The sequence below is a fragment of the Motilimonas sp. E26 genome, assembly GCF_021278025.1.
GTDB lineage: Bacteria > Pseudomonadota > Gammaproteobacteria > Enterobacterales > CBDFNC01 > Motilimonas.
In genome coordinates, this window is the sequence record NZ_JAIBHJ010000001.1 from 57,672 (window position 1) to 115,342 (window position 57,671).

44 protein-coding genes and 1 tRNA gene (2 of these 45 cut by a window edge) are annotated in these 57,671 nt (G+C 42.8%); 25 read left to right on the forward strand and 20 right to left on the reverse strand.

From position 1 onward, the window contains the following. The 4 genes from K1M91_RS00300 to K1M91_RS00315 all read right to left on the reverse strand — a co-directional run. Positions 1–395: the beginning of a DEAD/DEAH box helicase gene (locus K1M91_RS00300; RefSeq protein ID WP_232799557.1), read on the reverse strand. It extends 841 nt beyond the left edge of the window; the window shows 395 of its 1,236 coding nt (coding positions 1–395); it begins with the start codon at positions 393–395; its stop codon lies off the left edge, out of view. Between the two features lie 261 nt (positions 396–656). Further along, entirely contained in the window at positions 657–1,334 is a 678-nt protein-coding gene (locus K1M91_RS00305; protein ID WP_232799558.1) for a hypothetical protein, read from the reverse strand. A 215-nt stretch (positions 1,335–1,549) separates the two neighbouring features. After that, a tRNA-Ser gene (locus K1M91_RS00310) sits at positions 1,550–1,639 on the reverse strand. 124 nt (positions 1,640–1,763) lie between these two features. Continuing rightward, a complete protein-coding gene (locus tag K1M91_RS00315) occupies positions 1,764–2,726 on the reverse strand; it encodes a glucokinase (RefSeq protein ID WP_232799559.1) in 963 nt (320 codons plus the stop codon). Between the two features lie 288 nt (positions 2,727–3,014). Between K1M91_RS00315 and K1M91_RS00320 the strand changes: the two genes are divergently transcribed. The 3 genes from K1M91_RS00320 to K1M91_RS00335 all read left to right on the forward strand — a co-directional run bounded on the left by K1M91_RS00320 (position 3,015) and on the right by K1M91_RS00335 (position 6,907). Continuing rightward, positions 3,015–3,953, forward strand: coding sequence for a DUF368 domain-containing protein (locus K1M91_RS00320; protein ID WP_232799560.1), 939 nt, complete (start codon positions 3,015–3,017; stop codon positions 3,951–3,953). A 218-nt stretch (positions 3,954–4,171) separates the two neighbouring features. After that, the gene (locus K1M91_RS00325; protein ID WP_232799561.1) at positions 4,172–4,894 is read left to right on the forward strand and encodes a riboflavin synthase subunit alpha; all 723 of its coding nucleotides are present in this window, start codon (positions 4,172–4,174) and stop codon (positions 4,892–4,894) included. 639 nt (positions 4,895–5,533) lie between these two features. Then, complete coding sequence (locus K1M91_RS00335; RefSeq protein WP_232799563.1) at positions 5,534–6,907, forward strand: MATE family efflux transporter; 1,374 nt, start codon at positions 5,534–5,536, stop codon at positions 6,905–6,907. Between the two features lie 62 nt (positions 6,908–6,969). On the opposite strand, the gene mltA is transcribed toward K1M91_RS00335, so the two are convergent. Further along, positions 6,970–8,064 (reverse strand): murein transglycosylase A, encoded by a 1,095-nt coding sequence (gene mltA / locus K1M91_RS00340; protein ID WP_232799564.1) that lies wholly within the window; start codon positions 8,062–8,064, stop codon positions 6,970–6,972. 226 nt (positions 8,065–8,290) lie between these two features. Here mltA and K1M91_RS00345 point away from each other — a divergent pair, with 226 nt between their 5' ends. Beyond that, positions 8,291–9,247, forward strand: coding sequence for a substrate-binding domain-containing protein (locus K1M91_RS00345; protein WP_282561050.1), 957 nt, complete (start codon positions 8,291–8,293; stop codon positions 9,245–9,247). A gap of 28 nt (positions 9,248–9,275) precedes the next feature. On the opposite strand, the gene K1M91_RS00350 is transcribed toward K1M91_RS00345, so the two are convergent. Further along, positions 9,276–9,734 carry an RNA-binding S4 domain-containing protein gene (locus K1M91_RS00350; protein ID WP_232799566.1) on the reverse strand — a complete coding sequence of 153 codons (459 nt, stop codon included), beginning with the start codon at positions 9,732–9,734 and terminating at the stop codon, positions 9,276–9,278. Positions 9,735–9,938: 204 nt separating this feature from the next. Beyond that, entirely contained in the window at positions 9,939–13,217 is a 3,279-nt protein-coding gene (locus tag K1M91_RS00355; protein WP_232799567.1) for an ATP-binding protein, read from the reverse strand. A 796-nt stretch (positions 13,218–14,013) separates the two neighbouring features. On the opposite strand from K1M91_RS00355, the gene K1M91_RS00360 reads away from it, so the two are divergent. From K1M91_RS00360 to K1M91_RS00380, 5 genes are all read left to right on the forward strand, one after another. Next, on the forward strand, positions 14,014–15,687 hold the full coding sequence (locus K1M91_RS00360) for an ABC transporter substrate-binding protein (RefSeq protein ID WP_232799568.1): 1,674 nt from the start codon (positions 14,014–14,016) through the stop codon (positions 15,685–15,687). 113 nt (positions 15,688–15,800) lie between these two features. Next, positions 15,801–16,778, forward strand: a complete 978-nt coding sequence (locus K1M91_RS00365; protein WP_232799569.1) for an ABC transporter permease — start codon at positions 15,801–15,803, stop codon at positions 16,776–16,778. A gap of 32 nt (positions 16,779–16,810) precedes the next feature. Then, complete coding sequence (locus K1M91_RS00370; RefSeq protein ID WP_232799570.1) at positions 16,811–17,755, forward strand: ABC transporter permease; 945 nt, start codon at positions 16,811–16,813, stop codon at positions 17,753–17,755. After that, positions 17,745–18,611 carry an ABC transporter ATP-binding protein gene (locus tag K1M91_RS00375; protein ID WP_232799571.1) on the forward strand — a complete coding sequence of 289 codons (867 nt, stop codon included), beginning with the start codon at positions 17,745–17,747 and terminating at the stop codon, positions 18,609–18,611. Before K1M91_RS00370 ends, K1M91_RS00375 begins: the two co-directional genes overlap by 11 nt. After that, positions 18,608–19,552 (forward strand): ATP-binding cassette domain-containing protein, encoded by a 945-nt coding sequence (locus K1M91_RS00380; RefSeq protein WP_232799572.1) that lies wholly within the window; start codon positions 18,608–18,610, stop codon positions 19,550–19,552. The genes K1M91_RS00375 and K1M91_RS00380 overlap by 4 nt, the downstream gene beginning before the upstream one ends. Before the next feature lie 102 nt (positions 19,553–19,654). On the opposite strand, the gene K1M91_RS00385 is transcribed toward K1M91_RS00380, so the two are convergent. Continuing rightward, entirely contained in the window at positions 19,655–21,340 is a 1,686-nt protein-coding gene (locus K1M91_RS00385; RefSeq protein ID WP_232799573.1) for an ABC transporter substrate-binding protein, read from the reverse strand. A 560-nt stretch (positions 21,341–21,900) separates the two neighbouring features. Between K1M91_RS00385 and K1M91_RS00390 the strand changes: the two genes are divergently transcribed. The 5 genes from K1M91_RS00390 to K1M91_RS00410 all read left to right on the forward strand — a co-directional run bounded on the left by K1M91_RS00390 (position 21,901) and on the right by K1M91_RS00410 (position 26,679). After that, positions 21,901–22,917, forward strand: coding sequence for an amino acid ABC transporter substrate-binding protein (locus K1M91_RS00390; protein WP_232799574.1), 1,017 nt, complete (start codon positions 21,901–21,903; stop codon positions 22,915–22,917). A 54-nt stretch (positions 22,918–22,971) separates the two neighbouring features. Continuing rightward, positions 22,972–24,159 carry an amino acid ABC transporter permease gene (locus K1M91_RS00395; protein WP_232799575.1) on the forward strand — a complete coding sequence of 396 codons (1,188 nt, stop codon included), beginning with the start codon at positions 22,972–22,974 and terminating at the stop codon, positions 24,157–24,159. A gap of 1 nt (position 24,160) precedes the next feature. Then, a complete protein-coding gene (locus K1M91_RS00400; RefSeq protein ID WP_232799576.1) occupies positions 24,161–25,243 on the forward strand; it encodes an amino acid ABC transporter permease in 1,083 nt (360 codons plus the stop codon). A gap of 8 nt (positions 25,244–25,251) precedes the next feature. After that, positions 25,252–25,998, forward strand: a complete 747-nt coding sequence (locus tag K1M91_RS00405; RefSeq protein ID WP_345790246.1) for an amino acid ABC transporter ATP-binding protein — start codon at positions 25,252–25,254, stop codon at positions 25,996–25,998. Positions 25,999–26,112: 114 nt separating this feature from the next. Then, positions 26,113–26,679, forward strand: a complete 567-nt coding sequence (locus K1M91_RS00410; protein ID WP_232799577.1) for a glutathione S-transferase family protein — start codon at positions 26,113–26,115, stop codon at positions 26,677–26,679. A gap of 94 nt (positions 26,680–26,773) precedes the next feature. On the opposite strand, the gene K1M91_RS00415 is transcribed toward K1M91_RS00410, so the two are convergent. Then, positions 26,774–27,670 carry a DUF808 domain-containing protein gene (locus K1M91_RS00415; RefSeq protein ID WP_232799578.1) on the reverse strand — a complete coding sequence of 299 codons (897 nt, stop codon included), beginning with the start codon at positions 27,668–27,670 and terminating at the stop codon, positions 26,774–26,776. A 95-nt stretch (positions 27,671–27,765) separates the two neighbouring features. Here K1M91_RS00415 and K1M91_RS00420 point away from each other — a divergent pair, with 95 nt between their 5' ends. Beyond that, entirely contained in the window at positions 27,766–28,236 is a 471-nt protein-coding gene (locus K1M91_RS00420) for a YcxB family protein (protein WP_232799579.1), read from the forward strand. An 18-nt stretch (positions 28,237–28,254) separates the two neighbouring features. Here K1M91_RS00420 and K1M91_RS00425 read toward each other — a convergent pair whose 3' ends face one another. Both K1M91_RS00425 and fusA read right to left on the reverse strand, forming a co-directional pair. Beyond that, positions 28,255–28,785, reverse strand: a complete 531-nt coding sequence (locus K1M91_RS00425) for a YgjP-like metallopeptidase domain-containing protein (protein WP_232799580.1) — start codon at positions 28,783–28,785, stop codon at positions 28,255–28,257. Positions 28,786–28,854: 69 nt separating this feature from the next. Then, complete coding sequence (gene fusA / locus K1M91_RS00430; protein WP_232799581.1) at positions 28,855–30,942, reverse strand: elongation factor G; 2,088 nt, start codon at positions 30,940–30,942, stop codon at positions 28,855–28,857. 290 nt (positions 30,943–31,232) lie between these two features. Here fusA and K1M91_RS00435 point away from each other — a divergent pair, with 290 nt between their 5' ends. Further along, positions 31,233–31,487 carry a TIGR03643 family protein gene (locus tag K1M91_RS00435; protein ID WP_232799582.1) on the forward strand — a complete coding sequence of 85 codons (255 nt, stop codon included), beginning with the start codon at positions 31,233–31,235 and terminating at the stop codon, positions 31,485–31,487. Positions 31,488–31,550: 63 nt separating this feature from the next. Here the strand turns inward: K1M91_RS00435 and K1M91_RS00440 are convergent, their stop codons facing one another. Then, positions 31,551–31,946: a cytochrome b562 gene (locus K1M91_RS00440; protein WP_232799583.1), complete on the reverse strand. Its 396-nt coding sequence runs from the start codon at positions 31,944–31,946 to the stop codon at positions 31,551–31,553. Positions 31,947–32,134: 188 nt separating this feature from the next. Between K1M91_RS00440 and K1M91_RS00445 the strand changes: the two genes are divergently transcribed. Then, complete coding sequence (locus K1M91_RS00445; RefSeq protein ID WP_232799584.1) at positions 32,135–32,611, forward strand: acyl-CoA thioesterase; 477 nt, start codon at positions 32,135–32,137, stop codon at positions 32,609–32,611. Positions 32,612–32,696: 85 nt separating this feature from the next. On the opposite strand, the gene K1M91_RS00450 is transcribed toward K1M91_RS00445, so the two are convergent. The 7 genes from K1M91_RS00450 to K1M91_RS00480 all read right to left on the reverse strand — a co-directional run bounded on the left by K1M91_RS00450 (position 32,697) and on the right by K1M91_RS00480 (position 47,688). Next, on the reverse strand, positions 32,697–35,327 hold the full coding sequence (locus K1M91_RS00450) for an ExeM/NucH family extracellular endonuclease (RefSeq protein WP_232799585.1): 2,631 nt from the start codon (positions 35,325–35,327) through the stop codon (positions 32,697–32,699). A gap of 127 nt (positions 35,328–35,454) precedes the next feature. Then, a complete protein-coding gene (locus K1M91_RS00455) occupies positions 35,455–35,934 on the reverse strand; it encodes a DUF2947 domain-containing protein (protein ID WP_232799586.1) in 480 nt (159 codons plus the stop codon). Positions 35,935–35,984: 50 nt separating this feature from the next. Beyond that, a complete protein-coding gene (locus tag K1M91_RS00460; protein ID WP_232799587.1) occupies positions 35,985–36,671 on the reverse strand; it encodes a tRNA (adenine(22)-N(1))-methyltransferase TrmK in 687 nt (228 codons plus the stop codon). A gap of 93 nt (positions 36,672–36,764) precedes the next feature. Next, the gene (locus K1M91_RS00465; protein ID WP_232799588.1) at positions 36,765–38,234 is read right to left on the reverse strand and encodes a glutamate synthase subunit beta; all 1,470 of its coding nucleotides are present in this window, start codon (positions 38,232–38,234) and stop codon (positions 36,765–36,767) included. Beyond that, complete coding sequence (gene gltB / locus K1M91_RS00470; protein WP_232799589.1) at positions 38,234–42,772, reverse strand: glutamate synthase large subunit; 4,539 nt, start codon at positions 42,770–42,772, stop codon at positions 38,234–38,236. The genes K1M91_RS00465 and gltB overlap by 1 nt, the downstream gene beginning before the upstream one ends. 483 nt (positions 42,773–43,255) lie before the next feature. Further along, positions 43,256–47,137: an ATP-dependent RNA helicase HrpA gene (gene hrpA, locus K1M91_RS00475; protein ID WP_282561051.1), complete on the reverse strand. Its 3,882-nt coding sequence runs from the start codon at positions 47,135–47,137 to the stop codon at positions 43,256–43,258. A gap of 134 nt (positions 47,138–47,271) precedes the next feature. After that, positions 47,272–47,688 (reverse strand): CBS domain-containing protein, encoded by a 417-nt coding sequence (locus tag K1M91_RS00480; RefSeq protein ID WP_232799590.1) that lies wholly within the window; start codon positions 47,686–47,688, stop codon positions 47,272–47,274. 155 nt (positions 47,689–47,843) lie between these two features. Here K1M91_RS00480 and sbcB point away from each other — a divergent pair, with 155 nt between their 5' ends. Next, positions 47,844–49,271 carry an exodeoxyribonuclease I gene (sbcB, locus tag K1M91_RS00485; RefSeq protein WP_232799591.1) on the forward strand — a complete coding sequence of 476 codons (1,428 nt, stop codon included), beginning with the start codon at positions 47,844–47,846 and terminating at the stop codon, positions 49,269–49,271. Between the two features lie 83 nt (positions 49,272–49,354). On the opposite strand, the gene K1M91_RS00490 is transcribed toward sbcB, so the two are convergent. Beyond that, positions 49,355–49,777 carry a hypothetical protein gene (locus tag K1M91_RS00490; RefSeq protein ID WP_232799592.1) on the reverse strand — a complete coding sequence of 141 codons (423 nt, stop codon included), beginning with the start codon at positions 49,775–49,777 and terminating at the stop codon, positions 49,355–49,357. A gap of 201 nt (positions 49,778–49,978) precedes the next feature. Here K1M91_RS00490 and K1M91_RS00495 point away from each other — a divergent pair, with 201 nt between their 5' ends. From K1M91_RS00495 to K1M91_RS00525, 7 genes are all read left to right on the forward strand, one after another. Beyond that, positions 49,979–50,518 (forward strand): hypothetical protein, encoded by a 540-nt coding sequence (locus tag K1M91_RS00495; protein WP_232799593.1) that lies wholly within the window; start codon positions 49,979–49,981, stop codon positions 50,516–50,518. Positions 50,519–50,680: 162 nt separating this feature from the next. Further along, positions 50,681–51,028, forward strand: a complete 348-nt coding sequence (locus tag K1M91_RS00500) for a CidA/LrgA family protein (protein WP_232799594.1) — start codon at positions 50,681–50,683, stop codon at positions 51,026–51,028. A 3-nt stretch (positions 51,029–51,031) separates the two neighbouring features. Further along, positions 51,032–51,718 (forward strand): LrgB family protein, encoded by a 687-nt coding sequence (locus tag K1M91_RS00505; RefSeq protein WP_232799595.1) that lies wholly within the window; start codon positions 51,032–51,034, stop codon positions 51,716–51,718. A gap of 17 nt (positions 51,719–51,735) precedes the next feature. Beyond that, on the forward strand, positions 51,736–52,611 hold the full coding sequence (gene cdd, locus K1M91_RS00510) for a cytidine deaminase (RefSeq protein ID WP_232799596.1): 876 nt from the start codon (positions 51,736–51,738) through the stop codon (positions 52,609–52,611). A gap of 61 nt (positions 52,612–52,672) precedes the next feature. Next, complete coding sequence (purT, locus tag K1M91_RS00515; RefSeq protein ID WP_232799597.1) at positions 52,673–53,851, forward strand: formate-dependent phosphoribosylglycinamide formyltransferase; 1,179 nt, start codon at positions 52,673–52,675, stop codon at positions 53,849–53,851. A gap of 354 nt (positions 53,852–54,205) precedes the next feature. Further along, complete coding sequence (locus K1M91_RS00520) at positions 54,206–56,419, forward strand: hypothetical protein (RefSeq protein ID WP_232799598.1); 2,214 nt, start codon at positions 54,206–54,208, stop codon at positions 56,417–56,419. 3 nt (positions 56,420–56,422) lie between these two features. Next, positions 56,423–57,671, forward strand: partial view of a toxin-antitoxin system YwqK family antitoxin gene (locus K1M91_RS00525; RefSeq protein WP_232799599.1) — the 5' portion only. Its footprint extends 806 nt past the window's final position; only the first 1,249 of its 2,055 coding nucleotides appear in the window; it begins with the start codon at positions 56,423–56,425; its stop codon lies off the right edge, out of view.

A 57,671-nucleotide genomic window follows, 5' to 3' on the forward strand; every position in this document is an offset into this window, starting at 1 on the left:
TCTAAGCGGCCAACTGTTGCAATGATTATCTGGGGAGACAAGGCGAGCGCATCAGTTTGTTCTTGACGGGATTGAGATTGTCCGCCAAAAAGAGTTTGAATTCGCAACGATAACGCATTAGCGATAGGGTTGAGCTGCTCAGCAATCTGCAGGGCTAACTCACGTGTAGGAACAATAATAAGCCCCTGTACTGCATTTAGTTGGCCATCAATGCCATTTAATAAAGGCAAACCGAAGGCGAAGGTTTTGCCACTTCCTGTCGGGGCAATGGCCAGTACGTCTTCCCCATTAAGTGCAACAGGAATAGTAAGGCGTTGAATGGGAGATGCTTGCACCAAGTGAGTCGGCAAAGCGGCGACCAACTGAGGGGCTAACTTGAAGCTTGAAAACGTCATGGCTATTTACTCAATACGATTGAGGGCGCAGTCTAACGAGCAAACCCTTAATAGTAAATTTTTTCAGCGGGTCAACATTGGTAGGTGGTACAGGCTAATTTTGTCGGCACGCTAAACAAGCATCTGAACTAATACACATTATCTTCGTGAAGCTGCATTGTAGGCTCAGTGACTTGACCGCCATTAACCTTGATTTGCTCAGCATAAAAAACTTGAATGGCTTTATCTCTACTTAATTAATGCTGTGCTTGTACAAAAATCTTAACTGAGTGACCCCACATCATCCTTATCAATTGATTGATGACAAGTCTCATGCTGAGGTGACATTCTTTGTCGCTCAATTGCGGCCAGTATCGTTGCATGGTGCTGGCCACTCAGTTCGACTATTTTCGCAGTGTTTTCCATTGCACTCGCCAACTGGTTAAGCTCACCAATAGTACCGATTAATAAATCTTTCGTTGGCCGTAACAGCAGATAATAACAAGCATATAAAGCAAGACAAATCACCACAAAAAGTGCAATTAATATTAATATGACGGTGACTTTAAGATCCCCCAGAAAGGTTTGGCTACTTTCTACAATGGGTAAGCTAGCTTGCTCAACTAAACTCGGCAGCTTAATAAGTGAATTATCTAAAGTCACCGTGAGGGTCTCAATTTGTGACATCATGTTTAGTACTTGTTGCTTTTCTTCTGAGGTTAATTCTGGGCGCGCACTCATATCAGACATCGTTTCTGCTATATCCGCTAGCGCTTGCGCAACCTGTGCTGCTGGCTGCTCAAACCCCGTAAGATCAACGCCCACATTAATATTAACTAAGCCATCTTTTTCAATAACTGGATGACTGGGATCAGATTGATTAACCCTTGCTTCGTCAGCCGCAATAACGAAACCGCAGCATAAAACGAACAGCATGATACTGAGTAATGACTTAAACAAGGTAAAACTCCTACTTAGATAATTCAGAAATAGCGTGTTATTAGCCCAGCCACAGCTCTAAAGCAACGCTTGAGATACTCTCTTACAAAATAATTTGTCAACGAGAGAAAGGAAATGAAAATGAATGCTTTTTATGAGATTTGTGAAGCAATACTGGCACAAGATAATCGACAAACAAAAAAGGGTTTCAGAAATATTCTGAAACCCTTTTAATATGGCGGTGAGCGAGAGATTCGAACTCTCGTTAGGGGTTAACCTAAACACACTTTCCAGGCGTGCGCCTTCAGCCACTCAGCCAGCTCACCAAATTTTTTTAGTCTGACAGGTTAGCCCTGAGACAACGGCGGCAAGAATAAGGAAAACGGCTTAATCCGTCAACTGTTAAAGGTTATTTTTAAACTGTTTGCCTAAAAAGCCGCCAAGTTGACCTTAAATAACTTTCAACTCTTGCCTTAAGTATACGCCTGCACCGAATAGGCCTGGATCGGGATGTAACACCACATACGTCGCAATGCCAGCATTGTAAGCACTAAAACGCCCTTTACTTTCAAACGCGCCGCGAAAGCTTGAACTTTTCACATAATCGATAAATCGAGGCACAATGCCGCCTGCAATATATACCCCACCCTCACAAGCTAAGTTAAGCGCCAAATTACCAGCGAAACCGCCTAACCCTTCACAAAATACTTCAAGGGTCAGCTGTGCCTGTTGACACTCTTGCGCTAAACCGGCCCGGGTGATGTCGGCTGCTGCGTTAAACTTAACAGGCTGCTGCGCGATATGACAAAGGGCCTGATATATATTTTCAATTCCTTGACCTGAGAGTAAACGCTCTGCACTCACGTGGCCCATTTTTTCAGCTAATACATTGAGCACCTGACGTGAACGCTCTCCCGTTGGTGCAAATGAAGTATGGCCACCTTCACCATCTAAACTTATCCATTTGTCATTAATGTTGATAAGATGACCAACGCCTAACCCAGTACCTGGTCCACAAATACCAATAGGCTTTTTATCTTTTACTTCACCACCACCAATCTGCACTTTTTCGTCATCGGCTAGAAATGGTACAGCAAGGGAAATAGCCGTGTAATCATTGATGACATAAAGCTTATCGAGTCCAAGGGCTTTCTTCAGTGCCTGTTGTGAAAAGGTCCAAGTATGATTGGTCATTTCAACTAGATCATCATCCACTGGACAGGCGATTGCGATACATAGCTGCTTTACTAAACCATCTAATTCAGAAAAATATTCTTTAACCACGTCAGCAATGGTCGGGAATTCAGCACACAAGTACTTTTTTATTTGGCTTAGCTCACCAGTTTTCTCATCAATTGAGGCTAATCGAATATTAGTTCCGCCAACATCGGCGACGACATAATGAGTGTTCATTGCAGCTCCAAAAAGTGTGTTATGGCCATAATTGTTTGTTATTTTAAAGTCGATGACAACTAGTGTTATGATCTCGCTGCGGGTTTCACTGTATTTTTACTGCTGCTATCACAATTGTGTTGTTAGGAATCTTGCTATTGTCATTTTAATTCCTATATATGCCCTCATAATTCCTTTATTTATCATCATATTTCATAGGTATCAGCGTGATAAACAGGTAAAATCCTGCCTTTATCAAGTTACTTCGTCAGATCGCGATGTTATTTTTACAAGGAGCGCGTTACCCTCATGTCTAATAAGTATTCCACAAAAGATTGGTTATTGTTGTTTTTTAAGGGAGCGGGAATGGGCGCTGCCGATGTGGTGCCAGGAGTTTCAGGTGGTACCATCGCATTTGTCACCGGTATTTATGAGCGTTTATTAAATGCGATCAAATCCGTTGATCTTAAAGCCGTTAATATTCTATTAAAAGATGGAGTTAAAGCTTTTTGGCAGCATATTGATGGCTCCTTCTTGTTAGTGTTGTTTTCCGGATTACTCCTCAGTATTGCTTCCCTTGCTAAGCTTATTACGTACTTGTTAGCGTATCATCCTCTATTAGTCTGGTCGTTCTTTTTTGGTTTGATTATTGCCTCTGTAATCCATATCGCAAAGCAAATAACCCACTGGGGCGCGGTTAATATCATTAGTTTAGTAGTAGGCAGCGTGATCGCATTTGTGATCACCAGCATATCGCCAAGTAGCGTTGACCCTGCCCCTTGGTTTTTCTTTGTTTCTGGCGCCATAGCAATCTGTGCGATGATTTTACCGGGTATTTCTGGCAGCTTTATCTTATTGTTAATGGGCATGTACGGCCATGTGTTAGCTGCGGTCAATGATCGTGACTTTATCTTGTTAGGGCTATTTTTACTGGGTTGTATCGTTGGCCTAATGTGTTTTTCACGGTTTTTATCATGGTTGTTAAGCCGTTTTCATGAAGCCACATTTGCCTTATTAGCCGGATTTTTAGTCGGCTCATTAAATGTGCTTTGGCCATGGAAACAAGTGACCAGTACTTATTTAAGCTCTAAAGGCATTGAAAAGCCACTGACTACGGCCAATTTATGGCCAAATGATTTTACTTTAGTGACAGGTCAAGACGCACAAACATTAGTGTGCATTGCTCTGATGGTTGCCGGGTTAGGGTTGATACTCGCCATTGAAAAGCTGTCAGCAGCAAAGCCATAGACAATTATCTGCAAAGACATAACCAATAACGGGCCAAAAGGCCCGTTTTATTTTTGCAATATTGCATCTATAGCCAATCAACGTGGAGATACTTGATTTCAGCAACGCTCTACACGCGTTTAGGCAAGGCATTGATTGCCGATAAACATGCCACAATCATCCCCATTTACAGTTTATTCTGTGATACTCTCATTCTCGTTGTTTTCAGGAGACCCATTATGTTTACAGGTATAATTCAGTCCGTTGCTTTAATTGCTTCCGTCACTGACCAAAACGGTATCAGAACCTTTGAAATCGAATTTGAACCTGGCTTTTGCCAAGATTTAGAAATTGGCGCCAGTGTCGCGGTTGATGGCGTTTGCTTGACGGTTACCCAACTCCTGTCACCAACCCGAGTTGCATTTGACATTATGTTGAAAAGCTTAGAAATCACAACACTAAGCGAATATACACCAGGCCAAAAAATTAACGTTGAACGCGCAGCAAAAGACGGTGCCGAGATTGGTGGTCACCCGTTATCAGGTCACATAGATTTCAAAACCCAGGTACTCGATGTACAACACATCGATGATAATTATCGGGTACGTATCGCGATCAGTGATGACTGGGCCAAGTATATCTTTCCAAAAGGCTATATTGCTTTAAACGGAGCAAGCCTGACGGTCTCTGACGTAAATAAACAACAAGGCTGGTTTGATGTATGGTTAATTCCAGAGACGCGGCGAATGACGACGTTTGAAAGCAAAAATAACGGCGCAACAATTAATGTCGAAATAGAACGAGGTACCCAAGTCATTGTTGATACCGTGCGCGATGCTATCAATGAAAAAATGGGTCACCTGATGCCTCTGTTTGAAAAATTTTTAGCCGATAATAATGCCGATATAGATGCGATTGGCCAAACCACGCAAGCTGCGCTATCGGATGCCAATAAACAATAATATTCGTCTGCATGACACTATTGGCTAGTTTAAAAACCATTAGGGTCTGTTGATCTTTCGTGATTGTTTTTGCAGCGAATTGTTGGGTATTTATACAAAGCGTTCGTTGTGGCCAGCACCTTTGTGGCATAGTGAACTATGCGAAAAGGCGCTAACGCAGTAGAAATGGCCAACAAATGCTGTCCTGCGGATTCGGCTAAAAGCGTTTTGTCCATCGTTGAGCAGTATTTACTTAGAATACTAAGCTACACACTGCTCGCCTTGCTCAAAACGCTTTTAGACAAGGTGTCCCCTCTCGAACAAAAATCAACCAGCAAAGATCAACAGACCTTAGCCAATAGAGTCTATACGATAACCACGCCCACCTGCCGCAACAAACGGACAAGCTCCTAACCAGTAAAAATATCAGCGAGCCTAGATAGTACGAATGTTTCTTCCATTAAATCATAATAAGCACTATTATCCTGCTGTTTCTCGCCGTTAATGAGGTCCCATTGATGGTCAGATCACATGCAGTACTACCTTAACAATTTACTGCATGAATAATAGTCCAGGTAAGAATTAGTTCGGCTTATAATCGTCCCTACCAGCATCTTACAATTCCAGAAAAACTTCTTCACCTATGTATTTGGAGATACCTTGATCAACTACAAACAGGAATTAAAGACCTTAATCAAACTCAGCTGGCCTATCCTCATCGCGCAGATAGCCATGACCACAATGGGCTTTATCGATACAGTAATGGCAGGAAATGTAAGTGCAACCGATATGGCCGCGGTCGCAGTGGCATCAAGTTTTTGGATCCCTGCCATTTTATTACTGCAAGGCTTAACCATGGCGGTTACGCCCATCGTGTCGCACCTTAACGGTGGGAAAAAACGCAGCCAAATCCCCTTTTCAGTTATTCAGGCTCTTTGGCTTGCCATGGCACTATCAGGCATCATGATGATTCTGCTCTATTACAGTCCCTGGGTATTAGTATGGATGGATGTTGAGCCTGAGCTGGCCCGATTAACCAAAGGTTACCTCCATGCCGTCATTTGGGGCATGCCACCCTTTGCACTTTATCTTGTGCTGCGCAGTTTATGTGATGGACTGTCGCGTACGGTGCCTTCAATGATGATTGGATTTGTTGGCTTAGCGGTGAATATTCCCGCTAACTATATCTTCATTTTCGGTAAACTTGGCATGCCTGCTTTAGGTGGTATAGGCTGTGGTGTTGCCACGGCTTTAGTCTACCTCGCGATGGGCATTGCCATGCTGCTTTATGTATTATTAGATGGTGAATTAAAGCGCCTTAACCCATTTAAACGTTTTATTGCTCCTAATTTAAAACAAATCAAGCGTATTTTTTCTTTAGGTTTTCCGATTGCCGCAGCCACTTTTTTTGAAGTGACCTTATTTACTATCGTGGCCTTGTTACTTGCTCCAATGGGCGCAGAAGTCGTGTCCAGTCATCAAGTAGCAATTAACTATTCATCGATGATTTTTATGATCCCGTTAAGTATTGGTATCGCGGCCAGTATTCGTGTGGGCCATAATCTAGGAGAAAGGCAACCGGAAAAAGCGATGATAGCAGCCAACACAGCCATTTTTTTAGGCTTGGCGATTGCCGTCGTCACAGCGACATTTAGTCTTGTGTTTCGCCAGCAAATAGCCGCTTTTTATACCGATGATAGCGAAGTGATCACATTGGCAGCTAGCTTATTAGTACTCGCTGCGATCTATCAATTTTCTGACACCATACAAGTAATTGTTGCGGGTATCTTACGAGGTTATAAAGACACTCAAGTTATTTTCTATATTACTCTCGTGTCTTTTTGGCTAGTCGGGCTACCAGTCGGATATGTATTAGCTGCCACTAACTGGATCATCGAGCCCATCGGCCCACACGGCTACTGGGTGGGCTTTATCTCTGGCTTAACAACAGCGGCAGTGCTACTCAGTTTCCGCTTGGTTTATAACTATAAACAAAGTGCAAAATTAAAATTGGTAGCAGCCAATATAAACTAAATAGAGACCCCATAGGGTGTTGATTGGTTTCCTTCAAGTGGGTGTCTCTAAACAATTAGAGGCTACTCGCCTGTTGTGAGTAGCCAAACACGACCAAAATGTTTGTAGTAGCCAGCGTTTCGCCCCGCTTGAACACCTAACCCATGGTACAAGTCGAGATGATTTTTCTTAACCGCGCCACCTGTGTCTAACACCATTAATAATTTCAGCACATGGTGCCCCATCCAAACGCCTTTTGCATCAAGCTGCGGCACTTCGGCGAGTATCACGCTGCCCATGGGTAAATACGCTCTATCGGCTGCGACTGCGGCCCCACCTTGCAAAGGAATACCGGCCGAGCCAATAACATCCAACTCTTTATTCGCTTTGAAGAAAACAAATGACAGATTTTGCTCAAGTAACTCTCGCAACGTGGCCTCATCTTGCTTTTCCGCCCAGCTTTTAATTGCCTCTAGGGACATATCTTCTCTGGCGACTTCACCTCGCTCAATAAGTACCTTGCCGATACTTGTATAACCATGGCCATTTTTCCCTGCATAAGCAAAGTATTGTTTGTCACCACCATCTTCAAAATAGACAAAACCACTGCCCTGCACTTCTAACATAAAGTTATCCAACAGAGACTTACTATAGCCAATTTCTAATCCTTGGTTAGCCAAGGCACCAGCATAAATTTGAGCGCGACTAGGGCAACGACCTTGACACTTTGGCATGCCATAAAGGGGGTATTTATAAACAGCATCCGCTTGATGGCGAATTTTCATCACCGGGGAATAGTAGCCGGTAAATAACACGTTTCCTTGTCCATCAGCCCCGCCCATTTGCGCAGCTTTAATGCCAAACAGGTTAAGACTGGCGGGATCTCCATTTTGTTCGGCCCAGTTTTCAACCTGTTGATATAATCCATTCTGACGCTTAACAAGGTTAGGCGATTTTTCTTTCACCTTATTCATTTGCAATGTAAACAGACTGTAATCACGAGGTTTATCTGAGATCACTAGAGGCACAGGATTTAGCACTTCGGTAAATTGTTGGTTTGAGGCTTGTTTACCAAAATTTGTTTTGGGATCAACAATATCCAGAGACTTTGGCGCCGTCGCACAAGCGCTTAGCAGTAAAATAGGGGCCGAGATAGAAACGAGTAGTTTACGCAACACAATGACTCAATTGAAAATTTTGCCTAGATTGTCAAAGTTCCGATTCAGACACAAGTGCTATCGACTTAAATTGTTCTATATTTACCCCATTTAGTTAAGATAGGTTTTATTCACGTTTATTAGTGATAAATTTAAAATTAAACATGCGATAAATATGATAATTTTACATTTTCGCCAGTCATTTATACTAGAATTAAACAAAATTACAGTCTGATAATCGATGGGCATGCTGAATATAGTTCTTTTTTTTACCGCATTTTTAATCTCATTTTACTCTTTCGCGGCAAGCATCAATGACGCCAAAATTTTAGTTGTGCCAAAAGGCGTAAACATGACGTTTTGGCAGTCAGTGCAAGCGGGTGCCATTGCAGCAAGTAAAGAAAAAAGTCAAAAAGTCATTTGGCGCGGCCCATATAATGAAACTGACATAGAAGCACAAATATCAATTGTCAGAAACTATCTTGACTCGAACATTGAAGTGCTGATTATAGCGCCGATAGATGCCCACTTATTGGTTCCTTTCGTATTACAATACCAACGCAAGGGTAAGAAAGTGATAGTATTTGATTCAGCCTTAATTGGGCCTGAGACTGCCAGTTTTGTCGCTACCGATAATTTTGCCGCTGGCACGCAGCTTGTAGAGACATTACACCCCCATTTTCCTGACAAAGCAGAAGTATTAATAGTGCAAAATGCCGCTGGACATGCATCAACGGAAGATCGAGTGGCAGGATTTGTTGCATACCTGAAAAAAAATGGTGTGAATAAACTTCACTTTATCGAAGGCGGAGTAACCAAAGGCAGTGCCTTGCATGCTACCCGTCTAGCTTTAGCCGAGAACGAGAATATCAATGTCATTTTGACCCCCAATGAAACAACCACTGAAGGTGCGGCACTGGCCATTAAAAAACTAAAACGTAACAACGTTTTGATGGGCGGGTTTGACATCAATTCGGTGATCTACAGTCACCTGCAACATGGTGTGATCCATAGTCTGGTGTTACAAGACCCATACAAAATGGGCTACACAGCCGTTGAACAAGGGGTCAAATTGCTAGCAAACGAAACGCCTAGTAAAGAAATATTCATGCCCATCGTTATCATCAATCGACAATCGCTAACCGAAATAGGCAACTATGAATTTATTCGACAGTTTCTTGTTGAGCCAAGCCCGGCTCATTAACTAAGCCGAAACGTTGGTATCAGAGAAATTAAAATTTAATCTCTCTACGGCCTGTTTGTTGGTCTACCTGTGCTGGTTTATGTTCCGCCTTTGACTTACGTTTTGCCGATTTACCTTTAGTATTGTTCCGCCCTGTATTCACGGTTGATTTACTCGGTTTTGCCGACAAAGGCTCAGATTGCGTATCTGAGGGACGATCTGGGCTTTCGACATTAGGTGATTTTTTCGCGCCTACTTCCGAGACAGGCTCATCACACAGAACCAGATAAAACTCGCCATTAAATTGGATCACATCGCCGTCATAAACCTTGCAACGTTTACGTGTTTCAACATCCCCATTAACTGCCACATAGCCTTCTGTAATGGCCATTTTAGCTTCACCACCACCACTTACCGCATTGGCTATTTTTAGCACTTTATACAGTTCAATGGGCTGACAGGATACTTCAACACCTAGGGCTTCTATTTCGTACTCTTCTTCAGACACGTTGGTTTACTTATCTTAGTTAGCAAAAACCTAGTGTAACTGAAAATGGGCTGTCTTCGCTAGATTTACAGTTATGCCCAAGTTAGCCAAGATGCATGTTCAGCGAGAACCTTGTATCCACTCGTATTAGCCTTAAGCAACACTCTGGTTAGTAATTTAACACCGACTCGGCAACATCTAGAGTGTGAAGCCAACGTTCAGTAATCATTTGTCAGCGAGATATTGCTTAACTTTTTGACAAAGTAACGAAATTTCAGCGACCTCTGGACCATTAGTTTTATTCTCGCAATGGTGTATAACAAATGTTGCGGTGCGTAATACATCACGCCAACGTGGCTGTTTCGGCAAAGTTTGTAACAATAAATATTTATCTAAAGTGCGCGTTTGCGCTGACGACCGATCAAGATAAACACTCCAGATACGACTTTCCTCGGCTAAATTCACTTTACTTTTAGCAGTGCAATCTTGCCATAATGCCAAAGAATGATTCATTATTTGTACTAAGGTGGAACGGTATTCTAATTCCGCAAGTTGTTCATCACCTTGTTGAATAGTCGGCTGTAATTGGGCATTTTGTGTTTGATGTAAAACAATACTGATATCACCAAGATCAGCTTCTTTATTACTCATTACTCTAGATATAAAAGCCTGCGAGCGAATTTTTTTATTGTTGGCACTTGCTATATCAAGCTGCACTTCAAAACGCATGTGCTTTTTTACCCCCTTCGCAATGGCTTCAAGATCAGTTTGACTGATTAACGCCCCAATATCGCTACCTATCATTTGATTAGCAGAATAGCCCAGTAACCGCTGTGCAGCCTGATTAAAAAAGACAATCTGGTTGAATGGATTAACACTTAAGATTGCGTCTTCAACGGTTTCCAGCATTTGGGTCATCCGCGCTTGGCTGGTTTGCAGTGCTTGTTCAGTTTCAATCCTTCTGGCCACTTCTCGTTTGAGCATTTTGTTTTCTTGCGAAAACTGGCTTGCCTGCTTAACCTCTAATAAATTATGAACACGGGCCAATAGTTCGTCTTGCATAAACGGCTTCATCAGATAATCATTCGCGCCAGAATGGAAACCCGTCATAATATCTTTTACCCGTGTTTTAGCGGTTAGCATTAAAATGGGTAAGCTGGCCATATCTCTACTTTTACGTATTTCACTGGCCACAGTAAAACCGCTAATATGCGGAAGCATCACATCCAGAATAACTAAGTCCACTTCTTGCTGCTGAATAAAATCAATAGCTTGTTGACCGTCACTTAACAATTTACATTCATAGCCAGCAAAACTGAGGTGATTCTTTAATACCTGCAAGTTCATCCATTCGTCGTCAACCACTAAAATACGCTTACCGGGTTGGGTAAATTCATCATCTTGCTCTAAGGTCGTTTGCTCGCTATTGACCATTAAGTTGGCGTTATAAACAACGCTTGTTGCTGCCATCGGCATCACAGGATCACAATAGCTAAGACTGAAACTGAAACAGCTCCCTTTATCTATCTCGCTGTTGAGCCAAAGCTTACCTTGCATCAACTCAATCAGCTGTTTCGAAATCGCCAACCCTAAACCACTGCCGCCTTGGGTGCGGGTGAGGCTGCCATCAACTTGTTTAAAAGGCTCAAATATTTGACTTTGATCTTGCTTGGCAATTCCCATCCCAGTATCTTCAACGGATATGATCACTTGCTGCTGTTGTCGCCTAACGCTAACGGTAATAGCGCCTTCATCAGTATATTTGATTGCGTTAGTCACTAGGTTAAATAAAACTTGCTCAAGGCGAATAGGATCCGCTTCAACAAATAATATATCCTCAGGTAAACGCCCCAATAGTTTTAACGGCTTACCTGAAACCAAATGTTGCGACAACGCAAGAACACCATTTACGGTTGCGTTTACTTGCACTGCTGTCATGTTTACCCGTAAGCGGTTGTGCTTTACTTTATGAAAATCAAGTAAGTCGTCAACTAGATGTGCAAGCCGTCTAGCGCCATTTAAAGCCAAGGTAAGTTGCTGATGTTGCTGCTCGGAACAAGGCCCAGCAACCCCATTGAGCACCGATTCCGTGATCCCAATCACCCCCGTCAAAGGAGTTCGTAGTTCGTGAGAGGTATTAGTTAGGAATTCATCTTTAATTTTATCGGCTTGAATCAACGCAATATTTTGCTCATTGATTACCGCTACCTTTTCTTCTAACTGTAAATTGGTGTCATTAATAACATTAATCTGATTAGCAATAGCTTGCTGCATCTCGTCAAATCGACTAGCTAAACGGCCTATTTCATCAGTACGACCGCGACCAAGAATATGCCGGTCCCATTCCCCTTGCGTTACCGCTTCGGTCGCTCGCATCAATGAGTTCAAAGGTCGCGTCAATGAACGGGATAAGACATAAACAATTGCGATAATAATGGCAATTGATATACAGCCAATAAATACAATCAAATTACGAAAGCGGACACTGGTTGCTTGGATCTCACTATTGGCTTGTTCAGCAATGATCACCCAGTCATAGCCCATTAAATTCAAATTTGTAAAAGCAGCTAAAGTCGGCTTTCCTTCATAGTTATGAGTGGCTAAAGTACCTGTTGCTGAGCGTTTAGCTTGGTGTAACACTTCCAACCACATGGGTGTTTCACTCTGGTAAATAGCCATTAAATTTAATGCTGGGTCTTGCGATAATAAATCCGAAATGGGGTAACCCGCTTCATTAACCGTATAAGTTTCACCGGTTTCCCCTAGTCCTTGCCGACTCGCCATTATTTTATTCAAAGGCGAAGTGGGTAATACATATGCGATATAACCGGTAATACGTCCGTGATTATTTATAGGAATCAGTAAATAACTCACAATTTCTTGGTTGACTGGATCAAGAGAATAATCCTGAAACACCACTGGCTTAGTGGTTGTCACATCCGACTCTTTAGCCAGCCTTTCATCTAGCTTGCTAAAGGCCTTACCTAGAGGCGAATTACGGTGTCCTTGATCCCCTAGATTAGCGGTAAAATAGCCTGCTTTACGGGTGCTGTATACCACTTGCCCTTTTAGGTCGATTAGGATGATGTCAATAAAATCCGATACCGCTAAATATTCTTCAAAGCCTTCATGGAAACGATCATGAACATGCGCATAGCTGCCTACAGTCATGCCTAATTTAGAGGGAAGATCTTTAAAATCACCTTGCTTATTAAAAGTATCTTTCAGTAAGACAGCAGAGCGTTGTGCATCATCTGAAATAAGGTTAAAAGCATAAGAAAAACCATAAAACCGACTCATGGCATAACGCACAAAATCGGTATTACTGTAATGTAAAGCTTGCTGACGTAATCCCAACATATGCTGGTTTAAGGTGTTCTCCTTATTGAGGGCAATGGAATATAAAGTATCAGCTACTTGCTTTTCGTTGTTGTTCACAAATGAAACATGGAATATCACCGCGATCAGAGCCATTGGCGTGATTGAAAGCAGTAGAAATGCCATTCCTAATTTTGCCCGAAAGCTCATGTTTTTTATTTGTTTTAACAACGCCAGTGCTCTCCTGTGATTAGATGCTTAATCATTTCATTGATAGTGTCATTAGTTAAAGGGGGCGATAAAGCAATAATGTATTTGTCACTATCGAAGCATGATCCAGATCTCAGCTCATCAGTTTTTGAGCCATCATCTAAGCGACTGTATTAAATTGATATTCACTTATTATTTAGAATTTCTTACGTAATTTATCCTTTTTCAGGATTCAAGGTCATTCATTGTGTGATCTTGTTCGTGCTTTTATCACCCTAGCAATATGAATTAAAAACCTTTTTAAACAATAGGTTAATATCCGTATTTTACGTTATTGATGCTGTGTTGACGACTTTTTACATTGTTGTAACAAAATGTGAATGCTTGAATAGCGCTATCCAAATGCAACTGAGTCTATACCCAATCAACCTGGAGAGGCTCGATTTCAGCAAGATTTTACACGCATTTAGGCAAGGCATTGATTGCAGGTAATGGCTTTCCCCTTATCAAAATCAATCACGCAGCATAAACGCCTGTAAAACTTGCCCTTTGGGAGCGCCACCGCGTTTCCACTACGTTGTTACGCTAATTTAAAAGGTGCCTATATTCCTGCATTAGCGTGCCTAGTATTGAAAGCACGGTGGCGCTCTGAAACATGCATCTTCAAGTTGATTGGGTATAAGTGGTATCAGGGTGTATTGGTCAAGAAGATAAAGTGAAACTTACATCTTCAACCAGTAATTAATGAGACTATTTCAAGGAAGCTTACAAAATGAATAAATTGATGTTAAGTGCAACCATCAGTGCAATTTTAGCTGGCTCTCTCAGTATTTCTGCTACAGCTGCCGAACAAGACGATAAGGCGGTGCTCAATATCGCCCCCGTTCAAGTTACCTCTTGGGTACGAAACTTTAACCCTTACAATCAAACCACTATCTTACCCACCACTAACGAATATATTTATGAGCCTTTAGCTATTTATAATCCCATGCAAGGTGGAAAAATTCATTACCGGTTAGCCGAGAAGATTGAATTTGCCGATGATGCAAAATCGGTAGTGTTTACCTTACGTAAAGGCGTTAAATGGTCAGACGGGCAAGACTTTGATGCTAATGATGTCAAATTCAGCTTTGACATGGTTAAAGCAAATCCTGCGCTTGATACTCGAGCCATTTGGCAACGCATTAGCGCCGTTGAAGTGATTGATGAGCAACATGTCAAGTTCAGTTTCCCTGAGCCGGACAGTGGTGCGGCAATTGAAATCGTTCGTGTACCTGTGGTGGCTGAACATATTTGGCGTGAAGTTAAAGATCCAATTACCTTCACCAATGAAAACCCCGTTGGCACGGGGCCATTAACCGAAATTGAACGTTTCACGACTCGAGTTTATGTTCAATGCCGTAATCCGCACTATTGGGACAATTCAACCCTGCAAGTTGACTGCGTGCGATTGCCACAACTAGCGAATAATGATCAAGTACTAGCTGCCGCGCAAAAGGGTGAGTTAGACTGGTTTGGCTCATTTTTACCTGATATAGACAAAACCTATGTTTCTAAAGATGCTAGTAACCATAAATATTGGTTCCCAGCTGATTCGATGGTTGCCTTTAACTTAAACTTAGAAAGTAAAAACCCAGGTAACAAAAAAGCATTCAATGATGTCAACTTCCGCCGTGCGGTATCCATGTCGATGGATCGAAACAGCATGGTGAATATCGCTGGTTACGGATACCCAACCCTTAATGAATACCCATCTGGCCTTGGCGCTGGCTATCACTCTTGGAATAATGATGAAGTTGATAAGAAGTTTGGCCAGTATTCTCGCTATGATATGAAAGCCGCTAAGAAACTGTTAAAACAAGCAGGATACGAAGATAAAGACGGCGACGGCTATGTTGATAACCCAGATGGCTCTGCCATTGCCTTCTCTATCATAGTGCCTAATGGCTGGACAGATTGGGTTAATACCGTGCAGATTGCCGTTGACGGACTGCAAGAAATGGGCATTAATGCCAAAGTCGCAACGCCAGAGGCAGCGTCTTGGACTTCTGCGCTAATTGATGGCTCATATGACGCAGCCATTAACGCCTATTTTTCTGGTGTTACGCCCCACTTAATGTATAACACCGCTTTCCATAGCTCTCAGTTAGATAAAACCCGAATGAGCTCTACACGGTTTACCAACCCTGAGTTAGATGTCTTACTGGATAAATTCTACACCACGACAGACAAAGCCGCACAACAGCAGACAATGGACCAAATACAGATGATAGTGGCAGAAAATATGCCATTCATCCCTGTATTTAACAACCCAAGCTGGTACCAATATAACACCGAGCGCTTTGAGGGGTTCTTTAACGCTGATAACCCAGTGGCAAAACCTCAGCCACACCCTGGCACTCCTGAGCGTCTGTTGCACTTGCTGAGCCTTAAACCTAAATCTTAAGCTCGGTGATATCTAATCACTTTAATAGCCTTTAGCAAGCCGTTGTCAAATTAAGTAGTATTGGCAACGCCCCCCTTGCGCCAACTTCGTTAGACCATATTAAGGAGTCTGATATGGACTTTGTATTACGTCGTCTGGGGTTTTACCTCATTGCATTTTTCTTTGCGGCGACTTTTAACTTCTTTTTGCCTCGGCTAATGCCAGGTGATCCCATAACAGTGATGTTTTCATCACAAGGAAATCCACTCCCCGTAGAAAGCATTGCGGCACTAAAAGAAACCTTCGGTTTTGTCGATGGTCCCCTTTATGAGCAATATTTTATTTACTTAAAAAGTGTCGTGACATGGGACTTGGGTAGTTCAGTTAAATACTTTCCACAAACCGTTAATGAAGTGCTGGGACGCTCCATGGTGTGGACCCTATTTTTAGTTGGCACATCTACCCTGATTAGTTTTTTCATCGGATCCATATCAGGCATCATTGCAGCATGGAATCGAGGCGGTTGGCTCGACAGTATCCTTTCACCACTGTCCTTAGTGCTACAGTCTATTCCAGCAGTGGTCTTAGCGTTACTGTTCATGTTTGTGTTTGGTGTCGCCCTCAACTGGCTACCCTATTCCTATGCCTATGATATTGAGCTCGACCCCGCTTTTAGTTGGGAATACATTTCCAGTGTTATTAGCCATGCAACCATGCCGATCATTTCATTGGTTATTGTGCAAATCGGTGGCTACTTACTCACTATTCGCAATAACTTAATTAACTTATTGGGTGAAGATTACATCGTAATGGGCCGAGCCAAAGGTTTGAGCGAAACCCGCGTGATGTTTAACTACGGCGCTCGTAATGCACTTTTACCTTCTATTACCGCCTTTGCGATGACAGTGGGCGTCGTACTGGGGGGCTCACTCATTACTGAAGTGGTGTTTAACTATCCTGGCTTAGGCAATACCTTGTTTGAAGCTATCGTCTCCCGTGATTATCCCGTGATCCAAGGCCAGTTATTAATCATGACACTGGCGATGCTATCAGCGAATTTTGTCGCCGACATGGCTTATGTTTATCTTGACCCAAGATTGCGCCGTGATTAATCAGCGAAACGTCTAAATAGAAAGGAACGATTATGTCTGGATTTTTAAAGATGCTTGGACGCAATAAAAAAGTCAGCTTCGGCTTATTCATTGTGATCACATATTTGCTGATTGCTTTATCAGCCCCTTTACTCACTTCCCATGAACCCAACAAGCGCGTCGCTCGACCGCATCAAGCGCCTAATGCTGAGAATGTCATGGGCACGACTCGAATGGGTCGTGATGTCTACCATTTATTCATTCATGGAACTGCAACATCCCTCGCCGTTGGTTTTGGTGCCGGCTTGATTATTGTGATTATTGGTACTGCTCTAGGCGTCTCTGCCGGCTACTTTGGCGGCAAGTATGATGAAGTAGTGAGTTTATTGACCAATGTCGCCTTAGTGGTGCCGCAGCTGCCCCTGTTACTGGTGTTGGCAGCCTTTATTGGCGAAGCCAGTCCCATGACCATCGCGATTATTATTGGTTTTACCAGTTGGGCCTGGGGAGCAAGGGTCACCCGTTCGCAAACCTTAACCTTGCGCAATAAAGAGTTTATTCAAGCCAGTGAGTTAGCTTGTGAACCTTCATGGCGTATTATTTTTGTCGAGATTTTACCAAATTTAAGCTCAATCATTGGCTTAAATTTCTTAGGTTCAATTATTTACACCATCATCACAGAAGCCACTTTAGAGTTCTTAGGCTTAGGCGATCCCCTCGCGGTAAGTTGGGGCACCATGTTGTTTAATGCGCAAAACGCGTCAGCGATGACTGTCGGTGCGTGGTGGGAAGTATTAGTACCATGTGTCGCAATTGCCATACTTGGTATGGGCTTAGCGCTACTCAACTTTGGTATAGATGAAATTGCTAACCCAAGGTTACGAACCTTTAGTGGCATAAAGCGTTTTAATAAACGCGTCAAGCAACTAAAAGCAGCCAGCTTAAATACACCTAACAATGCTAAGCAATCTACTAATGGGGTGATTTATGACAACTAGTCAAAGCCTATCTCAAGCAACTGAACAGCCGACACTAGTAATTAAAAACTTATGTGTTGACTACTTATTGGATGAGAGTGAATTCCGGGCGGTGGACAATGTTAGCTTTAACATTAATAAGGGTGAAATCTTTGGTTTAGCCGGTGAAAGTGGTTGTGGCAAAAGTACCATCGCCTTCGCCATTAGTCAGTTACTGCGCCCACCCGCATATATCTCAGGTGGAGAGATATTACTCAATGGCGATAACACCTTAACCATGGATAAAAAAACCATTGCCAAAACACGCTGGTCAAAAGTCAGCATGGTATTTCAAAGTGCCATGAACAGCTTGAATCCAGTATTAACCATCGAAGAACAATTTCGTGACATGTTCTATCGCCATAAAGGCTATGACGAGACTGAGTCGGCAAAGCGGGCGGGACAATTGTTGGAGCTGGTTGGGATCAACCCGAACCGTTTGAAGGACTATCCCCATCAATTTTCTGGCGGCATGCGACAGCGAATAGTGATCGCAATTGGGCTCGCCCTTAATCCTGATTTATTGATCATGGATGAGCCCACCACTGCCCTTGATGTTGTTGTCCAACGCGAGATCCTGTTACAAATTCATGCGTTGAGAAAAGAGTTTGGCTTTTCAGTATTGTTTATTACTCACGATCTTAGCTTAATGACGCAACTGTGCGATCGCATCGGCGTCATGTTAAAGGGAGAACTGGTTGAAGTTGGCAAGGCCAAGGATATTTTGCACCGACCACAGCATCCTTACACACAAAAACTTTGGCAATCTATTCCTGCCGCTTTTGAGCAAAACATCGCCGAGCAACGCGCAACAAACACTAGGGAGGTATTCGCATGACCTTATTAAACCCACCATCAAGTGATATTTTAGTCACAGTTAAGAACATGACTAAAACCTTTAACACGGGAAAAGGCTTGCATAAAAGGCAGGTTCACGCGCTACGTAATGTTAGCTTTGAACTGAAAAAAGGCCGAGCACTAGCATTGGTAGGTGAAAGTGGATCTGGTAAAAGTACTGTGGCACGGCTACTGACTCGCATGCACCTTCATAACAGCGGCGAGGTGTTGTACCGAGGCCAAGATATTAATGAATTTAATACTCATCGAGAGCTAGCCCAGTACCGAAAGAACATCCAAATGATCTTTCAAGACCCTTATGGCTCACTTAACCCTGCCCATACTATTTATCACCACCTAGCGCGCCCTTTATTTACCCATGGCCACGTGAAGACTAAAATTCAAGCAATTGAAAAAGTTAATGATTTACTGCGTTTGGTTGAACTAGATCCCGAAGCAACCGCCAGTAAATATCCTCATCAACTATCAGGCGGGCAACGCCAGCGTGTTTCTATTGCCCGTACCGTTGCAATTGGCGCTGAAATTATTTTAGCCGATGAACCAACCAGTATGCTCGATGTGTCCATCCGTTTGGATATCTTAAAGCTCTTGAATAAGATGAAAAATGAGCAAGACATGACGTTTCTATACATCACGCACGACATAGCAACAGCAAGGTACTTTGCCGAAGACATCGCAATTATGTATCAAGGACAGATTGTCGAATGGGGCAATACGAGCAGTGTTATTGACAATCCACAACACCCCTACACACAGTTGTTGCTTTCTGCGGTGCCCAACCCACACATTAGTTTTACTGAAGCGGCTATCGAAGGCAGTGAATTACTTGAACAAGCCAATACTATTAGGGAAAAGAGTATGGCGCCAATTGTAGAGACAGTTGAATACAACAGTCAGCATTTTTACGCGCAACACGATTAACTAATTAACCCGAGTTTTGGATAAGCGAAACTGAGGTTAATTAAACTCAAAAAAAAACCGATACAGCCAAGCTGTATCGGTTTTTTTGTCAGTCTTGAACTGTTAATTCATCACAGTATCGCTAATCACAGGCTCAAGTGATAAGACATGTAATAAACGCTCAGGTATATCAGGGTGGATAACCGGAATACCACCTGGGTTCTCTTCGTTAAACCAGCCTTTGAAATTCACATCGTCATATTGATAGTTAAAATTTGAACTAATCACTGGGACAGTAATTTGCTGTGAGCCAATACGCTCTTCAATTCGATGCATAATGTTTAAGCGAACTTCTTCATCATTGGTACGGTTAAAACCATCAATCAGTTTATCTAGCATTGCGTCGGCATAGTGGTGACCAGCAAAGCGGTTTTTATCAAATTGTGAAGAATGGAAGCCTGAATGATAATACAAATGAGGTGTCGCACCGGCAAAATAGTTAGTAAATTGCGCGTCATAATTACCTGATTTGACTTGGTCAACTAACTGACCAAACTCTGGTGTGGCGATCATGGCGTTAATACCTAACGCCTTTAAACCTTCTATGGCAATTTCAACGGTTTTAATATGATCTGACCAGCCATTAGGTACCAAAATCTCAAAACTAAATTGGCTACCATCTGGGTTATCTAACCAACCATCGTTATCGATGTCTTTAAAGCCGACATCCCGTAATAATTTAGCGGCATAAGCTTTGTTGTAGGTATTGAACTTGCCATACTTCTGCCTGACTAAGGGATCTGACCAGCTTTTAAATTGATCGCCAAGACCACTTGGATAATTATTCTCAACCCAATAACCCGAGCCAGCTTCTTCCACCATACGTTTTCTATCCATCGCCATTGAAAACGCACGGCGGAAACTCAAATTATTGAACGCTTTTCGGTTATTCTCATTAGGTGATTTGAAATTCATCACAAATGATGCAGAGCCAGCCGCGGGGAACCAATAACGAGTACTTGAATTTTTACTAAGTAATACTTCTTCAATATTAGGGATAAAGGAAGATGTCCAGTCTAAGCGCCCTTTAATAGCTGCGGCTAACAGCTCTTCGTTGCTAGTGATGATTGGACTTTGTAAGCAATCAATTTTCAACTTTTCATTCTGATAGTAATGTGGGTTACGGCATTGAATATAAACTTGCCATGAAAACATCGGTACCTGAGTAAATGGACCTGTGCCTACGGGATTAGGGTTAGTGAAGTTAGGAATATCCTTAACCATAGAAAAAATGTGCTTAGGTACGATTGGTGCCCTTACAATACGTGTTGCGATCCCCGTATCGACTTTATTGAGCTGAATACTCACAGTGTAAGCGTTTTCTTTAACTATGCTATCGATATCATCGGCCAAGCCTCTTACGTCAAGAGCCCCTCCTCTAGCGGCTAAGCGCAAAGAGTAGACAACATCGTCCGCAGTAAAGGCAGTGCCGTCCGACCATTTCACGTCTTTTCTTAAGTCAAATGTCAGGGTTTTCAGATCGCTAGAAAAACGATGGTCGATGGCAAGGCGATAAACAGGTTTCCCACCTTGAAGTTCATTAAAAACAATCAAAGGTTCGTAAATAAACTGCATCGTCGTGGGCAAGCGATGAGCTGAGTTGAAGGGGTTAAAATTACGCTCCCAGCTTTGTCTAAATTCAGAAACGATAGTCAGAGAAACATTTTTAGCGGCTGCAATGGTTGGGGTCATTGCCATCGCAAGCCCAAACCCTAGCGCACACCCTATACGAGATGCAATTTTAAGCATTAATTGTCCTTGTAAACACGAGTAATAAACTAATCAGCCATCTTAAGTTAGTGACAGCAATCACATTTGCTGTTTAAATGACATTTTTATCTTATTCATTTTATCTACAGAAAAGTAAATGTAAATCAATAACTTTCAGGTAGAGCTCACAAAAAAGCGTTCTGCCGATGCTCGGCAACATTTGTTAACAAAGTGTTATCAGTAAAAAAACCTAATTCCCCAACATTAGCCATTGATTTATTGAACGTTTCTATCTATTCATTTCACCTATCAGCAATAACTGCCACCGTCCCTCGATGCTACTTTTACCTTCTTAGTAGTATAAAACACACAGTTTTTTAGCCGCTTAAATTGGCCTATTTCTTATACAAGAACTAAGCTAAACACTGAAATAACAGTCAAAAGTCGTTCATTTATCACACAATAATGGATTTCTACGACTAATGTTCATGTTTTAAAATTGTTGCTAATTTGTTAAATATAATAATGTGCGTAACAGCCTGTATTTTAAGTTCCATGGCGTTATTGATAACAATACCCCGACTTGAAAGGAATAGATAATGAATAGAACCAAAATTGCCCTATCACTCACTGCCGCATTGGCATTTATCCCAATGGTTTCGTCTGCTGGCACGTTAGAGAACGTGATCAAGAAAGGCGAGCTAAACTGCGGCGTGTCTACTGGTATCCCCGGTTTCTCTGCCACCAACTCTAAAGGGGTGTGGGAAGGCATTGACGTTGATTTTTGTAAAGCCATTGCAAGTGCAGTGTTAGGCAATGCGGATAAAGTTAAATACATCCCCCTAACTGCCAAAGAACGATTTACTGCATTACAAAGCGGTGAAATTGATGTGTTAGTCCGCTCATCAACTTGGACATCAAGTCGTGATACCTCCCTTGGCCTTAATTTCGCTGGGGTCAACTACTATGACGGCCAAGGCTTTCTGATCAACAAAAAACTGGGTATTTCGTCAGCCAAAGAGCTTGATGGCGCAACCTTCTGTATACAAGCGGGCACGACCACTGAATTGAACTTAACGGATTATTTCAAATCTCAAAAAATGGAATACAAAGCGGTCACTTATGACACCTCAGGCCAAACCATTGACGGCTTTAAGAAAGGCCGTTGCGATGCCGTCACCTCAGACGCTTCCCAGCTTTATGGTTTAAGACTAAAAATGGACGATCCAAACTCAGTGATGGTACTGCCAGAGATTATTTCTAAAGAGCCCCTAGGGCCAGTCGTTCGTCAAGGGGATGATGATTGGTTTAATATTGTGCGTTGGACTCTATTTGCCGCGTTAGAAGCCGAAGAGCTAGGTATTACAACCGCGAATGTTGATGCACAAATGAAATCAGATAACCCAAGTGTTAAGCGTTTACTGGGTACCTCTGGTGACGCAGGAGCAAGCTTAGGCCTTGATGCTAAATGGGCTTATACCATGATTAAACAAGTGGGCAATTATGGTGAAATGTTTGATCGCAATGTCGGCAAAGACTCGCCGCTAAACATTGACCGTGGTTTAAATAAACTGTGGAATCAAGGTGGCTTAATGTACCCAATGCCAATTAGATAACCCACCGCAATAAGAAGTATCGGGGGGCTTGCCCCCCTTAGATAGGGAATGGATATGAGTAATCCCCCAAGTGCCCCCACAAACTCAGTGAGTTTTTTTAACAACCCAAAAAACCGTGCAATCATTTTCCAAGTTTTTGCGCTTGGATTAGTGGTTTTTTTAGCTTATTACTTTGCTAATAACATGTTTGCCAACATTGAAGCGCGTGGCATCGAGACCGGCTTTTCATTTTTAGACCAAGTAGCTGGCTTCGGTATTAGTCAAACCTTAGTTGAATATGATGATGGCTCATCTACCTACTCACGCGTTTTTCTCGTCGGTATATTAAATACCTTACTTGTCTCTGGCATCGCCATATTTTTTACAACCATTCTCGGTTTGCTGATCGGGATAGGCCGCTTATCAAGTAATTTTTTGATTGCTAAGTTATCGATGGTTTATGTAGAAACCTTCCGTAACATACCCATCTTATTACAAATACTATTTTGGTATAACGTTGTACTGGCGGCACTGCCAAGCCCACGACAAAGTTTATCTTACTTCGGCGAGTACTTTTTAAATAACCGCGGTTTTCTTATGCCAAAACCTATTTTGGAAGATAACAGCGGATATATATTAGCAGCCTTCATCATTGCCTGTATCGGCGTCTACTTCCTAGCAAGGTGGGCCATTAAGCGCCATGATGACACAGGTGAAGAGTTTCCTATTTTTAGCGTTGGCGGTGCAATTATTATTTTGGCTCCAGTGTTAGTGTATTTCATTGCTGGCCAGCCTATTTCAAGTGAAGTCCCCGAATTAAAAGGATTCAACTTTAAAGGTGGTTGGGTCATTATTCCTGAGTTACTGGCGCTGGCTTTTGCCTTGAGTATTTACACTGCGACCTACATTGCCGAAGCCGTTAGAGCGGGCATCGAGTCGGTTCCGAAAGGGCAAAAAGAAGCCGCCAATTCTCTTGGCTTGAAAGAACATGTCATTTTGAGAAAGGTCATTTTACCGCAAGCACTTCGGGTGATCATTCCGCCCGTAATCAACCAATATTTAAATTTGGTAAAAAACTCTTCACTTGCCACCGCCATTGGCTACCCAGAAATTGTGACCCTATTTTCGGGAACCACCTTAAACCAAGTGGGCCAAGCGATTGAGATCATCTTAATGACCATGGCGGTATATCTCCTTTTTAGCATCGTCATTTCGCTATTGCTGAACTGGGTAAATGCAAAAATGGAAATTAAGGGGCGATAACATGGCTATTTATGATATTAAAGAGGCGAAGCCCGCGCCGATTAATAACCGAGGCATTATTTTTTGGCTCAGAAAAAACTTGTTTTCTGATATTAAAAATTCATTATTATCAGTATTTTGTATTTACTTCCTCTACCTCACCGTTCCTCCGGCATTAGACTGGCTATTTTTCAGTGCGACTTGGTCTGGCAGCCAAGAAGATATAGTGAATGATGGCGCACGTTGGATTTTCATCATTGAAAAATTTGACCAATTCATTTACGGCTTTTATCCAGAAGCACTACATTGGCGACCACTATTTGTTGCTGCGCTAACAGTGGCATTTATTGCCAGTGTTAAGCTTTTGAAAAATATAAAATTAAAAATTATTATTATCTTACTCTACCCGTTTGTATCCATAGTGTTTATTCATGGCGGCTTATTTGGCCTAGAAACCGTTGAGACCAACAAATGGGGTGGCTTAATGCTAACGGTGATTGTTGCGGCAGTTGGGATAATCGCGTCATTCCCAATTGGTATTTTACTTGCCCTTGGCCGCCAATCAGATATGCCTATCGTTAAAACACTGTGTGTGGGTTTTATTGAGTTTGTCCGGGGCGTTCCACTGATCACCATATTATTTATGGCTTCTGTGGTTTTACCTTTGTTTTTTCATGACGGTATTGATTTTGACAAACTACTCAGGGCGTTGATTGGTATTACCTTATTCCAAGCAGCCTATATTGCCGAAGTGGTGCGTGGAGGCTTACAAGCTATTCCTAAGGGGCAGTATGAAGCCAGTGAGTCATTGGGTTTGAGCTACTGGCAAGGAATGATTTTAATCATTTTGCCGCAAGCATTAAAAATCTCGATCCCAAATTTAGTGGGCTCATTCATCTCTTTATTTAAAGATACGACCCTAGTGCTGATCATTGGCTTATTCGACATATTAGCCATGGTGACCCTAACCAATAGTGACTCTAATTGGCTCGGTTATGAAGTTGAAGGTTATGTCTTTGTCACCTTCATCTACTGGGTATTCTGCTTCTCAATGTCTCAATATTCTAAATCTGTCGAAAGACGCTTTAATACAGAACTTAAATAGGTAACGCCATGTCGACAAATGAATTTATGATCAGAATGGAAAATGTTAACAAGTGGTACGGTGATTTTCACGTACTCAAAGATGTTAACCTTAATGTTAAAAAAGGCGAGAAGGTCGTTATCTGTGGCCCTTCGGGATCCGGTAAATCCACCACTATTCGCTGCTTAAACCACTTAGAAAAGTTTCAACAAGGTAAAATTTTTATTGGTGAAACAGAGCTAATTGAAGATGTGAAAATTGTCCGCCATATTCGCTCAAAAGTGGGTATGGTGTTCCAACATTTCAACTTGTTCCCACATTTATCCGTACTTGAAAACCTGGTCATTGCGCCAACTTGGGTACATAAAAAGCCACGTAAGGAAGCCATAGAAACCGCGATGTATTACTTAGACCGAGTGAAAATTTCGGATCAAGCGAATAAGTACCCCAATCAGTTATCTGGTGGTCAGCAGCAGCGCGTGGCAGTGGCTCGTTGTTTATGCTTTAACCCAGAAATAATGTTGTTTGACGAGCCCACCTCAGCATTAGACCCTGAAATGGTGTCGGAAGTATTAGATGTGATGGTAGAGTTAGCCGATGAAGGGATTACGATGATTTGTGTCACCCACGAGATGGGTTTTGCTAAAAAGGTTGCTGACCGAGTCATTTTTATGGACGGTGGACAAATCATTGAAGAAAACGAACCTCATACCTTCTTTGAACAGCCCGAGTCGGATCGTTTAAAGCTGTTTCTTGATCAAATTTTATCTCACTAACGCTACTTTGGCTGTGTTCAATGCACAGCCATTTCCAATCCAATAATCAAACTCTCTGGCATTTCATTGCCTTAGGCAGTAATCTAAAAATTTCCACAAATTAGGATTAAGGTTATGAAACTTTATGGCAGCTTCACCTCGCCTTATGTACGCCACTGCCGCATTGTGTTAGCGCAAACAGGTCTTGAGTGTGAATTTATTGAAACCGATGCGGTGGCCAGCGCCGAGCTTTCACCTACCAAAAAAGTCCCCTTTTTAATTGATGGCAATCTCACCCTAACGGACTCGGTGGTGATCTTAAAGTACCTGAGAGAAAAAGCAGGCCAAACTTTTTTTCCTGACATGATGGATTTTGAGCGCTTTGCGATGGTTAATACGGTAATGGACGCAACCGTGAATATCTTCTTTTTGGAAAAGCAGGATAATATCCAAGTTAACGACAGTCAGTATTTACAGCGCCAACAAGGACGTGTTGAAAGTGGCTTAGCCTGCCTCAACCAAACCGTAGTAACAAACAAATTGCCCCTATCAGATGGACAGCTACGCCTAGCATGCTTCTTAGATTGGGGAGTATATCGCCAACGGATTAATTTAGCCCCATACCCGGCTCTAGCTGAATTATTAACACTAGCAAACACAGATCCCCTATTTACTGCAACAGCCCCGCCAGAAAATCCTTAATCGATACCCTATCAACTTGAAAGTGCATCTTGAGGTCAAGCATTTCTAGATTGGGTATAGTTTGGCGGCTAACGCCGCCATTTTGCCAGCGTGGTTATACTTTTCTCGGAAATACTTTTACTGCCAAAGTCACAACGGTGTAAACCATGGCACCTGCAATCACGCCAACTAAGCCATTAATTATCATGGGTAGAATAGATGGAAGAACGGGCACATTCACAATCGCGCCCAATACTGGGTCTATTAGATGATGAAACACGCTGATGCTATGTGTAACTATGCCACCACCGACTAAAAACATGGCAATGGTGCCGACAAATGCGAGCACTCTCATTAAATAGGGGGCAAACTTAACTAAAGCGGTGCCAAGCCGATTTAATAGTCGCCCTGATGGGTATTTTGCAGCCCAATAAAGGCCTAAATCATCCATTTTAACGATTGCGGCAACTAACCCGTATACACCAACAGTCATGACAAAAGCAATCAAGCTGACGACCATAGCTTGATTCATCATGGCTTGATGCTGTACCGTGCCCAAAGCAATAACGATAATTTCGGCGGAGAGAATAAAGTCAGTGCGGATAGCGCCCTTTATCTTTTTTGCTTCAAAAGCCACGATATCAACAGCCGGTTCAACCTCTGCTTCAATTGCTGCTTTAGGCTTGGAATGAAAGACTTTCTCAAAGCCTTCAAAACACAAGAACAAGCCTCCAATTAACAGCATCGGGGTGATCAACCAAGGCGCAATCACACTAATTAAGAGCGCGGCAGGCACTAAGATCAGTTTGTTACGCAAAGAGCCTTTCGCCACCGCCCAGATCACTGGCAACTCTCTGTCGGCATTAACACCCGATACTTGTTGTGCGTTAAGGGCTAAATCATCACCTAATACGCCCGCCGTTTTCTTCGCTGCTACCTTGGTCATTAATGCAACGTCATCTAACACTGCTGCAATATCATCCAATAAGGTTAATAAACTTGCCCCTGCCACTTCGACTCCTTAATTAAACATCAAGCCAATGCAGACTTGCTTTCGGCTTTATCTGGCTATGATATACTGCATTTTCCATTATTGGGACGTATATTATGCCTTTAACAACAAGCTTTACACTTTCAAAACAGTATCTTGAAGAGTGCTTCGATGAGTCACTTCCCTTCAGCAAACATGCTAAACCTCGATACGTATTTATCGTATCGCTATTGTTAAGCGGCCTTTGCCTGCTTATTTTCACCAATCAGCATACCGTTGCAGGAAGTATCTTGCTAGGCTTAGGCGTGCTTGAAACCATTAGCTTTATTTATCGCCGCGCTTGGTGGTTAACAAGACAAATGTGGAGCCGCAGCGCCAATAGCGAAGTCACCATTGTGTTAGATGAGCAAGGGTTCTCCAGTAAAAACCCCTATACTGAGACAACATTATTGTGGCAGGACATCAAAAAACACATAGATACAGAGCGGGGAGTCATTTTAGTCGCAAATAATGGCGGCCAAAGCTACATTTCAAAATCCGTGTTAACCGATGAGATGATCGCCTTGATTAAAGAGCGCTGTTACTAACAATCACCTCAACCTCGCCTACTCAGAGTCTTTTTTAAACTGCCGGTATAGGGCACCATTAAGCTCGATCTCGGTTAAATACAAACGGGTATCGAGCTCAACTTGATGGTAATCTGGCTGCATATGCTGGCATAACTGATAAAATGCCTTGTTATGCTCTTTCTCTTTCAAATGTGCTAACTCATGCACCACTATCATTTTTAACATCGGCTCTGGCGCTTGTTTGAACAGCCCAGCAATTCGAATTTCCTGCTTAGCCTTTAATTTCCCACCCTGCACCCGCGACACGTAACTGTGTGTGCCTAACGCATGCTTTACTAAGTGCAGCTTATTGTCATAAATAATTTTACTTAGCGGCGACGACTTACGAATGTATTGATTTTTAATCTCCTGCACGTACTGATACAGGGCTTTCTCAGACGAATATATATGTGGCGTAGGGTATTTGCTCAGTAAGTATTGGCCCAGTCGATTTTGTTCAATTAAACGCGACACGGGTTCAACAATATGAGCGGGGTAATGCTGAAGGTATTTAAGTGTTTTATTCATGGTTTTCTAGGCAAAAAATAACCCCAGTTACCAAGTAACTGGGGTTAGTGAAGATTAAGTTAGAAAAGCTTATTTCTTAGCGTTTCTTTCTTTAACTTCAGCGATAACAACTTCAGCCACGTTTTGTGGACAAGGTAGGTAGTGAGCGAATTCCATAGAGAATTGACCACGACCAGAAGTCATTGTACGTAGGTGACCGATGTAACCAAACATTTCAGATAGTGGTACGTCAGCCTTGATGCGAACACCAGTTACGCCCGCTTCTTGGTCTTTGATCATACCGCGACGACGGTTTAAGTCACCGATTACGTCACCAACGTGGTCTTCTGGAGTGAACACGTCAACTTTCATGATAGGCTCAAGAAGTTGTGCACCCGCTTTAGGGATAGACTGACGGAAAGCGCCTTTCGCAGCAATTTCAAACGCGATAGCTGATGAGTCAACTGCGTGGAAAGAACCATCAAATAGCTCAACTTCAACGTCTAGTACTGGGAAGCCAGCTAGAACACCTTCGTCCATCATGACTTCAAAGCCTTTTTGTACTGCAGGCCAGAATTCTTTAGGAACGTTACCACCTACAACTGTAGATTTGAACACGAAACCTGAGCCTGGCTCACCTGGCTTGATGCGGTAATCAATCTTACCGAACTGACCAGAACCACCAGATTGCTTCTTGTGCGTGTAGCTATCTTCAACTGGTTTAGTAATTGTTTCACGGTAAGCAACTTGTGGTTGACCTACGTTTAGCTCAACGCCGTAAGTACGCTTCAAGATGTCAACTTTGATATCTAAGTGAAGTTCACCCATACCTTTAAGGATGGTTTCACCTGAATCTTCGTCAGTTTCAACTTGGAATGATGGATCTTCTGCAACCATCTTACCGATAGCGATACCCATTTTCTCAGTTGAACCTTTGTCTTTTGGTGCAACAGCAATCGAGATTACTGGCTCAGGGAAGATCATTGGCTCAAGAGTACATTCGTGCTTAGGATCACATAGCGTGTGACCAGTTTGAACGTTCTTCATACCCACAACCGCGATGATGTCACCCGCTTGCGCTTCAGTGATTTCGTTACGGTCGTCCGCTTGCATTTCACACATACGGCCGATACGCTCAGTTTTACCTGTTGCAGAGTTAAGGATAGTATCACCCTTCTTCATGCGGCCAGAGTAAATACGGATAAAGGTTAGTGCACCAAAACGGTCATCCATGATCTTGAACGCTAGCGCTTTTAGCGGTAGGTCAGCATCAACAGTCGCTACTTCACCAGTAGGCTCACCTGTTTCAGGATTAGTCAGATCTTGTGGATCAACTTCTGTTGGAGACGGTAGGTAATCAACAACAGCATCAAGTACTAGTTGCATACCTTTGTTCTTAAACGCAGAACCACAGAAAGTTGGGAAGAAAGCAAGATCACGAGTACCTTTACGGATACAACGCTTAAGCTCTTCGATAGAAGGCTCTTCACCTTCCATGTAAGCTTCCATTAGGTCGTCGTCTTGCTCAACAGCTGTTTCAACTAGTTGCTCACGGTATTCTTCTACCTTGTCAACCATGTCTGCTGGAATGTCTTGAACTGAGTAGTTCTCAGGTAGACCTGTGTCATCCCAAACGTACGCTTGGCGGGTTAATAGGTCAACAACACCTACAAAATCGTCTTCGATACCGATTGGAAGAACCATTACTAGTGGGTTAGCAGCTAATACGTCTTGAGTTTGCTTAACAACGCGATAGAAGTCAGCACCCATACGGTCTAACTTGTTTACGAAAATAACACGTGCAACTTCAGATTCGTTCGCGTAGCGCCAGTTAGTTTCAGACTGTGGCTCAACACCGCCGCTACCACAGAATACACCAATACCACCATCAAGAACTTTTAGAGAACGGTATACTTCAACAGTGAAGTCAACGTGTCCTGGAGTATCGATAACGTTTAAGCGGTGACCTTTCCATTCACAAGTTACCGCAGCAGACTGGATAGTAATACCACGCTCAGCTTCTTGTTCCATGAAGTCCGTAGTAGATTCGCCATCATGAGTTTCACCAGATTTGTGGATTTTACCAGTAAGCTTAAGAATACGTTCTGTTGTAGTGGTTTTACCCGCATCAACGTGCGCGAAAATACCAATGTTTCTGTATTTTGATAGATCTGCCATTTGTTCACTCTATAAATTTATATTAAATAAATGCGGCCGGAGTATAGCACGACTAAGCACAAGGAAAATACTCTTATCCAAAAAGCTTCATTTTTAATCTAAAAATTACCTCATTTCACTATAGTTTCACGCCTTTCTTTCCCTTTATCACGGCAAGTATCACTGCAAAGGGTTAATTAACAAGCAAAACATCCCCAGTTAAATACCTAAACAATGAATTTTATTGGTAAATAAATCCAATCCACAGGTCATAACGTAAGCACAATAAGTCAATAATTTTGGTAAATAGAATGAATAACGTTGATATTTCTCGCATCATTGAAATGGCATGGGAAGACCGAACCCCATTTGAGGCGATTCATGGCCTTTATGGTTTAACCGAGCCAGAAACAATCAAGCTTATGCGGCAACAACTGACATCGCGCAGCTTTAAAAACTGGCGCCAAAGAGTCAGTGGCCGCAAAACCAAACACCTTGCCCTGCGCAGTGGTGAAATAGATAGAGGCTACTGTCCAACACAATATAAGCACTCTCGGGGTAAGTAATCGACTAAATGCAAAACGCAGCACAATGAGCTGCGTTTAAGAAAAGCTTGGCTAGAATTAACCTTAGCTAAAAAGAGTTTCCCAGAAGCTGGGCTTATTCTTTTTATGATATTCCTTTCTTAAGTCATCAATGTCACGTAAATGTGCTTTCAACTCAGGCAAAGGCTTATCGTCCATCTCAAGGGTAATTTTTTCTACCACTGCGGAAACCTTGTTCAGCCCTTCCATTGAAACGTCCTTACGCTCAGGTGGAAAAGAGTATGCTTTAGCCTGCTGAAGCAATTGACTGAAAGAAGTAATATGAGATTTAAACTCATCTTTTGATTCTGTTTTATACGCTTGGCTAATTTCAAACTTCATTTTTTTCATCGTAGCTTCTAAATCAATACTACTGTTTGCCAACGCCAAACCTGATAATAAACAGCCAAATACTACGAGCAATGCATTAAAGCGCTTCATTTTTTTACCCTAATTTTTCTAAACGGAAATAGTGCTAATAACCTAGCGCGTCAGAGTGTAAATCATTCGCCCACTCTATTACAGATTTGATCATAATCAATATAGTGATTGCAGTTTTAAACTCAGTGCATAAACTGCAACCAGAGATCAGATTTGCTGTAACAATCTGCATGTTTAAGGAATATTCAATGGAAAGCCCACAACGAGACATCACCCTACGTTTTTTAGCCGAGCCCCAAGATGTAAATTTTGGCGGTAAGGTTCACGGCGGCGCCGTAATGAAGTGGATAGATTTAGCGGCATATGCCTGCGCAGCAGGCTGGAGTGGTAAATATTGTGTCACCGCTTACGCAGGTGGCATTAAATTTGTGGCCCCAATCCAAGTGGGTAGCTTAGTTGAGGTAAATGCTAAGGTTATTTACACTGGTAAATCGTCAATGCATATAGCCCTTGAAGTGATTGCCTGCGATCCAAAATCACTTAACCGTCGCCTCACCACTCACTGTATCGTGATCATGGTTGCCGTTGATGAGTTTGGTCAATCTGCTCGTGTACCGACTTGGGTACCGGAAACAGAAGAAGATATCCGTCAACACGATACCGCTATTAAGCTAATGGATATGCGTAAGAAAATTGGCGAAGAGATGCAAATTTACGTGGCATGATATGCTGGTGAATTAAAATTAAAGGGAGCGGCGTATCCACTGCTCCCTTCACTTATTAATGACTAATTATTGGCTGTCACTACTATCAGTCATTGTCTCTAATATGTACCGTTAACTGTTGTTGCTTGCCTAATGCTACACCTTCACTGTAAACCAAGTTCAGCGTAAAGTTTTCTATACCTTCAACAAGTTGATCATCGTTAATGGTCAATTCAATAAACTGCTGCTCTGGTTTAGCGCCATTTTCTGACTGTGGCAGCCATACTAATCGACCCCAATATGGGCTAGTGTAATCACTCCATCCCTCGGCTGTGCCCCAGTGCGTTTCAAAATGCACGGTTGCCTTAGCACCTAATAGCTTACCCATTTGCTTGACTGGAATTTTTATCATTCCCGCTGATTCATCCAGCCAAAGATCACTTTGCGCAAATTCTACTTTCGCCTTGGCAGGCTCTAGTGCAAATGACATTACCACAGGATCATGGTCGGATGAACGATAAGCATCGGGTGCATAGAAGCGCTGTAATTGTGCGTCAGATTTATACTCAACATTGTAATCTAGCACTCTTGGCTCGTCGGCATTGATATGCCAATCCGTTGCTGCCACCAATTTTCCAGCCAGCGCCTCGTTAACTAAACCATGATCTAAGCTGCCAGCCTGTCCATCGTAATAGTAAGAATACGAATCTTCGGCCATGGTAACAGTATTAAAGCCATAGTCGGCAAAAGTCAGCATGGGGTCTTCTTGGCTATAAGCGTTAAAGTCACCCATTAATACTGCATTACCGCCAATATTCTCATTGATGAATTGCGCCAGCGTTGCTGCGGCATCGGTGCGTAAACCATTACAGTTACCTTGGCCATCGCCCAAATCAGGGTCGCCTAAACTGTCACAGCTGCTGCCTTTCGATTTGAAGTGATTCACGGCAACGGTGAATTGTTCACCTGTAGCCAAATACTCAAAGGTTTGGATCATTGGGATACGGTGTTTTTGTGTCTGCTCATCAAATGGATAAGCCGTTAACAAGACAACATCGCCCACTGGCTTCACTTGGCTAGGTTTGTAAATAATGCCCACGGTAATCGCATCGGCCCCGGCACGGTCTTGTATAGGGCGGATATAATCATATTGATTTGCGCCCAATTGATTATTCAAGCCACTGACTAGGTCGTGTATTGCACTGTCACTGCCAAAGCCATTATTTTCAAGCTCCATTAAACCAAACACATCAGCGTCAATGGCTTGCAGGGCTGAGAAAATTTTGTCGCGTTGACGCTCAAGCTCAATAGCAGAGTTAGCACCGCGATATGGCGAGCCTTTTTCGGTGGCTAAATTAACAAAATAATTAAGCACATTAAAACTTGCTAGCGTTAGGTTACCGCGCTCAGTTAAGGTAGGTTGCGCGGCTCTTGGATTGGCATCAATAAATTCAATATCTGCAGTTGGGATCAACTGATATTGACCATAAGCGTAATGAATGACGCCAGTAACTTGATTAACCTGGCTACCACTACGCAGTGGCTGCTCAGCAGATAATTGCGGGAAATAACGGATTAATTCTGGATTTTGTTTGCTAGAGCCATCATCGACTAACAGCATATTTGTTTTATTAAATTTAGCTAAGTCAATCGCTTCGCTAGAATTGGCTGGGTAGCGATCGGTTGGCTGGAACACTTTACCTGACGATAACCAAATTTGACCATAACGACTGAAGTTATAATCTAAGGTAACGTGAAGAGGCTGGTTCAGTGTGACCATTTGCCCTTCAAGTAACTCTAATGATTGGTCTAATGGCAGAGTTAGGTCAGCCGCTTGCACAACCTGCTCACCACAATCACGCATGCCTTGAATGTCATTTAACTGGGTATTACCGTAAACCTCGGCCACATCGCCCAATAAGCGCACGTGTTGACCGGGACTCACATTGTATTCAGCATTGGCAATAAATAGACCGCGATCGCCGGTTAAACTTTGCACATAAAAGCCACCCATCTGATCACTGCCTTGCAACGCAGCCGTCACGACGCCTTCAATTTCGACCGTTTTACCTTTAAATGGGCTAGTATCTTGTGCAATTTGAATTTGATTAAGGGGCGTGGCCACATCACCACACTCCCCTAAAGTCACCACTGGGGTGCCAGTGTCAGAGCAAGAGGTTAAGCCACTGCAACCGAGTCCTGCAAAATCATCTTTACTGAACTCTTGCCATTGCAGCGATAAATCAAAATCAGCTAACTCATCAGTGTCACCTTGTTGTACTTGTTCAAGACGACGTAGCGTGCGATCTTTGCTACTAATGTTTGAATTACCCCAAGCACTGCCCGGATCGGTTCCTTTTTGACCAAACCGGTCGATGGTCAAGTCATTTTGCCTAAGCACTAAAACATCATCGCCATTAAAGTTGGTCACAGCCGATAAAAGCTGCGCTTTCTCTTTTAGTTCAGATTGGGCTTGAGCGTTAGCAATCACATAACTTGCACCAGGGGCAAGCATGCCAGATAAACGTTGGCTTACCGTAGCAGTGGTTTTACCATTAGAAAAAAGAGTAACTTGAAACTCAGATAAGTCGACGGCGGTGGTGGAAAGGTTGGTTAATTCGATGGCTTTGTTGTTACCACTGCCCTCAATATATTCAGTAAAAAGGACATTCGCCTGTGCATTTATTGTAAATACAGCGGTTAATAAAGCGAATTTGGATAAACTTAGGCGTTTCATTTTGTGCTCCTTGCTTTAATAGAGCAAGGAACACTAATAACAACCGTTGACAAAAAAATGCAAAATGAGTGAAGAATTAGCGACAGGTATTAATAATTTTATAAATAATGGTTGTGATATTAGGACGTTACGAGCCAGGCTTAACACCAATCCGAAACGTGCCATTAGACATAAATTGCACCACTTGTTCACGTTTTTTGCCGATGAGCAAGGTACCGTCGTCGAGAAATAAAAAGTTTTTCCAACAACGTTGAAACACTTCCCAAGTGGTTTCAATAATACTGTAGCGGTCACTACAGAAAAAAACCGTGGTGTTACCTTGCCAATTAAGATGATCGGTTATCATTTCAGGCAGTGCGGTTTCATCACTGTCCCACACCGTCTCCCACTCACCTTGGTCATGCCAGGTTTGCATTGCAAATGGCCAATCACCTTTTTTAAAAAAATCAGGGTGATCAACTTGTTTACTGATGGTCATGTTCCAAAAGTTCGCCGCGCGGCTTGCTTGCATCGGTTTAATTTGGGCTTTATCTTGGTCACTAATCGGCAGATCTTGACGATTGAAGATCCACGCTTTTTTATGTTCAGCTAAAGCAATATAACTCATAACAATTCCAATCTTAGAAATACACTTGCTGTTAATGCGCTAGTTCAATTCTATTTTAATGGCGAATCAAGGTTAGCTAACAAGTTCTGATAAGCAGTTATGATACCTGTACTCGACTGCCCACCCAAGCCTAAACGCTGATAATGCTTAATTTTTGCTTGAAGATACGCTAAATGTCTTGATTCTGTGTGTTGCCACATCAAACTGCCCACTTCATATAATCTGTGTTGGCCTTGCTTATTAACTACCAGAATTTCATAAAAGCGACCATTTTCATCAATTAACTGCTCGGCCACTAATTTTAAATCTAACGCTATCAAACCTTGGCGCAGTGCATATTGATGGTGCACAGGGCAAAGCACAAATTCAATATCGTGATCTGGAAACTGCTCCAGTAATGCCGTAACTAGCTGTAAAGTAAGCTCTCCCCCCACCCCTGCAAGGACCACACAATGGCGTTGGTTGATTAATGGCTGCAATGGCAAATCTGCCACATCAATACAATGTACTTGCCAATATCGACTATCAATACCTTGTTGCTGTAATTTCGAGAGCAATGGCGCGGTAATGTTGGCAACACAATCGACAAAATGTACCTTGGCTGGTTTTTCTTGCTCTAGCACCTTATCGAGAATAACGCGTCCCAAATAGCCATGGTCGCAACAACAGTCCCAAATATGTGGGTAAGCTAAATTCACATGGTCAGCAATCGCAGTTAATCGCTTACTCAGCTTCATTCAACACAACTCCTATTAAAAGATAGCGCCAGAAACAAAAAAGCCAGTCCCTTCGGACTGGCAAAATTGGAACTGGTGTTACTTAAAATTATTTTATGCTGAGCGCATCAGTGAGTTATTGATACATTCTAGGTTGGTGTTACCCATTAAGAATTCATCAATTGCACGTGCAGACTCACGACCTTCATTGATACAACGTACCACTAAAGATTGACCTGTACGCATGTCACCCGCTGCAAATACACCTGCTTGACTGGTTTGGAAACCATCGGTTTTAACGTTTCCACGCTCATCAAGTTCAACTTCTAACTGAGCAATCACGCCAGTTGGCTCTGGGTGTAAAAAACCCATTGCCAAGAACGCTTTAGTACAAGGAATTGAACGTACTGAACCTTCAATTTCTTTAAAGCCTGGACGCTGACCTGGTTTAGCTTCTTCCCATTCGATATCCGCAACCACTAACTCTTTAACATTACCGTTTTCATCACCGATAAACTCTTTAGTTAGGATAGACCATTTACGATCCACACCTTCTTCATGAGAAGTCGATGTTTTAAGGATCATAGGGTAAGAAGGCCAAGGCATATTCTCGGTACGCTTCTCTGGTGGCATCGGCATGATTTCAACTTGGGTAATACTTGCTGCGCCATGACGGTTAGAGGTACCCACACAGTCAGAGCCAGTATCACCACCACCGATAACCACTACATGGTCGTCTTTGGCGTGAATTTCTTCACCCTTAAGATCCATGTTGTTAGCGCGGCGGTTGTTTTGACCAAGGAATTCCATGGCAAAGTGTACGCCTTTTAGCTCACGACCTGGAATTGGCAGATCGCGTGGCACAGTTGAGCCACCTGTTAGCAATACCACATCAAAGTCTGCACGCAGTTGCTTAGCATCGACGTTAACACCGATATGCGCATTCACTTCAAATTTCACACCTGCTTGTGCCATTAAATCAATCTTACGATCGATAACCGCCATGCTAAGTTTGAAATCAGGAATACCAAAGCGCAGTAGACCACCCACTTTCTCATCACGTTCAAACACAGTGACCGTGTGACCAGCGCTGTTAAGCTGCTCGGCAGCCGCTAAACCAGCAGGGCCAGAGCCAACGATAGCAACGGTTTTACCGGTGCGTGATGTTGGTGTCTTTGGCTTGGCGTAGCCTTTAGCGTACGCCGTTTCAACAATGTTTTTCTCAATGTTACAGATAGTGATTGGGTCTTGGTTAATCCCCAATACACAAGAGCTTTCACAAGGAGCAGGACATACACGACCCGTAAATTCAGGGAAGTTATTGGTTGAGCTTAGGATATCCCAAGCTTCTTCCCAACTGTCACGGTAAACCGCATCATTAAACTCAGGAATGATGTTACCGATTGGACAGCCGCTGTGACAGAAAGGCACACCACAGTCCATACAACGAGAAGCCTGTGTTTGGATTTTTGCGCCGAATTCAGCATCCTTGACAAACTCATCGTTATTTTTAATACGCTCTTGAACTGATACCTTTCCTGGCAGTTCACGACCATGTTCTAGAAATCCAGTTGGCTTACCCATTATACGGCCTCCGCTTCTTTCTGCTCTACTTCCGCTTTTCTTCTTAGTAAAACGGCTTTGTAATCTCGTGGCATCACTTTAACCACCTTCTTAAGACTTGTTTCAAAGTCGTTTAAGAAGCGCTCTGCTACTTCTGAGCCTGTTAGCTTATGTTGCTTAGTGATCATGTCTTTCAGTAAAGCAACGTCTTCAGCTTCTAGTGGGTCTAGGTCTACCAGTTCGTCGTTTAACTTAGACTTAAAGTCACCGTTAACATCGTAAACGTATGCCACACCGCCACTCATACCCGCAGCAAAGTTACGTCCTGTGCTACCTAAGATAATCGCAACACCGCCAGTCATGTATTCACAACCGTGGTCACCAATGCCTTCAACAACCACTTTGGCGCCAGAGTTACGAACACAGAAACGCTCGCCTGCCATACCGCGAATGAAAGATTCACCTGAGGTTGCACCGTAGAAACACACGTTACCAACAACAATGTTATCTTCGGCAACGATGGTCGATTTCGCATCTGGGTACAGTACTAACGTACCGCCAGATAAACCTTTACCCCAGTAGTCGTTTGCGTCACCTTCAACTTCAAACGTCACACCTTTGGCTAGGAATGCACCTAAGCTTTGGCCCGCGCTACCTTTAAATTTCACATGCATTGGCTGTGGTAAGCCTTTGTCTTTGTAAACTTTAGAGATTTCGTTAGACAACATAGTACCGGCTGAACGGTCAGTATTGATGATGTCAAACTCAGCGTTAACCGCTTTACCTTCAAGTAGGGCCGGTTGCGCCGCTTCAATCAGCTTGCGGTCAAGTACCGTGTCTAAGCCATGGTCTTGGTCACGTTGCTTGTACATACCGTCTTCGTCGCGTGGTAATGCTTTATGCAATACAACACTCAAATCTAGGTTTTTGTATTTCCAGTGTTTGATGTCTTCACGCACTTTAAGAATGTGTGATTGACCCACCATCTCATTGATTGAGCGGAAACCTAGCTCAGCCATGATTTCACGTAAACCTTGCACCATGTATTGGAAGAAAGTAACAACGTCTTCAACACGGCCATCAAAACGGTCACGTAATGTTTTGTTTTGTGTCGCGATACCAACAGGACAGGTGTTCAAGTGACACTTACGCATCATGATACAACCTTCAACCACAAGTGCTGCAGTCGCTACGCCCCATTCTTCCGCACCTAATAGTGTGGCAATGGCTAAATCGCGCGGTGTTTTCATCTGACCATCAGCTTGAACCACGATGCGGTTACGCAGACCGTTTTTCAATAGCGTTTGGTGTGTTTCAGCTAGACCAAGTTCCCACGGTAGACCCGTGTGGCGAATAGATGAAATAGGTGATGCACCAGTACCACCGTCATAACCTGCAATCAGTACCACGTCTGCTTTCGCTTTCGCTACACCTGATGCAATGGTACCCACGCCCGCTTCTGATACTAACTTAACGTTAACGCGGCCTTTACGGTTGGCGTTTTTCAAATCAAAAATCAGCTGCGCTAAATCTTCGATTGAGTAAATATCGTGATGCGGCGGTGGTGAAATAAGACCTACACCCGGTGTTGAGTGACGTGTAGCACCAATCCAGTCATCAACCTTGTGACCTGGAAGCTGACCACCTTCACCTGGCTTAGCACCTTGTGCCATCTTGATCTGGATTTCATCACAGTTAGTCAAGTAGTAAGAGGTAACACCGAAACGACCTGAAGCAACCTGTTTGATTGCAGAGCGTTCCCAATCACCGTTCGCTTTAGGTTCAAAACGTACTGGGTCTTCACCACCCTCACCCGAGTTTGACTTAGCGCCAATACGGTTCATCGCAATCGCTAAGGTTGAGTGCGCTTCGTGAGAGATAGAGCCAAACGACATCGCACCAGTAGCAAAACGCGTTAGGATGTTTTCAGCAGATTCAACTTCATCAATTGAAATTGGTTTTAGCTGAGCTTGGTCAAATACAAATTGGCTACGCAGTGTCACCGCGTTGTCGCCTTGTGCATTTACTGCGTCAGCGTATTGCTGGAACATACCGTAATCACGGTTACGCGTAGACTGTTGTAGCAATGAGATAGTCTCAGGGCTAAACAAGTGCTTCTCACCACGTTGTTTCCATTGATAGACGCCGCCTACATCCAGTGTTTTAACCGGAATTTCACGTAGTGGGTAAGCAAAGCGATGACGTACTAAGGTTTCGCTTGCGATGTCATCAATAGACAGACCTTGGATACGTGTCACGGTGCCAGTGAAGTACTTATCGACAACGGCTTTGCTCACACCTAGGGCTTCAAAAATTTGTGCACCGTGGTATGACTGAACCGTTGAAATACCCATTTTAGAGAAGATCTTCAATAGACCTTTATCTACCGCTTTGCGTAGGTTTTCAAACAGTTTGTCAGCAGCAACACTTGGATCCAATTTCTTACGTTTTTGCAGCTCAACAATGGTCTCAAGGATCAAGTAAGGGTTAACTGCATTTGCACCGTAACCGATTAAGGTAGCGAAATGGTGTGTTTCACGCGCATCACCCGTCTCAACAACGATATCAGCTTTAGCACGTAGGCCATTGCGAATAAGGTGGTGATGTACCGCGCCAGTAATCAGCATGGCTGGAATAGCGGCATGATCTGAGTTAGCGTTGCGGTCAGAAAGGATAATGATTGAGTAACCTTCCTCAACTGCATCTTGTGCATAACGACAAACTTTATTGATCGCTTTTTCTAGCATGCCAGGTTCACCGTTGGCGGTGAATAGGATATCTAGTGTCTTAGCTTGTAAATGTTTGTGATCAACACTGCGAATTTTTTCCAATTGCGCGTTAGATAGAACCGGTGACTCAAGTTCAATCTTATGACAGTGCTCAGGGGTTTCAGCCAATAAGTTTTGGTCTTTACCTAAGTAAGTCTTAAGTGACATAACCATGCGCTCACGAATCGGATCGATTGGCGGGTTAGTTACTTGTGCAAACAATTGCTTAAAGTAGTGTGATAAATGCTGTGACTGGTGAGATAGCACGGCTAGAGGCCAGTCAGCACCCATTGCACCTAGTGGCTCACCTGCGGTGCCTGCCATGGTCACAATGATTTCGTTCAATTCTTCAGACGTAACACCAAACGCTTGTTGCTTGTGCAACAATACGTTAGCAGCAGGTTGCTCGTAGCTATTTGCTGTTGCTGGTAGTGAGTCTAAGGTAATGAGGTTATCTTTAATCCATTGCTCATAAGGCTTAGATTTTGCAATACCGTCTTTTACTTCATCATCAGAAATAATGCGGCCTTGCTCTAAATCAGCAACAAAAATACGCCCCGGTTGTAAACGACCACGGTATTCAACATTTTCTGGTGCAATTTCAACCACGCCTGACTCAGAAGCCATCACTAGGAAATCATCTTTAGTCACAGTGTAACGTGATGGACGCAGACCGTTACGGTCTAATGTTGCACCTACTTGTACACCGTCAGTGAAACAAACTGATGCAGGGCCGTCCCATGGTTCCATGATGTTCGCGTGGTACTGATAGAAAGCACGACGGGCAGGATCCATGTTTTTGTTTTCTTGCCATGCTTCTGGGATCATCATCATTAATGCGTGTGGCAATGAACGGCCAGACAATACGATTAATTCTAATGCCATGTCGAAGTTAGCTGAATCTGACATACCGTCTTTACAGATAGGTAGTAGCATGTCGATTTCAGCTTGGCTGAACAAATCTGACTCAAGGATCGCTTCACGCGCCTTCATCCAGTTAATGTTACCGCGAACAGTGTTAATTTCACCGTTGTGCGCGATGTAACGGAATGGTTGAGCCAAACGCCATCTTGGGAATGTGTTCGTTGAGAAACGAGAGTGTACTAACGCCAGTGCCGTTACCATGCCTGGGTTTTGTAAATCAAGGAAGTACTGTGGTACTTGTTCAGTGGTTAACTGACCTTTGTAAACAATCGTTTTGTAAGAGAACGAGTTGATATAGAAGTTGTCTTCAATACCAGAAACAGACTCTAAACAGATACGTACTGTGTAGTTACGTAGCACGTATAATTTACGCTCTAGTACCGCTGGGTCACAATCCGCGCCGCCGGTAATAAATACGTGTTCAAAATGCGGTTCGGTGCTTAATGGATCCGCGCCTAACATAGAGTTGTCGGTTGGCAGTTCACGGTAACCAATTACTTTCAAGCCTAAACGTTCTACGTTACGCTCTAAAATTTCGCGACACTGCTGACGCTGGTTTGCATCTTGTGGAAACAACACAACACCCACGCCGTATTGATCAAATGCAGGAAGAGTAATCCCTTCTTTAAGCGCTTGCTCAACTAAGAATTCATGTGGTTTTTGCAGTAAGATACCTGCACCGTCACCACTACAAGGATCGCAACCCTGTCCACCCCTGTGCTCCATACGAGCTAACATGTCTAGGGCTTGCGTTACAATCTCATGAGACTTACGGTTTTTTAGATGAGCAACAAATCCGATACCACATGCATCGTGTTCCATTTCTGGCACATATAGACCCTGTGCGCTCTGTTCTCTATTTGTCATAGACACGTCCTTCCAATTAAACAGGCAAAAGCCAACCAAGGCGATTATTTGCCCAAGCTTTTATTGTTTGAAATTTTTACACCTACTTACAGCTATCGGACTTCGTCCGGATTTCGGTGTGAATTCCTAAAAAGTCTGCCCACAGTTGAAAAATCCTTTCACTGTCGCAAACCAATCTCCACAGATAATTATTCGATATAACCGCTGCGGTTTAATAAGGATGGGATTTACATCACTTTCTTATATATTTTTTATTATTTTGAAAAAAGCCCATATGCTGGCCTTTTTTCGCAGGTATCCTACCGTTTTAGCCGTCTAAAAGCCACTCTAAGTTAGCGTTTAGCCGTAAAATAGCAGAATTATTTTACATATATGCTCACTAAATGTGAATTAATATTCACGAGTTAGTAAATAAAATTTACATATCAGCAGCTTACACACACTAGACTAAAGTCTAATATGTGTAAGTTTTCTTAAGGTAGGCTAACGAAGCGACTCGTTTATTTCGTTGATCAGGTTTCTTACTCGCTTGGCTGACACTGGCACAGCGGTGCCTAGTTGCTGAGCATACAAAGATACCCGCAGCTCTTCGAGCATCCAACGTAACTCAACCACTTGCTCTGGGATCGCAGCGCCTTTAGGTAAGCTTTTGATAATGGAATGATACTGGGCTTGCAGCCCTTCTATTTCCAAGGTATGCAAGCGATCTTTACTGGGGTCAATTGGCAGTTTTTCTAAGCGGCGTAAAACCCCTTTTAAATAACGTTCAATATCCGGCAACTTGCTATAGCCAATGTCACTAACAAAGTCTTTATAAACTAAGCCCTCTAGTTGCGATTTAATATCACCATGGGCCATGATCATATCTAACCCCACCTTGCCTTTTAACTTTTTGTTAACACTACTGGCAGCGGTTAGCACTTTCTCAACCACATTAGCAATGGCTAAGGTTTGCTCGTTTAGCTCAGCGCGAACAAGCTCTCTTGCTTGCTCATATTCTTGCTCAGTTCTTGGCAGTGGGCGTTTTTCCAACAAGGTATCAACAGCAGCGGCAATACAATCATCAATCAAGTCTTTTACCTGACCAAATGGCGTAAAGTACATGGCCAATTTGGCTTTGTTTGGCAACGATTTTTGCAAGTACTTAATCGGTGAAGGTACATTTAATAACACCAAACGGCGCATGCCGATACGGCTGGCTTGTCGCGCCCTCTCCTCACTGTCAAATAACTCAATGGCCACGCTGCTGCGTTTATCCACCAGCGCAGGAAAAGCCTTCACCTCATAACCACCGTGATCTTTAACAAACTCTTTTTTGAGTTCGCCAAAATTCCACTCCACAATGTCCGTTTTTTCTATGCCTTTATCCGCTACTGTCGACAAGGCTTGTTGTACTTCGCCTTGTAATTGCAATTGCAATTCACCTAGCTGCTTGCCTTGAGCGAGTACCTTGCCCTTTTTGTTGAGCACCTTAAATTTCATTTGCAGGTGCTCAGGAATAGCATTGAGATCCCACGCATCGGGCTCCACTCGCACACCCGTCATGCGCAGCAGCTGTTTTGCTAAACTGTCCGTTAAGCGGCCATCATCTGGTGACATGTTCGCTAACGCGGCACTGGCATAGTTTGGCGCCGGGACAAAATTTCGGCGCAGTGATTTAGGTAATGATTTTATTAAACTTACCACCAGCTCTTCACGCAGCGCGGGGATCAACCAATCAAAACCTTTGTCTTCTAACTGGTTAATAATTGCCAATGGTACATTAAGGGTAATACCGTCATCGGCTGCGCCAGGCTCAAAGTGATAATCCAAGTTCAATTTAAAGCCGCTTTGGTGCCAAAAATCTGGGTAAGCATTGCCGGTGATGTGCTCGGCGTCATGCGCCATCATTTGCTCACGCTCAAAGTTTAAATATTCCGGCAAGCGTTTGCTTTGTTTACGCCACCAAGCATTAAAGTGCGTGCCTGACACCACGTCTTGGGGAATTTTTTTATCGTAAAATTCATATAATACTTGGTCATCAACCAAGATATCGCGGCGGCGCGACTTATGCTCTAACTCTTCAATATCTAAACGCAACGCTTGATTTTGCTTGAAGAATTCAAACTTAGTGTCAAATTCGCCTTCCACTAGCGCACTGCGAATAAATAACTCACGACATAATTGAGGGTCAATGTCGGAATATAATACTTTGCGGTTAACCACCACAGGAATGCCGTAGAGCATTTGTTTTTCAAGGGCATAGACCGCATTCTGTTTTTTCGACCAATGGGGCTCACTGTAACTGCGCTTAATTAAATGTTGCGCCAGTGGCTCAATCCATTCCGGCTGAATGCGTGCGCCAATGCGGCCATAAAGTTTCGACGTTTCAACCAGCTCAGCCACCAATAACCATTTTGGTTGCTTTTTATATAAGCCTGAGCCGGGAAATAAAAAGAATTTACTGTTACGCGCGCCCAAATACTCTTGGTCTTTATCTTTAAAGCCAAGGTGAGACAACATGCCTGGGATCAACGCACAATGAATGGCATCGTAGTCTGCAGGCTCTGTGTTAATGGGAATATTGAGCTCTTTGATCACTTGCCTGATCTGAGTGTAAATATCTTGCCATTCACGCACCCGCATGTAGGCTAAAAACTCCTTCTTACACATTTTGCCAAACTGACCACCAGACAAGGACTTTTGCTGCTCTTTGAGGTATTGCCAAAGATTTAAAAAAGTTAAAAAGTCTGAGTCTTTGTCGTGAAAGCGGCGATGTTTTTCATCAGAAGCTTGCTGCTTATCCAGCGGCCGTTCACGCGGATCTTGAATACTCAATGCCGCCGAAATCACCATCACTTCATTTACACAGTTAAAATCTTGCGCCGCTAATATCATTCGTGCTAAACGTGGATCAACAGGCAGTTTAGCCAGACGCTGACCGATCATGGTTAGGCGTTTTCTTGGGTCACGCTCTTGGCTGTTAACCGCGCCAAGCTCTTCCAGTAATTTGATACCGTCATTAATGTTGCGCGCATCGGGGGCCTGTAAAAATGGGAACTTTTGAATTTCACCAAAGCCCAATGCCAGCATTTGTAAAATAACCGAGGCTAAGTTAGTACGCAGTATTTCCGGATCGGTAAATTCACTGCGGTTGTTATAGTCATCCTCACTGTATAAACGAATACAAATACCTTCACTGACACGACCACAACGACCGCTTCGTTGGTTCGCACTGGCTTGGGATATCGCCTCAATAGGCAAGCGTTGTACTTTGGTGCGATAACTGTAACGGCTGATACGCGCCGTCCCTGGGTCAATCACATACTTGATCCCCGGCACCGTTAAAGACGTTTCCGCCACGTTGGTCGACAAGATAATACGACGACCCGAATGGGGGGCAAATATCCGGTTTTGCTCAGCGGCACTTAGCCTCGCAAATAAGGGCAGCACTTCGGTATGACGTAAGTTACGTTTTTGCAGCGCGTCAGCGGTATCTCGAATTTCTCGCTCTCCGTTAAGAAAGATAAGGATATCGCCATTACTTTCACGGCCCAATTCATCTACCGCTTCCATGATGCCATCAAGTTGATCGCCATCCGTATCTTCAAGAGGACGGTAACGCACTTCAACAGGAAAGGTACGGCCCGATACTTCAATGATCGGGGCGTCATTAAAGTGATTTGAAAAACGCTCCGGATCGATGGTCGCCGATGTAATGATCACTTTTAAATCTGGGCGTTTAGGCAATAAACGCTTTAAATAACCCAAAATAAAGTCGATATTTAAACTGCGCTCATGGGCCTCATCGATAATAATGGTATCGTATTGATTCAAAAAACGATCGGACTGAATTTCGGCCAGCAAAATACCATCGGTCATGAGCTTGATATAAGTTTCGTCACTCACCTGATCAGTAAAGCGCACACGATAGCCTACGGTTTTGCCCGGCTCACTGTTGAGCTCTTCAGCAATACGATTTGACACACTGCGTGCAGCTAAGCGTCTTGGTTGAGTATGACCGATTAAGCCATTCACACCGCGGCCAAGCTCTAAACATATTTTTGGAATTTGCGTGGTTTTACCTGAGCCAGTTTCACCGGCAATAATCACCACTTGGTGATCGCGAATGGCATTCGCTATATCTTCACGTTTTTGCGTTACGGGTAATGCTTCGGGGTAAGTAACCTTAGGTAGGTTGTCGCTGCGCCATTGGCGAATAGCACTCGATCGCTTGGCATCTTGCGCTATTTTTTCGAGGATTTTATCGCTGTTTTGGCCAGCGGATTTTTTCAGCGCACCATCCATGCGGCGTAACAAACGAAACTGATCTTTTTTAAGACAAAGGGAAATTTGCTGTTTAAGTGCGTTAACTGCGTCTGACAAAACTCGGCCCTCATGAAATTTAGGTCGCCGATGCTAGCAGAAATCAAGAAATTGATAAATACAAAGGGCCGTTAAGCCCTTTAAATTAAAGCGATGCCCCAATACAGCCAACTAATAAGCTGCACTAAGCCTCATTAAGCTGTTTTAACGTAACAAGCCGATAGATGCACATCAATCGCTTTAAGAATGTCGCGACGAGTAATAATGCCCACTAATCGTCCTTCGTCCACTACGGGATACGCCTTAGGTTTTTGCTGTAACATTTGTTGACCGACATCTAAAATACTGGCGTTAACGGGTAGCGACAACACATCTGTACGCATCATATCTTCAACCAATGCAGCACTTTCACAGTGGTAACTGGACTCAATCATTTTTTTCAAGCAATCTTGCTCCGAAATCCAGCCTATCACTTTCTTTTCTGCGTCTAATACAGGCCCACCAATTTGATTTGAACGCAGTAATTTTTCGACCGCATGAGCGACGGGATCGTCCACTGTAAATGTCACTGGCCGCTTATTCATATAACTAGCAATGGTAATTTGTTCCATAACGCTTCTCCCTGCACACTTTCTATCTTTAAGATTAGCTGTAATTATCGCTGATGACAGATTTTGTTAACGAATTGAGTAGAAATTATCATCTCACGTCCTGACTTCAGGTATGATGCCAAATAAATTTTAACTGTTTAAATCAAGTGACTTGCATGATAGACCCTGCACCATCTCTGCTTTGGCACGACTATGAATCTTTTGGCCTTAACCCAGCCACCGACCGACCGTCGCAATTTGCCGCAATCCGCACGGATTACGACTTAAACGAAATAGCCGATCCCGTCGAGATTTATTGTCAGCCGCCAAGTGATTACCTACCACAACCCATGGCTTGTTTAATTACCGGGATCACCCCACAACGCGCCATGGCAAAAGGGGTAAACGAAGCAACTTTTATCAAGCAAATTCACAATGAAATGAGCCAAGCTAATACTTGTGTGGTTGGTTACAACAATATTCGATTTGATGATGAAGTGACCCGTAATTGTTTATATCGAAATTTTTACGACCCCTACGAGCGTGAATGGAAGAACGGTAATTCTCGCTGGGACATTCTTGATATGGTGCGCGCTTGTTATGCGCTGCGCCCTGAAGGCATTAGTTGGGTCGTTGACCAAGACTCAGGCGTCCCTTCATTTCGCCTAGAATTGTTAACCAAAGAAAATGGCATCAGTCACGAAAGTGCCCACGACGCGGTATCTGATGTTCGAGCCACCATTGCCATGGCTAAGTTAATCAAGCAAGCGCAACCAAAGTTATACGATTATCTGTTCAATTTGCGCAACAAGAAAAAAGTCGGTGAAATCATTAACCAGTCTTTAATTAAACAAGCGCCTTTGGTGCATGTATCTGGCATGTTTCCAGCACTACAAGGCTGCGCTTCTTACGTAAAAGCCATTGATTGGCATCCAACCAATCGCAATGCCGTTATTCTGGTGGACCTCAACAAAGACCTAAGCCCCCTATTGCATATGAGCGTGGCAGAAATTCAGCGTTATTTATACAGTAAAACGGAAGACTTACCAGAAGGCATCGCAAGGCCCGCATTAAAACTGTTGCACACTAATAAATGTCCGGTGATTGCCACCGCCAAAACACTCACCGAGCAACGGGCTGACGAGTTAGGTATTGACCGCCAACAATGCCGTCAATCACTCAATTTATTAACGCAACACCCTGAGCTGAAACAAAAACTGGTTGAAGTATATCAACAACCACCCACGCCAAATGAAACACAAGATCCTGACTGTATGATTTACTCGGGAGGATTTTTGAGTCAAGGTGATAAAAGCTTACTAACCGTGGTGCGCGATGCTGACCCGACTAACTTAGCGGCAATGGAGTTTAACTTTACAGATCCGCGCTTACCTGAAATGCTATTTCGTTATCGGGCCCGTAATTTCCCACATACCTTAAATGAAGAGGAACTAGTGCGCTGGCAACATCATTGTAAAGCCTACTTCGACCAGCAAGGCCCTAAATTCATAAGTGAGTTGGAAGATTTATATCTTGAGCATCAGCAACATGAAGGCAAGTGCAAAATAATCAAGGCGCTTCATCAATACGCCAGTGAGTTATAGCTTTTAACAACTAGCTAATTAACGATTAGCGATCACGTTTTTGAGTGCATTTACGTTGCACTCAAAACTATTTTAACGACCAATTATTCCCAATAAACCCGCTTAACAGCCGTGATTTCATCACTCGCCAGCAGCCGTCTAAAATGTTCTCGGTATTGTGGAACCAGCGTGGAGCCGATCACCAGTACTTGCTCCCCTTGACCATCTTCTTGAACGTGACAACCTATGCGCCCAGGGCTGCTGGTCATAAATTGTAAATTAGGATAGCGAGCCGCTATCTGCGCCATCACAGCCTTACTATTTGCCACGCAAAATTCAAAATCGACCGCCACGCCATTAAGTAAGCCTTGCTCATCTAATGCCTCAATATCAAAATCAGACTTGTTTAAGTTGTTGATATTGTTAATGCAACCCACATTACTTATCGAAAGCAATAACACAATCATCAGTTGGCACGAAAATAGTAGGCTTTTAACTGAGCGCAGTGAAAAAATATTGGCTAGCATAGATATTAATACCTAATTTCATCAATTTAAGTAATGATGATAAAAAATCAGCGTTAAGAACAATGGAAAGTATGCCGCCAGATCGCAAAATTCACTCATTTGTGATCCAATTGACAGATCCTGTTCAAACAATCACTAAGCTGATATTTTTTTATCCGACTCCTTGTGTATATTGATGTCATGGTATATGGGGAGTTAACCATGAGTAATCTAAAATACACATTATCTTGTGCGGCGCTGTTAGTTTTCAGTGCGGCATCTTCACAAGCTAGTGCGAACGAAAGCGACAGCTTTAACGCAAAAATTCTAAAAACCAAAAGCTACTTACTTAACTTGCCTAAAAGCACATACCAGGACTTATCTAATACCTTCGCTAAGGTATACAATAAAACGCAACTCACCACAGATATCACGCGCAGCTCATTCAACGACACCACCCTTTATGATTTAGTGGCTTTACCTTTAATATCTACTCCAAGCAACAATTTTCAATTTGAAGTTTTCGGTCAGCTATACGATAAAAATAGTATTGCTTTTAGTCAAATGTCGCACACTCAAGCCATGTACGAGTTTTACAGTCAGAATAAGCAGATCAATCAAAAGAAAGAAGATATCGCAGTTGGCTTTGGCATGAGCTTTGACGTCGATAGCGACGTTCAAGTTAAAACCCTTTACAGTACAGGGCAAATACCCGGCTATGGTGACAGCCAATTTAGCTTAGGGGTTGAACTAAAATACTAAAAACGCTATATCTCAAAGGCTAATTTTGCTCAAAACGTTAACAGCAAACAGAAATTAACCGATGAGATGACACTTTCTTAATCTCGCTTATTCATTATCGGGTCGCTTAGCAGCCACGACTCTTATACAATCACTCTCTCCTTTGTTGAAAGACGCTTTGTTATGTTTTCAATTGTTCGAGCATTTGCCATTATTTTGCTTGCTTTAGTTGGTGGAAAAGCAGTTGCTTATCTGCTTCCGTTTAATTTTCCAGCCAGTATCATCGGCATGCTTGTGCTATTTATTGGCTTTAATACTGGGGTTGTTAAAGTGCATTGGGTTCAGCCTGGCGCACACTATTTGTTAAAATACATGGCCCTGCTGTTTATCCCGATTGGTGTGGGATTAATTAATTACTTTGATTTAGTCATTGCCCAATGGCCAGCATTATTGGCCAGTATTACCTTTGGCACCTTTATTGTGATGGCGATTGTTGGCCATGTTTTTCAACGAATAAATCCAAGAGACTAATATATGTTTTGGTTGGCATTGCCCCTAACCTTGCTGTGTTTTTTCAGCTTTCGAAAACTCTATCAACATTACCCCTTGCCATTGTTTAACCCAGTGTTGTTGTCGCTGCTTAGCTTAATTACGCTACTTATTACCTTTGATATACCTTATGCCGATTATGCAACAGGAAGCGCTCCCCTTTCTTGGTTGCTAGAGCCGGCAGTGGTGGCCCTTGCTTTACCCCTTTATCAGCAAGCACAGCAAATCCGCAAGCAGTTAAAACCAATACTCTTTACCTGTACAGTTGGTGTTGCGTCATCATTACTGATCGTGATCCCCTTGGCTTGGTTATTAGGAGCTGATCATAGCGTAATGGCATCACTAGCACCGCAATCTGTAACCACTCCCGTAGCCATGGGCATCACGCAATCGCTAGGGGGGCTACCTGCACTAACCGCCGCAGTGGTGATTATTGTTGGCATCGTCGGCGCCGCTTTAGGTTTGCCATTTTTAAAGGGAATAGGCGTAAAAGATGAAGCATCACAAGGGCTAGCCATGGGCGCCGCTGCCCATGCTCTAGGTACAGCTCGCGCGATAGAGCATAGCGAACAACACGGCGCTTACTCCTCTCTTGCCCTAATATTATGTGCTGTACTCATGGCATTTCTTGCGCCACTCATTTTTGCGTTTTATATGCTATTTTTACCTTAACAACCCTCGAGGTAGCAATGAACAATAGTCGTTTCAACCAAGCTTTAGCCACCCTTTCGCCAAACGACGCACAGGCGCTAACGAATGCACTTGGTAATCAAAGTTTTAGTGGTCAAATCCCTGCCAGCGTAATTGCCCCAATACAAACCCAGCCTGAAGCTTTGCCGCAATGGTTAAACTTTGCCGCAAAATTTGCTATCACCCCAGTGTCAAATTTTAACGTTGGCGCATTGGTGATAGGCCATAGCGGCGCCGCATACATAGGCGCAAATATGGAGTTTGCCGGCCAAGCCTTAAGTCAAAGTGTGCATGGTGAACAATCGGCTATCAACAATGCTTGGTTGCATGGTGAAACGGGCATTAGCCAGTTGTTTGTTAACGCCAGTCCATGTGGCCACTGTCGCCAATTTATTCGCGAGATAGCCCAGCCTCATCAATTACAAGTTTATGTATTGGGTAAAGACCAAATTGCCTTTACCAAACTACTGCCCGATAGCTTTGGCCCTGATGATTTAGGCAATAAATTTGCTCTATTTGAGCAGCCACTGCAAACTTTTACTGGAGCGATCCAAAGCCCTTTGATCGACGAAATAGTGAAACACGCCAATGCAAGTTATGCGCCTTACACGGGTTACTATCATGCCATTGGATTGATCACATCTGATGAGCGGCTATTTGTTGGTCGATACGCAGAAAATGTTGCCTACAACCCCAGCTTACCTGCACTGCAATCTGCGCTTTCTCAGCTACGCTTTTCGGGTTATGACATTATTGATATTAAACGCAGTATTTTAGCCCATAAAACTGAGCAAAAGATTAATATGGCCGAACATTATCTAAGCTTACTGAAACAGCTCAATTCCCTCAATTTAGACTTAGTAAAACTCACTTAACGCTATAATTACCGGATTAATCCAGATAAAATATACGCACTTTTCACAAGGGATAATACAAATGATAGGGACAGCACACAGTACCCATGCCACACGCGCATTATTATTAGGATCGGGCGAGCTTGGCAAAGAAGTCGCCATTGAACTTCAACGTTTTGGCATTGAAGTCATAGCCTTAGACCGATATGAGAACGCACCAGCAATGCAAATTGCACACCGTTCATATACTGTAGACATGCTAGATGGCAGTACTATCGAAGCCATTATCGAGCAAGAAAAGCCTGATTTCATTATTCCTGAAATTGAAGCCATCGCAACCAACAAATTAATCGAACTTGAAGAAAAGGGATTTAACGTTGTGCCTACTGCACGCGCCACGTCTTTGACCATGGATCGTGAAGGTATTCGCCGCTTAGCTGCAGAAGACTTAGCAATCCTAACCTCTCCATACCAGTTCGTAGACAATAAAGAAGACTTTGACCGCGCTGTCGAAGAGATAGGCTTGCCATGTGTGGTTAAGCCTGTGATGAGCAGCTCAGGCAAAGGCCAAAGCGTTATCCGTGAAGACTTTGATATCGATATCGCCTGGACGTACGCTCAAGAAGGCGGTCGTGCCGGAAAAGGTAAAGTCATCGTTGAAGGCTTTGTGCCCTTTGATTATGAAATCACCCTACTGACTGTTCGGGCGGTAGATGGCATTCACTTTTGTGCCCCCATCGGCCATCGTCAAGAAGATGGTGATTACCGTGAGTCATGGCAACCACAAGTTATGGCTGACAGCGTACTCGAAAAGGCCCAAGACATGGCAGCAAAAGTAGTCGAAAACTTAGGTGGCTACGGACTTTTCGGCGTAGAGCTGTTTATTAAAGGCGAAGACGTTTACTTCAGTGAAGTGTCACCACGCCCTCATGATACCGGCATGGTAACCATGATTTCACAAGATTTGTCAGAATTTGCCTTGCACGTGCGCGCTATTCTAGGTTTACCTATTGGTGAAATCACACAATATGGCCCAGCGGCGTCAAGTGTGATCCTAGGAGAAGGTTATTCCCATAACATTCGCTTTAACAATATATCGGAAGCGTTAGCGCAAGTGAAAGGCGCTCAAATACGCTTATTTGGTAAACCAGAAATAGCAGGTAGTCGTCGTTTGGGTGTGGCGTTGTGTCGCGGCTCGAACGTTGAAGTTGCCATAGCTATGGCTAAGTCGGTATCTAACAAAGTTAAAATAGATTACTAATCTATCTCCAATTTTACTTCTATCACCTGATCACAACTATTATTGATCGGTGATAGAACGGTTCGTTTCTCTAGCAAGCCCTCAATCTCTTACAAACAAATAATATAATTCATGAGTTAAATTTAATTTTGATTCGCTTTGAGCAAATTTCTCTAATCCACACTTCAGGTTAAATAACTTCTCATCCTGACATTTTTCTACTGTATTTAAGCACCTCTTCATCTAATACTTTTAACTTAAAAACTTTTTTGACTCCTTTAAGAATCAGGTTGATCTTTAATTGATATTGGTTTGACTTAGAGTTGCGAAGGCATTATAACTACGCGCCAAAACCAACATATCCTTATAAAATATATGAATAAATTACTCCCCTGTATACTCGTGCTATCTCTTGTAGGCTGCGCGTCAACAAGCAATCAACTAACTTTCAAGCCTAAGTTAGGTGAAAAAGTTGCTAATCGCGTTTTTATCGACACCGAAATTGAAGTCAATGACCAGAACATCAGCCAGTACTCCGATTTACTCATTAACTACCATGTAACAGCAGTCACTGAACGTACCGACATAGATGTAAAAATTGATTACTTAAATATGAATATGGGATCACAGCAATTTTCAAGCACGAATCCCTACCACTCATTAAACCCATTACCTAAATTAATGGAACAAGGGTTTCGTTTTGAGTTAGAAACCAGTACTGGCGAATTATTAAATTTCCATGCTTATAACCAAGACGTTTGGCAGAAACTGAGCCAAGATAATGACGTTATTGAACAATTAAAACAGTTTATTAGCCAGCCTAATTTCTACCAAGCCATTCCTCTACAGCCTAACAAAAAAGTGCTGATAAAAAATTTTCATGGCAATAAATCGGCAACCTTGACGGTTGAGAAAGTACTAGAAAGCACCCTTATCGTTCGTATAGAAAGCGAGCAATTAGATGAAAAAATTTATGCTAAAGCGGTGATCAATAAAACATCCGGTTGGGTTGAAAGAATGGTACTGATTGGAGAGCTACCATTTGAAAAAAATGATTATAAAGGCACTGTTCGTACCAGTATGATTATCGTACCTGGTGATACTCAATTACCACAAATGCTAACCGATTTCTCATTCCCATCGTTTCCTATGCCTTATGATTTTGTTAATCACTTTACCCCTGAAATGGAAGACTGGCTAACCGCGAGTAAACAGGACTACCCAAAAAAAGAGAAGATCATAGGTGTGTTTAATACGCAACGAGACACGGTATCACTTTATTTACCGACTCAATTAGAACGTGACATTCCTGACACATTTCACCTTGAGAACATCTCAGCAAGTGATCTAAAAGGTCCAATCAAGCAAGACTTTATTAAGATTGCTAGCGAAAGATTAGTTCCTTCTGATGGATATATCCGAGTGGCCAAGGAAGTATCCCCTCTTGGGTGGGACAATAGCGCAGAAAAGTTAGCCTCAATTACTTCGTTAAGCGCTCAAATAGTTGTACCTACTACCACAGTTCAACCTATTCAAATTCCACTGGCTGCTGGAAGTCGTAGTAGTTATCGTGTGCATGATTTAGAGCTATCAGTAGTGAGCAGTGACGATGGTAAAATGGTCACTATAACACCATCGAGCTCAAACCACGTCTGGCTAACGCACATCATTAAAGGGGCGGAAGGTGCAAAGGTTGAGATCTCACCTGTTGGCAACTTACCTGACTGGCTCGAATCAGATCAACTGCGCAAACTATCTTTTGCTGAAAGTAACATAATCAACAACGAAAAACGTTTAACGTTTAGCCAAGCACCTGAAGCCATCACCTTATTTGCCATTATTTATGATGAAAATAACCCTTCAAGACAAGATATTACCTTCATCAGTCCATCAGAGTACCTACTAAACCCACAACTTCCTCCGTTTGAAAGCCTTAATTTATTCAAAGAGGAAGGCAGCATAATGCAAACAGAAAACCCATCTATAAAACGTTCTGAAATAAAACCAGTCGGAATTGAAAATCAACGTCTCAGTCTAACCATGATGTTCGATCAAGAGCAAGCCTGCACCATCAAAGTGGTCAAATCACCAAAAATAAACAAACAGAAACTGGTTTGGAAAAAACATGAAGACCCCGATAATTTTCAGAACAAACTAAGTAAATATTCTACTTGGCAGCTCACTACTGCAGACAACGAACAGCAGTATTTTTACGGGAAAACGGTGGTAAGCCAACTAAATTGTCGTTACACACCTCAATGGCAAAGTGTCGATGTTTTAAATAAAGATATGCCATGGCTTATAAAGTTGGATCAACTTGCCCCTGGGATCAGCCTTAAAACACCGCTTAAACAATTCCTAGCACAATACCGATTTATCAATGCCGAAGGCCATGCACTTCAGCTAGCAACAAATTCTCTTGATAGTAAGGTCGATATAGAAACAGCAACGTTAGCTAGTTTTGTGTTTCCAGAAAAGCAACTGAAACTAAAAGGTCATGCCGTGAAAGTTCAACGAATGATAAAAGTAAAAAAACCATACCAAAAAACCTTCACTAGCCAATTTGCTCAACTGCCACAAGGAGAATAACTAATGCGTCTATTATTCATATTGGCCATCTTGCTGCCATTACAGGCATGGGCTGAAAATATTTGGTTAGATCATCGTTTTGCCATCACTAACACGCAAGACGTAGCCGAATACTATCTAAAAGAAGCGCCGAAAAAATCATGGCAAGGCTGGAAGGTTAGTGTTTTTAATGCACATGATAACAGCCTATTATTGACTGGCACGTTAGACGCTCCGAATCTAGAAACAGGAAATTGGATCCAAAAAAGTACCTATTTCAGCAATGGCGAATTAAAAGATAGTGCAACCTTTGAAGATGGCAAGCTACATGGTGAATATAAAAAATACTATCTCTCTGGGGGGCTAGCAGAAACCAAACAATATAAAAACGATAAGCCAATCGGAGAGCACAACTACTATTATGAATCTGGTCAATTGAAGTCTAGTCATACTCATGGCCCAAATGGATTAGAGGGCATGTTTAAAGAGTATTATGAAGAATCGGAACAATTAAAAAGCAGTGTTCCTTACCAAGCCGGTAAGGCTCATGGTGAAAGTAAATATTATTATCGTTCAGGTGCCCTTCATGAAACGCGTCAATACTCGAATCATGCGTTGATAGGTGAGCATAAAACTTACTTCGAATCTGGCCAGCTAGAATCTACTCATATCCACACCGATACTGGGATTGAAGGTGTATCCCGTAAATTTTATGAATCAGGACAACCACGTTCAGAAGCATTCTATGTGGCTGATAAAAAGAACAACTTGTTTACTCAATGGAATGCTGACGGGTCAATTTGGGAGAAGACGCAATATAAAGATGATAAACGCCATGGTTTAAGCCAAAGGTTCTTTAATAATAGTAAACAGCTGAGCACTGAAAGTATGTATCAGCATGGCAAACAAACGGGGATAGAAAAGGCTTGGTTTGAAAATGGCCAACTTAAATCAACAACCGACATGCTAGATGATAAACGAAACGGTTGGACTAAAGAATATAATGAAAATGGCATACTGATTAGATCAGCTCAATTTGAGCAAGGTAAGCCCATTGGTACCAGTAAATTTTTCTTCAACAGTGGTGAATTAAGAGAAGAAATAACCTACCTAACACCGGACAAAAAAAGCAGCCGAAAGACCTACTATCAAAATGGTAACACTAACTCATTAGTCCAATACGATAAAAAGCAGCAGAAAAAAAGTGAAATCCGCTACCTCGAAAACGGCGAAAAAATCTATCAATTTAGCCATAGCAAAAGCAAGCACCATG

Excerpts from the sequence above, each read along its gene's own strand:
- K1M91_RS00395 (WP_232799575.1), top strand. The coding sequence starts at position 22,972 with ATGAGTAATCCCCCAAGTGCCCCCACAAACTCAGTGAGTTTTTTTAAC.
- K1M91_RS00315 (WP_232799559.1), bottom strand. The coding sequence starts at position 2,726 with ATGAACACTCATTATGTCGTCGCCGATGTTGGCGGAACTAATATTCGA.
- K1M91_RS00435 (WP_232799582.1), top strand. The coding sequence starts at position 31,233 with ATGAATAACGTTGATATTTCTCGCATCATTGAAATGGCATGGGAAGAC.
- K1M91_RS00405 (WP_345790246.1), top strand. The coding sequence starts at position 25,252 with ATGTCGACAAATGAATTTATGATCAGAATGGAAAATGTTAACAAGTGG.
- K1M91_RS00445 (WP_232799584.1), top strand. The coding sequence starts at position 32,135 with ATGGAAAGCCCACAACGAGACATCACCCTACGTTTTTTAGCCGAGCCC.
- K1M91_RS00370 (WP_232799570.1), top strand. The coding sequence starts at position 16,811 with ATGTCTGGATTTTTAAAGATGCTTGGACGCAATAAAAAAGTCAGCTTC.
- K1M91_RS00480 (WP_232799590.1), bottom strand. The coding sequence starts at position 47,688 with ATGGAACAAATTACCATTGCTAGTTATATGAATAAGCGGCCAGTGACA.
- sbcB (WP_232799591.1), top strand. The coding sequence starts at position 47,844 with ATGATAGACCCTGCACCATCTCTGCTTTGGCACGACTATGAATCTTTT.
- K1M91_RS00325 (WP_232799561.1), top strand. The coding sequence starts at position 4,172 with ATGTTTACAGGTATAATTCAGTCCGTTGCTTTAATTGCTTCCGTCACT.
- K1M91_RS00355 (WP_232799567.1), bottom strand. The coding sequence starts at position 13,217 with ATGGCATTTCTACTGCTTTCAATCACGCCAATGGCTCTGATCGCGGTG.
- K1M91_RS00495 (WP_232799593.1), top strand. The coding sequence starts at position 49,979 with ATGAGTAATCTAAAATACACATTATCTTGTGCGGCGCTGTTAGTTTTC.
- purT (WP_232799597.1), top strand. The coding sequence starts at position 52,673 with ATGATAGGGACAGCACACAGTACCCATGCCACACGCGCATTATTATTA.
- K1M91_RS00460 (WP_232799587.1), bottom strand. The coding sequence starts at position 36,671 with ATGAAGCTGAGTAAGCGATTAACTGCGATTGCTGACCATGTGAATTTA.
- K1M91_RS00390 (WP_232799574.1), top strand. The coding sequence starts at position 21,901 with ATGAATAGAACCAAAATTGCCCTATCACTCACTGCCGCATTGGCATTT.
- K1M91_RS00380 (WP_232799572.1), top strand. The coding sequence starts at position 18,608 with ATGACCTTATTAAACCCACCATCAAGTGATATTTTAGTCACAGTTAAG.
- K1M91_RS00385 (WP_232799573.1), bottom strand. The coding sequence starts at position 21,340 with ATGCTTAAAATTGCATCTCGTATAGGGTGTGCGCTAGGGTTTGGGCTT.
- K1M91_RS00455 (WP_232799586.1), bottom strand. The coding sequence starts at position 35,934 with ATGAGTTATATTGCTTTAGCTGAACATAAAAAAGCGTGGATCTTCAAT.
- K1M91_RS00375 (WP_232799571.1), top strand. The coding sequence starts at position 17,745 with ATGACAACTAGTCAAAGCCTATCTCAAGCAACTGAACAGCCGACACTA.
- K1M91_RS00520 (WP_232799598.1), top strand. The coding sequence starts at position 54,206 with ATGAATAAATTACTCCCCTGTATACTCGTGCTATCTCTTGTAGGCTGC.
- K1M91_RS00425 (WP_232799580.1), bottom strand. The coding sequence starts at position 28,785 with ATGAATAAAACACTTAAATACCTTCAGCATTACCCCGCTCATATTGTT.
- K1M91_RS00490 (WP_232799592.1), bottom strand. The coding sequence starts at position 49,777 with ATGCTAGCCAATATTTTTTCACTGCGCTCAGTTAAAAGCCTACTATTT.
- K1M91_RS00400 (WP_232799576.1), top strand. The coding sequence starts at position 24,161 with ATGGCTATTTATGATATTAAAGAGGCGAAGCCCGCGCCGATTAATAAC.
- K1M91_RS00450 (WP_232799585.1), bottom strand. The coding sequence starts at position 35,327 with ATGAAACGCCTAAGTTTATCCAAATTCGCTTTATTAACCGCTGTATTT.
- fusA (WP_232799581.1), bottom strand. The coding sequence starts at position 30,942 with ATGGCAGATCTATCAAAATACAGAAACATTGGTATTTTCGCGCACGTT.
- K1M91_RS00500 (WP_232799594.1), top strand. The coding sequence starts at position 50,681 with ATGTTTTCAATTGTTCGAGCATTTGCCATTATTTTGCTTGCTTTAGTT.
- K1M91_RS00420 (WP_232799579.1), top strand. The coding sequence starts at position 27,766 with ATGCCTTTAACAACAAGCTTTACACTTTCAAAACAGTATCTTGAAGAG.
- K1M91_RS00505 (WP_232799595.1), top strand. The coding sequence starts at position 51,032 with ATGTTTTGGTTGGCATTGCCCCTAACCTTGCTGTGTTTTTTCAGCTTT.
- K1M91_RS00320 (WP_232799560.1), top strand. The coding sequence starts at position 3,015 with ATGTCTAATAAGTATTCCACAAAAGATTGGTTATTGTTGTTTTTTAAG.
- cdd (WP_232799596.1), top strand. The coding sequence starts at position 51,736 with ATGAACAATAGTCGTTTCAACCAAGCTTTAGCCACCCTTTCGCCAAAC.
- gltB (WP_232799589.1), bottom strand. The coding sequence starts at position 42,772 with ATGACAAATAGAGAACAGAGCGCACAGGGTCTATATGTGCCAGAAATG.
- K1M91_RS00410 (WP_232799577.1), top strand. The coding sequence starts at position 26,113 with ATGAAACTTTATGGCAGCTTCACCTCGCCTTATGTACGCCACTGCCGC.
- K1M91_RS00465 (WP_232799588.1), bottom strand. The coding sequence starts at position 38,234 with ATGGGTAAGCCAACTGGATTTCTAGAACATGGTCGTGAACTGCCAGGA.
- K1M91_RS00345 (WP_282561050.1), top strand. The coding sequence starts at position 8,291 with ATGCTGAATATAGTTCTTTTTTTTACCGCATTTTTAATCTCATTTTAC.
- K1M91_RS00360 (WP_232799568.1), top strand. The coding sequence starts at position 14,014 with ATGAATAAATTGATGTTAAGTGCAACCATCAGTGCAATTTTAGCTGGC.
- K1M91_RS00365 (WP_232799569.1), top strand. The coding sequence starts at position 15,801 with ATGGACTTTGTATTACGTCGTCTGGGGTTTTACCTCATTGCATTTTTC.
- K1M91_RS00440 (WP_232799583.1), bottom strand. The coding sequence starts at position 31,946 with ATGAAGCGCTTTAATGCATTGCTCGTAGTATTTGGCTGTTTATTATCA.